Source organism: Acinetobacter sp. YH12135 (genome assembly GCF_013418565.1).
Lineage (GTDB): Bacteria > Pseudomonadota > Gammaproteobacteria > Pseudomonadales > Moraxellaceae > Acinetobacter > Acinetobacter towneri.
Genome location: NZ_VPBU01000012.1, coordinates 57,672 through 100,071, shown reverse-complemented (window position 1 = coordinate 100,071; position 42,400 = coordinate 57,672). Strand labels below are relative to the sequence as shown.

The 42,400-nt window shown below is 39.5% G+C and carries 44 protein-coding genes, 1 tRNA gene and 1 pseudogene (1 of these 46 running past the window's edge); 31 read left to right on the top strand and 15 right to left on the bottom strand.

The features are described from left to right. Window positions 1-128 precede the first annotated feature (128 nt). A pseudogene (locus FTU70_RS08715) lies at window positions 129-317 on the top strand (hypothetical protein); the annotation flags it as partial. A gap of 251 nt (window positions 318-568) precedes the next feature. Here FTU70_RS08715 and FTU70_RS08710 read toward each other — a convergent pair. The 6 genes from FTU70_RS08710 to FTU70_RS08685 all read right to left on the bottom strand — a co-directional run bounded on the left by FTU70_RS08710 (window position 569) and on the right by FTU70_RS08685 (window position 3,589). After that, window positions 569-1,000, bottom strand: a complete 432-nt coding sequence (locus FTU70_RS08710) for a hypothetical protein (RefSeq protein ID WP_180060464.1) — start codon at window positions 998-1,000, stop codon at window positions 569-571. A 29-nt stretch (window positions 1,001-1,029) separates the two neighbouring features. Continuing rightward, entirely contained in the window at window positions 1,030-1,605 is a 576-nt protein-coding gene (locus FTU70_RS08705; RefSeq protein ID WP_180060463.1) for a hypothetical protein, read from the bottom strand. A gap of 94 nt (window positions 1,606-1,699) precedes the next feature. Further along, complete coding sequence (locus FTU70_RS08700) at window positions 1,700-2,167, bottom strand: hypothetical protein (RefSeq protein ID WP_180060462.1); 468 nt, start codon at window positions 2,165-2,167, stop codon at window positions 1,700-1,702. 3 nt (window positions 2,168-2,170) lie between these two features. Continuing rightward, window positions 2,171-2,473, bottom strand: a complete 303-nt coding sequence (locus FTU70_RS08695; RefSeq protein WP_180060461.1) for a hypothetical protein — start codon at window positions 2,471-2,473, stop codon at window positions 2,171-2,173. Window positions 2,474-2,588: 115 nt separating this feature from the next. Beyond that, window positions 2,589-3,089 (bottom strand): hypothetical protein, encoded by a 501-nt coding sequence (locus FTU70_RS08690; protein ID WP_180060460.1) that lies wholly within the window; start codon window positions 3,087-3,089, stop codon window positions 2,589-2,591. After that, window positions 3,086-3,589 carry a hypothetical protein gene (locus FTU70_RS08685; RefSeq protein ID WP_180060459.1) on the bottom strand — a complete coding sequence of 168 codons (504 nt, stop codon included), beginning with the start codon at window positions 3,587-3,589 and terminating at the stop codon, window positions 3,086-3,088. Before FTU70_RS08685 ends, FTU70_RS08690 begins: the two co-directional genes overlap by 4 nt. A gap of 1,585 nt (window positions 3,590-5,174) precedes the next feature. On the opposite strand from FTU70_RS08685, the gene FTU70_RS08680 reads away from it, so the two are divergent. The 9 genes from FTU70_RS08680 (at window position 5,175) to FTU70_RS08640 (ending at window position 11,342) form a co-directional block, all read left to right on the top strand. Next, window positions 5,175-5,612 carry a hypothetical protein gene (locus FTU70_RS08680; protein ID WP_179990930.1) on the top strand — a complete coding sequence of 146 codons (438 nt, stop codon included), beginning with the start codon at window positions 5,175-5,177 and terminating at the stop codon, window positions 5,610-5,612. Window positions 5,613-6,650: 1,038 nt separating this feature from the next. After that, entirely contained in the window at window positions 6,651-6,980 is a 330-nt protein-coding gene (locus tag FTU70_RS08675) for a hypothetical protein (RefSeq protein ID WP_180060458.1), read from the top strand. A gap of 2 nt (window positions 6,981-6,982) precedes the next feature. Continuing rightward, window positions 6,983-7,291 carry a hypothetical protein gene (locus tag FTU70_RS08670; RefSeq protein ID WP_180060457.1) on the top strand — a complete coding sequence of 103 codons (309 nt, stop codon included), beginning with the start codon at window positions 6,983-6,985 and terminating at the stop codon, window positions 7,289-7,291. Further along, entirely contained in the window at window positions 7,288-7,476 is a 189-nt protein-coding gene (locus FTU70_RS08665) for a hypothetical protein (protein ID WP_180060025.1), read from the top strand. The genes FTU70_RS08670 and FTU70_RS08665 overlap by 4 nt, the downstream gene beginning before the upstream one ends. A 299-nt stretch (window positions 7,477-7,775) precedes the next feature. Further along, window positions 7,776-8,069 (top strand): hypothetical protein, encoded by a 294-nt coding sequence (locus FTU70_RS08660; protein ID WP_180060456.1) that lies wholly within the window; start codon window positions 7,776-7,778, stop codon window positions 8,067-8,069. Window positions 8,070-8,072: 3 nt separating this feature from the next. Further along, window positions 8,073-8,351, top strand: a complete 279-nt coding sequence (locus FTU70_RS08655; protein ID WP_180060455.1) for a pyocin activator PrtN family protein — start codon at window positions 8,073-8,075, stop codon at window positions 8,349-8,351. Between the two features lie 108 nt (window positions 8,352-8,459). Then, complete coding sequence (locus FTU70_RS08650) at window positions 8,460-8,945, top strand: hypothetical protein (protein WP_180060454.1); 486 nt, start codon at window positions 8,460-8,462, stop codon at window positions 8,943-8,945. Between the two features lie 59 nt (window positions 8,946-9,004). Continuing rightward, a complete protein-coding gene (locus FTU70_RS08645) occupies window positions 9,005-10,192 on the top strand; it encodes a nucleoid-associated protein (protein ID WP_218946852.1) in 1,188 nt (395 codons plus the stop codon). After that, window positions 10,173-11,342 carry a hypothetical protein gene (locus tag FTU70_RS08640; protein ID WP_180060453.1) on the top strand — a complete coding sequence of 390 codons (1,170 nt, stop codon included), beginning with the start codon at window positions 10,173-10,175 and terminating at the stop codon, window positions 11,340-11,342. Before FTU70_RS08645 ends, FTU70_RS08640 begins: the two co-directional genes overlap by 20 nt. A 208-nt stretch (window positions 11,343-11,550) precedes the next feature. Here the strand turns inward: FTU70_RS08640 and FTU70_RS08635 are convergent, their stop codons facing one another. After that, the gene (locus FTU70_RS08635) at window positions 11,551-11,841 is read right to left on the bottom strand and encodes a hypothetical protein (protein ID WP_180060452.1); all 291 of its coding nucleotides are present in this window, start codon (window positions 11,839-11,841) and stop codon (window positions 11,551-11,553) included. Window positions 11,842-12,051: 210 nt separating this feature from the next. After that, a tRNA-Arg gene (locus tag FTU70_RS08630) sits at window positions 12,052-12,127 on the bottom strand. A 179-nt stretch (window positions 12,128-12,306) separates the two neighbouring features. On the opposite strand from FTU70_RS08630, the gene FTU70_RS08625 reads away from it, so the two are divergent. The 7 genes from FTU70_RS08625 (at window position 12,307) to FTU70_RS08595 (ending at window position 18,457) form a co-directional block, all read left to right on the top strand. Beyond that, a complete protein-coding gene (locus FTU70_RS08625; protein WP_180060451.1) occupies window positions 12,307-13,242 on the top strand; it encodes an ABC transporter ATP-binding protein in 936 nt (311 codons plus the stop codon). After that, window positions 13,239-14,012, top strand: a complete 774-nt coding sequence (locus FTU70_RS08620; RefSeq protein WP_096902393.1) for an ABC transporter permease — start codon at window positions 13,239-13,241, stop codon at window positions 14,010-14,012. Before FTU70_RS08625 ends, FTU70_RS08620 begins: the two co-directional genes overlap by 4 nt. Then, entirely contained in the window at window positions 14,012-14,827 is an 816-nt protein-coding gene (queF, locus tag FTU70_RS08615; protein ID WP_180060450.1) for an NADPH-dependent 7-cyano-7-deazaguanine reductase QueF, read from the top strand. The genes FTU70_RS08620 and queF overlap by 1 nt, the downstream gene beginning before the upstream one ends. An 18-nt stretch (window positions 14,828-14,845) precedes the next feature. Then, window positions 14,846-15,496: a hypothetical protein gene (locus tag FTU70_RS08610; RefSeq protein WP_070152374.1), complete on the top strand. Its 651-nt coding sequence runs from the start codon at window positions 14,846-14,848 to the stop codon at window positions 15,494-15,496. Window positions 15,497-15,865: 369 nt separating this feature from the next. Beyond that, window positions 15,866-16,867, top strand: a complete 1,002-nt coding sequence (gene mltB, locus FTU70_RS08605) for a lytic murein transglycosylase B (RefSeq protein ID WP_096902392.1) — start codon at window positions 15,866-15,868, stop codon at window positions 16,865-16,867. A 294-nt stretch (window positions 16,868-17,161) separates the two neighbouring features. Then, the gene (locus tag FTU70_RS08600) at window positions 17,162-17,770 is read left to right on the top strand and encodes a septal ring lytic transglycosylase RlpA family protein (RefSeq protein ID WP_179996093.1); all 609 of its coding nucleotides are present in this window, start codon (window positions 17,162-17,164) and stop codon (window positions 17,768-17,770) included. 231 nt (window positions 17,771-18,001) lie between these two features. Continuing rightward, complete coding sequence (locus tag FTU70_RS08595) at window positions 18,002-18,457, top strand: DUF962 domain-containing protein (protein WP_004972797.1); 456 nt, start codon at window positions 18,002-18,004, stop codon at window positions 18,455-18,457. A gap of 34 nt (window positions 18,458-18,491) precedes the next feature. Here the strand turns inward: FTU70_RS08595 and FTU70_RS08590 are convergent, their stop codons facing one another. The 3 genes from FTU70_RS08590 to rpsB all read right to left on the bottom strand — a co-directional run bounded on the left by FTU70_RS08590 (window position 18,492) and on the right by rpsB (window position 20,971). Beyond that, window positions 18,492-19,013, bottom strand: coding sequence for a DUF3465 domain-containing protein (locus tag FTU70_RS08590; RefSeq protein ID WP_004972795.1), 522 nt, complete (start codon window positions 19,011-19,013; stop codon window positions 18,492-18,494). Between the two features lie 192 nt (window positions 19,014-19,205). Then, window positions 19,206-20,081, bottom strand: coding sequence for a translation elongation factor Ts (tsf, locus tag FTU70_RS08585; protein ID WP_004972793.1), 876 nt, complete (start codon window positions 20,079-20,081; stop codon window positions 19,206-19,208). A gap of 143 nt (window positions 20,082-20,224) precedes the next feature. Beyond that, entirely contained in the window at window positions 20,225-20,971 is a 747-nt protein-coding gene (rpsB, locus tag FTU70_RS08580; RefSeq protein ID WP_004972791.1) for a 30S ribosomal protein S2, read from the bottom strand. Between the two features lie 208 nt (window positions 20,972-21,179). Here rpsB and map point away from each other — a divergent pair, with 208 nt between their 5' ends. The 5 genes from map to FTU70_RS08560 all read left to right on the top strand — a co-directional run bounded on the left by map (window position 21,180) and on the right by FTU70_RS08560 (window position 26,136). Further along, window positions 21,180-22,007 (top strand): type I methionyl aminopeptidase, encoded by an 828-nt coding sequence (gene map / locus FTU70_RS08575; protein WP_004972787.1) that lies wholly within the window; start codon window positions 21,180-21,182, stop codon window positions 22,005-22,007. A 341-nt stretch (window positions 22,008-22,348) separates the two neighbouring features. Beyond that, window positions 22,349-23,401, top strand: coding sequence for an OmpW family protein (locus FTU70_RS08570; protein WP_004972784.1), 1,053 nt, complete (start codon window positions 22,349-22,351; stop codon window positions 23,399-23,401). Window positions 23,402-23,595: 194 nt separating this feature from the next. Next, on the top strand, window positions 23,596-24,807 hold the full coding sequence (locus FTU70_RS08565; RefSeq protein WP_179997279.1) for an MFS transporter: 1,212 nt from the start codon (window positions 23,596-23,598) through the stop codon (window positions 24,805-24,807). Further along, window positions 24,800-24,934 (top strand): hypothetical protein, encoded by a 135-nt coding sequence (locus FTU70_RS14360; RefSeq protein ID WP_004972778.1) that lies wholly within the window; start codon window positions 24,800-24,802, stop codon window positions 24,932-24,934. Before FTU70_RS08565 ends, FTU70_RS14360 begins: the two co-directional genes overlap by 8 nt. A gap of 245 nt (window positions 24,935-25,179) precedes the next feature. Then, complete coding sequence (locus tag FTU70_RS08560; RefSeq protein WP_131261572.1) at window positions 25,180-26,136, top strand: TauD/TfdA family dioxygenase; 957 nt, start codon at window positions 25,180-25,182, stop codon at window positions 26,134-26,136. Window positions 26,137-26,296: 160 nt separating this feature from the next. On the opposite strand, the gene sthA is transcribed toward FTU70_RS08560, so the two are convergent. Continuing rightward, window positions 26,297-27,712, bottom strand: a complete 1,416-nt coding sequence (gene sthA / locus FTU70_RS08555; protein WP_042068765.1) for a Si-specific NAD(P)(+) transhydrogenase — start codon at window positions 27,710-27,712, stop codon at window positions 26,297-26,299. Window positions 27,713-27,999: 287 nt separating this feature from the next. Between sthA and lipA the strand changes: the two genes are divergently transcribed. After that, window positions 28,000-29,013: a lipoyl synthase gene (gene lipA, locus FTU70_RS08550; protein WP_179990319.1), complete on the top strand. Its 1,014-nt coding sequence runs from the start codon at window positions 28,000-28,002 to the stop codon at window positions 29,011-29,013. Between the two features lie 211 nt (window positions 29,014-29,224). Further along, window positions 29,225-29,611, top strand: a complete 387-nt coding sequence (locus tag FTU70_RS08545) for a carboxymuconolactone decarboxylase family protein (protein WP_004972770.1) — start codon at window positions 29,225-29,227, stop codon at window positions 29,609-29,611. A gap of 77 nt (window positions 29,612-29,688) precedes the next feature. Here FTU70_RS08545 and FTU70_RS08540 read toward each other — a convergent pair whose 3' ends face one another. After that, window positions 29,689-29,949 carry a hypothetical protein gene (locus FTU70_RS08540; protein WP_004972768.1) on the bottom strand — a complete coding sequence of 87 codons (261 nt, stop codon included), beginning with the start codon at window positions 29,947-29,949 and terminating at the stop codon, window positions 29,689-29,691. A gap of 206 nt (window positions 29,950-30,155) precedes the next feature. On the opposite strand from FTU70_RS08540, the gene FTU70_RS08535 reads away from it, so the two are divergent. After that, window positions 30,156-30,668 carry a tetratricopeptide repeat protein gene (locus FTU70_RS08535; RefSeq protein WP_131261573.1) on the top strand — a complete coding sequence of 171 codons (513 nt, stop codon included), beginning with the start codon at window positions 30,156-30,158 and terminating at the stop codon, window positions 30,666-30,668. 90 nt (window positions 30,669-30,758) lie between these two features. Here the strand turns inward: FTU70_RS08535 and FTU70_RS08530 are convergent, their stop codons facing one another. Then, entirely contained in the window at window positions 30,759-31,265 is a 507-nt protein-coding gene (locus FTU70_RS08530; RefSeq protein WP_180060449.1) for a cysteine peptidase family C39 domain-containing protein, read from the bottom strand. 220 nt (window positions 31,266-31,485) lie between these two features. Here FTU70_RS08530 and ahcY point away from each other — a divergent pair, with 220 nt between their 5' ends. The 6 genes from ahcY (at window position 31,486) to FTU70_RS08500 (ending at window position 41,452) form a co-directional block, all read left to right on the top strand. Next, window positions 31,486-32,868 carry an adenosylhomocysteinase gene (gene ahcY, locus FTU70_RS08525; RefSeq protein WP_004972762.1) on the top strand — a complete coding sequence of 461 codons (1,383 nt, stop codon included), beginning with the start codon at window positions 31,486-31,488 and terminating at the stop codon, window positions 32,866-32,868. A gap of 182 nt (window positions 32,869-33,050) precedes the next feature. Beyond that, window positions 33,051-33,887, top strand: a complete 837-nt coding sequence (gene metF, locus FTU70_RS08520) for a methylenetetrahydrofolate reductase [NAD(P)H] (RefSeq protein WP_004972760.1) — start codon at window positions 33,051-33,053, stop codon at window positions 33,885-33,887. Between the two features lie 41 nt (window positions 33,888-33,928). Further along, entirely contained in the window at window positions 33,929-34,645 is a 717-nt protein-coding gene (locus FTU70_RS08515; protein ID WP_004972758.1) for a 16S rRNA (uracil(1498)-N(3))-methyltransferase, read from the top strand. 186 nt (window positions 34,646-34,831) lie between these two features. Then, window positions 34,832-37,708: an EAL domain-containing protein gene (locus tag FTU70_RS08510; protein ID WP_180060448.1), complete on the top strand. Its 2,877-nt coding sequence runs from the start codon at window positions 34,832-34,834 to the stop codon at window positions 37,706-37,708. Window positions 37,709-37,846: 138 nt separating this feature from the next. Then, window positions 37,847-40,126 carry an NADP-dependent malic enzyme gene (locus tag FTU70_RS08505; RefSeq protein ID WP_004972754.1) on the top strand — a complete coding sequence of 760 codons (2,280 nt, stop codon included), beginning with the start codon at window positions 37,847-37,849 and terminating at the stop codon, window positions 40,124-40,126. 90 nt (window positions 40,127-40,216) lie between these two features. After that, window positions 40,217-41,452 (top strand): multifunctional CCA addition/repair protein, encoded by a 1,236-nt coding sequence (locus FTU70_RS08500; protein ID WP_004972751.1) that lies wholly within the window; start codon window positions 40,217-40,219, stop codon window positions 41,450-41,452. A 170-nt stretch (window positions 41,453-41,622) separates the two neighbouring features. On the opposite strand, the gene epmA is transcribed toward FTU70_RS08500, so the two are convergent. Beyond that, window positions 41,623-42,400, bottom strand: partial view of an EF-P lysine aminoacylase EpmA gene (gene epmA / locus FTU70_RS08495; RefSeq protein WP_096902381.1) — the 3' portion only. It continues 203 nt past the right edge of the window; only the last 778 of its 981 coding nucleotides appear in the window; its start codon lies beyond the right edge, outside the window — the gene reads right to left on this strand; the stop codon is at window positions 41,623-41,625.

The window sequence follows — 42,400 nt, the reverse complement described above, 5'->3', positions numbered from 1 at the left end:
AAAATCATTTGAATGATTTCTTCTTGGTCTACGTGCCATAAAATACTCCATATATTGATGTTTATAACATCATTTGAGGAGCAGAATATCACTTATAGGAGTTGTTCAAATTTACGGATCCATCTCTGATTGCATTTGTCCTGCCAGTGTCTGGTGCTTCGACAGTAAGTGAATGGGCGCGTGGTGGCGTTCCAAATTATGAAAATGGCGAGGCATTAATTCAACTATGGCAATCTGAAACTGGCCTTGAGCGCGTTCCTCGTGAAGGTGAATGGGGAACTTATCAATATAAAATTGGACAGTTAGATCTTCTCTGATACCACTTTAATTAAAACATTTCTTCAAATTTAATAATGACTTTTCGTATGTAACGAGTCATTAAATTATACGAACCGCCCAGTTCTCATACATGAAAACACACTGTTTTCATGTATGTAACGCATGGTTTTTTGCTCTGTAACAGAGGTGAATTTCATCAATTTTTGTTTGAAACGCACATTTTGGCGCTGTGTAACGGTAGACATGAGTGAAATTTAATCTATGTATTCAAGAACTATTAATCAGTCTGTTATTTAGCTACTATTCTCATAGGCTGAAAATCATCAATATGAACTTTTTTAGCCTTCAGTAAGTCTTCTCTTTTACCATCTACGACCAGGACGGCGCGCTTAACCTGAACTGTCCAAGTGCGACCCGCTCCGCACATAGTCTCTGATTCGATAAAGACATTCCCAAATGCTTTACCTTGAAGGTTTTGTATATCGCCGTAGGTTATTACATTCTCAGAAGTCCCCTGTACTCTACCGGATTTATCTTTTGCCACCAGATCTAAATACAACTTGTCATTGGTTCCAAGAAAATCATGGATTGTCACATCCACCACGGCGGAACAGATCCCGGAGTTCACATAGCTGGTTTTCGAGTGTTGCAAAGTGATGGGGGTTGCATGAACACTTAAACTGAATAACTGGGTAGCTAAAATCAAAAGTATTTTTTTCAATTTTTAATTCCTATATCGTTATTAAATAATCATCTATTCGCTGTTTTTAAGGCATCTATGAATTCTAAAGACTCCTTAAGGCCATAGAGATCGATCTTAACTCTTTCAAATTGTCCGTTAGCTTTCTGCCAAGTGTAAATTAATTCTTTACCACCTTTAAGTTTTCTTAAAATTATATCGGTTTGATTATCACCTAGAAGATTAGCAGGTATCCCTGCCATAACATTGCCGCCGTCTAGTTTAAGGTTCACTTTGGTTTTAAATTTATCAGCACCTTGGAACGCATCCATAAATACAACTGACTTTGTAAAATCTCCATGCGTCACAATCATCAGATTGCTCTGTCTGCTATCACAGATAATTTCATCAAAGCCAGTAGTGCGATTAGTTTCATAGCCGCATTTTGTATGCCAACTTTCACTCTGTACCTTACCACCTGGCTGGTATGTCATTTCCACAACAAAGGGATTTTCTTGTGATAAGTGTTGAGCTGTCTGATTGATATTAAATCCACTAGCAGGATCCAAGTATTTTGCTGGAATAACCATTTCAGCATGAATACCGGCGGTAAAAAGAACTAAGGATAGGGCTGCTATTCTTTTCATGAGGAGTGCTTCAACTTATTTTTATAATGTTTTATCATATATTTAAAATAATAAAAGGAGGACATCAAAGCCCCTCTTTTGTACTAGAATACTTTTAAAAAGAGTGTGAGATACTTCTAATACCTGATTTCCGACCCGCAGCAAGTGATAGCAATACTGGCTTTATAAACTGAATTTTTTTAACAATTTGTTTTACTTCAAATTCAAAAGCATTTCGATTAATGAACCGCTTAAACTCATGCTTAGGATCCAGATAGTACGCCGTAATGATTAATGGATTTGGTGCGTAGCTTAAACTTTTAAGAATCGCGTACAAATGCCTAAAGTAAAATGCCTTATTATTTTTATTCGCCAAATATGTTAGCCGATAAATCAACTCCTCCAAATTATCAGCAATCTTCAGCAATTGCATTTGATAGCTAGATTCATATAACTGGTTGGGCTCTTTACCATTAATTGCTCTTTGGAATTCGTCAATTAAATATTCAATTCCATTGCAGAGCTGAATCGATCGCTCCATATCATCACAATCTAAAGGTCTATACGCTGGCTGCTTAGTCATCAATCATATTCTCCAGTGATTAATTCGAGGGATGTCCTGATCTGTTTTTTCAGTAAAAGCTTTCCACAAATCAATAAATGCTTCGCCTGCTTCATAATTTGGCGTGCTGCCAAACTCCCAATCATTTACCGTTGATGGACCTGAAACTGGAAGCAAAAAAGCAATTTTTTCATTCGTCATTTCATGATGCTCCTTCAACTCCCTAATCATCTCCAAGTAATTTGGTGCGCCGTACCAGATTTCTGTTTTTAAAAAAATTAATCTTTTAGATACTTCGAAATTATTAAGCTCAATATGAATCCCCATACTTCCGCCTATTACGTTTAATACATTTAGATAAATAAGATCACTTAGTGGTCTGGTATAAATGGACTTATTCAGGCCACTGAATTGGATTCCTACGTCTTAACTTTTAGCTTAATCACTTCCAGCCACCAGTAGTGTTTGACGATGCTGCACTAGTAATTGCAGCTTGCTGTTGTGCAGTAGCTTTTGCTTTTTTAATATCGGCAACCCCATTCGCACCTGCAGCAACCATGTTAATTGGTGTCGTAATTCCTGCCATCATCGCGTTACGCCCATATACACTGGCTTCCGCCTGTAACCGCTGAGAACTGTTATAACCAGTGATCTCGGCCATATTTGCATCATAGTTAGCATCAAGTTCAATCTGATCATTGATTACAACGGCGGTACCCTCATTCACATCCAAGCCATTTTCTGCAGCTGCTGCACGTGCACGGCTCTGTGCCTTATCCTTTTCCTTGCGGATTCGCTCAGCTTCTAAACGACCACGTGCAAGCTGTGCTTTAGAGTCAGCTTCTGCCTGATCTTCGGCATGTTTATTTGATATATAAGATGAATATCCTGTTATTGCAGTACCTACTACTGCCGCTGCTGCCGCTACTGCTGCCCAACTCATGAAGTAAACTCCTCAATGCTGCGACCTATAGAAATTAAGAACTTTTCTTCCTCACCATGTGGGACGATCACTTCTTTTTCGATTTCTTCTAAATCTGTGCTTTCAGTCGGGTGGATCGTCATGCAGGTGGAATCTTCATGGAAGTAAGCTACTCGCTTTGTTCCTGGCATGGTTCGCTGAATACATGGTGCTTGAATGTGCTCTACGCCGTTTTCAGTTAGTACACTTAAGCTACCAGTTAAAAATAGAATGAAGTGTTCAGTACGATGCATTTTGCTTACAACTAGAGTCCCTGCTTTGGCGCTAAATTCCCTTACATAAACCTTGTTGCCAAAGTGATGAACTAGCCCAGTGTCTGCCTTCTCAAGGTCTCCAGATTCAATCTTTTGCTCTAGTTCATTCTGCAAGCTAATTGCAGCACCTACATAAGATTGCTTGTAAGCACCACCCATTACGTAAGCTAAAAAATCTGTATCCCCTGGTGAGATAATTTCACTCATATCTATTCATCCAATTTCTAATCATTAATGGCAATTTAGAACGCTTAAAGTCCTTAAAAAATGGGTGAATTTGGATTTAAATTTCTGCGTAGTGAGATTTCGTAAAAGTACCAAGATCGACAAAACGCGCGCGCGCGCGAGGCAAGGAGCAAAACACTATATTTCTAGTTTTAAATTCCACCTGGTTATCAGCGCCACCCGTCAATCATCTTTACCAGTACGGCGTATCCAAACAGGTCAAATGATACTTTTTAACAGCACCACTAAAACGCTCTTATTCGCCGTATTAGCGCTTTTATATTTCTCATGTACCTTTAGTCATTTTTCTTATTAGAATTGCTCAGTGAGGAACTGGCTGCAAAATTGGTCTATGGATTTGGTCATTTTTAGGAATTCTTTAAAAAACTATAAATCCATATCAAAATCCCAACCTCATAACACTCTAATGAGCACTTGAAAAGTTGAGCTTTTCTTCTCAGAGAAACTGACAGATTCTTTGGTAGATTCATTGATAGGTTCTGCATCCCAAAAACGGGTACATTCAAAATCCCAAAAACGGGTACATTCAAAATCCCAAAATTGGGAATATTACCGTTCTCGGAATGATACCAATATTGGGTACATTACAATTCCACATCTATTTTGGAAATGTTGAGGACTAGGAAACTTTCGTAGTAGGCCAGCGCAAAATTGCGTTGGCTAAACTCAGTAGCAATGAATTACGAAACATTCGTGGTAGACCAACGGAATTTTCCGCTCGTTAATCCAAGCGATGCTTAAAAGTGAGCAACGGTATGTACCATCAACTTTAACCGATAGCGGAATTCCGCTATCGCCTATCTAAATATCAGTTCCCAAAAAAATGGGAGCTGCTTTCTACCTAATAAAAAGACCATGCTCAAACGTGAGTTTTTATGAGTAGCTTAAGGATACGTTCAAGCCTGAGTACATACCTTAACTGCACTTTTTGTGTAGTAAGCACACCAGATCCAAACACCAATGGCGCACTGAGTTACTTGAAGTAACCATGTTGAATTGGGCCTGTCGACTGAGTATCTTAAAGATACTCACTGGCTATTTTTGAGCTAGTCACTTGCATGGGTTTTGGTGATTGCCGAAAGGCACTTGGTCGCGTTTTAGACGCGCTCAAATTTGAGCATATCCCCCATTGCGGTGAATGTTCCTGATCCGCTACTACACTTTAAAGGTAGTCAAAAGATGCACTCAGATTTGAGCGTATCTTTGCAAAACTCACTATTGAGGCCTGCCCAGATTTGGGCATACCCCCCCAATAGGGTGCATCCAATTTTAGATATACCCCACTCAGCGAAATTTTGCGCTAAGTACCCTTGCTCACTTTTGAGCATGGTGACAACTACGAAAGTTTCGTAGTTCATCATCACCAAGGGAAGCCACAGTTTAACGAGCGCAATTCTGCGCCGTCATGATGCGGAACCTAATTAAACCTAATATTCAAAGATGCTCAAGTGCGAATGCCCAAACGCTTTAAACCTGTCAAAACCCGAAGTCTAGGCGGCATATTAATATATGTGCTATAAAATTCTCGTTTCGATGGGGGATTTTTATGAAAAAATTAATATTAATTATGCTCTTTGTTGGGAGTAGTGTTTTTGCTTCAACCAATGATGCCGAAGCTATCAATAAAGCAAAACTGAGCATAGCATCATACAATTGTTATGCATTCTATAATTACCTAAACAAAGAAAAAGAAGCTCAAGAAATGTTTGGGCTTGGCTATAAATCTAGTATTGATTTTATCTCATACTTGAGAACAAATCGTATTAATGAAAAGTTAGCATATGAGCATGTTCCATCAATCTACCTCATGACTAGCGGGCCAAATGCTGATTTTATTGCAGGTCAGGTTTTTGCCACTGTAGCCCAAGCAGCATTTGATAAAATTTTCAAAGATTCAAAACTTGATTTTATATATGACGAAGAATTGAGAAAGATAAAAGCCCAGTCGTTAATACGCGAAAGTAACTGTGAGTTATTAAAGTGAAATGCTCTGGGTGCTCTTTTATTTCTAATAGTTCAAACCTGATCTAGTGCAATTTGTCTAATTAGACTATGCCGATCTAAAGCAATTTATTCAACTGTCACTATTCCCATGATAGCTAGTGACTCCAGTTATCAAGTAATACTTGAATACTGAATTACAGCCAAAAAAATACCCATACTGGGGAGTATGGGCAAAACTAAAAACTACAGCGATTTTTCTACATCAATTATAAAACAGTTTACTGCTCACTTGCTTTGCAGTTGGTCGGAAAGTGAAGTGCATCATAGCAATTGCAGAACATCAGCCTTTATCTCTGTGACTTCCCGATCTGCACCATCAGGGTGTTGAACCTAATATTCAAAAGATGCCCAGGTGTAGACATTTGTTGACACTCAAACGCTTTGAGCCTGTTATTCAGGATATGCACAGAACAGCCCTAATTACTCGATATAGCGAAGTTGTAGCAATGATGTACCTTTTCAAGTCAGAGCCTAAACCCACCAAAACACCGCATTTATAGCGCCGTACCTGTTATCAATTGTTATGGTTTGAACTTAATAAAACTTAATATTCAAAACTGTGAACTTGTTAAGGTCTGGACCTATCAAAACCTATGGTTACGGACGGCGTAACTGTTAAGAAATATTAAGGTCTGAACTTAGTAAATCTTAAGTAATCCTAAGGTTAAATCACGGCATGATTACGGCATGGTGCCAGCACGATCATAAGCGCTAATGTTGACATTAAAAACTGAAAACAGAACGGTCCGATTACGGCCCCTTTACGGCACCCATCACTACAAAATACTACTTTTTTATTTACTGCTCGGACTTAGCAAAACCCAACCTTGAAGCAGCGTAATCCTGTCTACAGAAAACAGATTAAGTGTTGAGATGCCCTTATTTGTATATATAAGAATAGGGTTATCTGAACAGATAATTGATCCATTGACCTGTTTTTAACAAAGTAGTAAATACCCTCTTGTTATAATGTCGTATATACGACATAATGAACAAATAATCTACTAGGGGGTACACCATGACAAATCAAATCCAATTAAATGAGCAATCTAAAGCCTGGCTTAATGCAGTGCTTAAAGAAACTAGATATTGCCACTACTTCGCTGTCTGTGTAGATGGTGGTGAGGTGTATCCAGTTGGGAATTGGAATGCGCCGTTCTACTCAATTGAAGAAGCTAAAGAGTTCAAAGATATGATGCAGGCTAAACATCCTGACCGTGAGTTTTCACGTATTGAAGGGATGCTGTGTGTTGATGGTGCAATGAAAGAAACCCCTAACAAGTTTTGGGCCATCTGGCAGAAAAAACATAAACAGCGTATCGCATCATTAAAAGCTATGGAGGCTTAATCATGTCTAATCAAATCAATAACGCACTACCGAAAATTTATGATGTTTCAGAGATGCATGACGCCGTTTCACTTGCTGCTCACGATATGAACTGGATGAATACGGCCATCTCTCATATTCGCGCTGAAGTTAGAAAGTTGAATAAACTTGCTGAAGAAGGGAAGAACATTAGCCAGTACCATTTCACTGAGCTAATTCATCACATTGATATGTATGAGTACCTTGCTGAGTTGCGTCATGAGTATCATGCCAATGATGCGGAAAGACTGGAAAAGGAATGGAAATCCAGTATCCAAAAGGCTGGTGTATGAATAACCCTAACGATAAGCGCAGAGAACGCTATGAGAAAAAGCGGAAACAAAAGCTGGTCAGCTTCAATATCGCTAATCCACACGAAGCCGATCTACTGGACCACGCCAATGAAATGGAAGATTTTAGTGGATGGGTCAAAGGTCAGTTAGATGAAGATATGAAGAAAAATGAAAGCTCACAATAGTGGGCTTTTTTAATGCCTTAAATTTACATGGTCTTATGCCACGATTTACGCTCTCAATAATTATTTATATCTGATCAATCCGACTGAGATAACTCGCTAAGAATATCGACATAAAGTTATATTTTTTATTTGGACGAAACATCGCATAAGGCATATCGTTTTGATGTGGTAACAGCATTTTTTTGATTTAGTAACATAGTCAATGTATATAAAACAACCAAAAGTACGGACAATCCCCACCCACTCTTATTTCAGGAATAAATCTATTAAATATATAAATAAAGGAAGACGAGACTCTTATGTTTAAACACAAATATATCATCACGGTGGAGAGTGAAACGCCACCTCGAATCTGCTTAGGAGATAAAATATACGGCGCTACAGTTGTTGCATTAGAGACAGAACAATATCCTGATCTTGTAGACTTAGCCTGGCTCACTAAACGCTTTCCAATGTCCAGAGAAGCACTCTCTCAAAAACTCGAATTATTTAATGTAGGCAGTACCGGGAAGAAACTTTATGATCCAAATATTGTAATTCCCTTTCTTAAAATGAACATAAAAAATAGAAGAGGAAGACCAAGGAAAAATTAACAAATGAAAATGCGAGATCCCAAACTTAATACTTTCACCATGCTATGCATGCGTTACGTATCGCCAGTTGTTCATTTGGACACCATTATCCAAGATTATTTCACGCATATGGATGTCAAAACAGCGCGTAAGAAAGCTAACTTCCATGACCTGCCATTTCCAGCATTTAAAATCGAGCAATCAGCTAAAGCGCCGTGGATGGTCAGGCTTGAAGATTTTGCTATCTATTTAGATCAACAATACGCCCTGCATCGCCATGATTATGATGCAATGAACTCTTAGACAAAATATACATTGATATGCCAATATATAGTTGTTGGAAAAGTATCCAATAAAAGTTATAACTCTCATGATTTATATATTTTTTCTTTTTATTTTTTTGGGATTCTTATGTCATACATCATCAAATTGATTTCAGAAAATTGCTACATCATTCCTGATGATGAAGGCTGGTTGACCACTACAGAATCGCAGCAAGAAGCTATAGAGATAGGCTTATTCGATGATATGGAATCTGCAGATGAAACAGCACAAAGTTTCAGCGGTGGTATGACCAGAGGCGTTGATTACCTAATCCAGCCAGTTTCTAAAGACCCCTACCATGTTGTGGAAATTATCATTCCTGAAAAAATTGCCCCTAGATTAAAAGATATCAATAGTTTCATTAAGAGTGGTAAGGCACATATATTCCTTACTAATGTAACGACTGCAAATGATGCTATGGATGGCTTTACCCGCTATGGCGTTTCTACTGGAACCAATGCCGTTCTTTATAAAACTGCTCAATATGAAGCTCGTAAAGAGGATATTTCTCAATACCTGAATGAGCGATTTGGAAACCAGTGGGCAATTAAACTAGTTCCTGTTCAGATTTAGATTAAGTACAAAATTAACTAATTAAAGATAACTCAATTTTTTAAAGTATCGGGGATAAAATGAGTTCAAATATTGAAGTTCAAGCCTTAATAATTCATCGGATTATCAAGCTGCAAGATCAAAAAAATGAGACTCCGCCTATCATTAGACCAAATTTACATCCAAATGATATTAAAGCCGTTAAACTAGTAGAATTCTTAGATGATTTACTTGCAAAAAATGGACTAGCTTATTCATTAGCTTCAAGCTTTGAGCAGCCTACTACAGTGAGCAAAATATTAAACACATATCTTTTTAATAAGGATGATATCCTGCCAGAGGATGATGAATCAGAAACTGTTCCTGAAACTGAGGAGTTAACAAGATATAGAAGAATTAGCAATAAGCTAACCCATGCTTTACAGTATCATATTTACCAAACACAAAAAACGACTGGCGACCACTTACCGATAATATTTTACAGAAGAAATAATACTAATTTTTTATATATCGCACTTCTAAGCCTTAAAGAATCGATAACTATTGATGAGAAAACTGGTGCTATTATTGATACCAGTTCAATTGATACACAAGCATTAAAAGTAGCATTTAGGATTAACCTAGATAATATGCAAATGCATGCTCAAGATCCACAAAAAGGTGCCGAATCCAAAAATTATGTGTCATGGATACAAAAAGGTAACGACGAAATCCCTAATTACATCCAGAACTATATTCCAGTTATGTATCGGATTGATGATACGAAATCTACTAATAAATTAATGACAGTATTAGGTAAATATTTAGCACAAAGTGAATTTGACAATATTGCCTCTGAGGAAATTTATAATGAAGTAATTAAATTATTACAAACAAAGGCTGAGAAAAAAGAACCTTTAAATATTTTTGATGATATTGATCCAATAATAGAACAAAAAGCTAAGACACATAATATTAATATACCAAATAATAAAAGTTTCCGGACTCATAGGGAAACCAATGGCTATAGTGATAAAGATACAGATGCGAGTAATATTTTTACTCCTGCAAAAAAAGCTTTAACAAAATTTGAAAACTTCACCCTATCTATAGGTAAGTTTAATCCGATAAAAATTACTGGTAGACAGGGTGAAATTGGACATACAATTGATCTAATTGATAACGATCCATCAGCTCCCTTTGTTAAAATTGCGATTAATCCGGATGAATTACAAAAAGCTCGCTCAATATTGAAGAAAAAAAGACCTTATGAATCAGACTCAGAGTAAGCTAGAGCAATTACTTAAGCTTAGTCATAGACTTTCATTTAATGCTCAGTACATTTGTGGATCGGTGTGTCTGAAAAAAGCTGAAGATTGCGCGTTGATAACAGAGTTTTATGAGTCTAAGATCCCGGATATCGATTTTGATACTGATTCATATAGCTTTGAAGTGAATGACGATATTGAGTATCGAGTTACTCTTCACCATACAGGTCAACAATTCGCTTCATATGAAAACTTTATTCTTCATCATTACGATCTTTCGAAAGAAAGTGTCTTGGATGAAAATTTTGTTATCTTTGAAGAAATACATATGATTAGTATGGGAAACAAACCCATATCACAAAATCTAAAGCTTTTTTATAAATTTATTAAGTGCTTAGCTAGTAAATATTATCATCGTGATAATCAAATTATCTTTTTTTCTCAAACACACTGCGAAATTACAATCCAACCTAGAAGACATGAAGAATATGTACAGCTAGCAAAACTTTATAATGAGCTTGGGCTAGCAGATATTTTAAATAATTTTATTGATTGGCTTAGCACAGAAAAAACATCAAAAGAAAATTCTGCTATAGAAGTACACCAGAGTGAACGGTATGCAATAGCTGCAACCGAGTTTATTGATCACTTATCTACTTTTAATAAAAATGAAAAATTATATATGCTGTTGAAAAATGTAGATGACATATATAAATCTACTTTATCAAAATATTCTCTTTATTTAGATGACTTTAAATATTCAAAGTTTATAGAAAAAATAACCAAGCATTCAGAAGATTTTTTAGTAAAGATTAATAAGGTTATTTCTGATTTACAAAACCAAATTCTTGCCATACCACTTGCTTTATCTGTTATTACAGTATTTAAGGAAAGTGATAAAGTTAATGTATATATATACATAGCTTTTCTTTTCTATTTATTAATGGTTTTTTACTCTTGCTGCCAACAAGCATACAATATAGATCATATAAAAATACAAATTAATCAATTTAATGAGATTGCAAAGCTTCCAAAAGAGCTAGCTCCAGAATGGAAAAAAGAGATTAAGCCAATCAATAAAAAAATTTTATGGCATCAGATTTTTTTAATTACTATTTCACTATGTATTGGCTTGTTAATCGGAGTCTGCATAATTAATATAGAGCTTTGACTTAGCTTAGTTTTAAAAAAAATTACCTGTATTTTTTATAATTATACTTTTTTATTGCTTAATTCATACGACAATTAAAATTATATACAACAAGCACAACTAAAATATAATCAGGAAAAGTTAGAATTCGATCTTAAGAAGGTATTAGACTTTTGTAAAGTGAGGGACGACATAAAATGTTAGCAGGCTTACATCTGCCAATATCAGTTCAATTTCCCTTTGACAGAGTAGTCAGTTCTTCCAGGGTTACCAACTTATAACCGCCTTCAAAATCATCTTGTGCTGGCAATGGATCATCTTTAAATCCCATCCAAGATTCAAGTGTATGGTCATCAGGATGAGTGTAGATCGCCGTAGCACCACTACGTTCTATTAATTCCTGGCTGCCTTCAATTTCCATTTCAAAGCCATTCCACTCATAACCCATTTTAAATAACAAATCTTGAGCTTTATCAAATTCTTCATTTGTAGGAGTGGCTATACATAATCTTTGCATCATTCTTACTTCAACTCTTATTAAAGGCTTAAACCAATTTTTATATAAAATCAGCACAACTGTAGATATATCAACATAATAGAAGATTTCTTTGAAAACTATGAAATATTAGCTTACAAAGTGGTGTAATTAATTATGAGTACACAAATGAGTACATAGGATATGGTTTTTATTTATATTATTGTTTAAAATCAAATACTTAATATGATTATGTGGTGCGCTCAGCGGGACTCGAACCCACGCCACAGGCTTCGGAGACCTGTACTCTATCCAGTTGAGCTATGAGCGCGCGCTGCACATCATAACAAAAAATTGCTGAAGGTAAAGCAACTATATATAAGTTACGTATTTTTATGCTTATGCTTTAAACAATGTTCCAAACTTGCAACATAGAATTCCATGTAACTTACTTGGTTTATTGACGCGGATCGCTCACAATAGTAGCTCTATTCCTCAAGTGAGAATTTCATGACTGATGCATTGACGTTAAGGGACGTGTCAAAGACCTATCGAAATGGTTTCCAAGCACTGAAAGGAATTAATTTGACCGTTCCTGAAGGCGAGTTTTATGCCCTACTTGGACCTAATGGTGCAGGTAAATCTACAACCATTAGCATCATCAGTTCTCTTACCAAAAAAACGGCAGGTACTGTCGAAATTTTTGGGCATAATCTAGATACCCAACCATCCCAAGCCAAGCAATGTTTAGGGGTAGTACCGCAAGAATTTAACTTTGGTCAGTTTGAAAAGACCTTTGATATTTTGGTCACACAAGCAGGCTATTACGGCATCCCTAACAAAGTTGCCGAACAACGTGCCGAAGAATATTTAGAAAAACTGGGTTTATGGGATAAACGTACCACTCAAGCGCGAATGCTGTCTGGCGGTATGAAACGTCGTTTAATGATTGCACGTGCCATGATGCACGAGCCGAAACTGCTTATTTTGGATGAACCCACTGCAGGTGTAGATATTGAGCTGCGTCGTTCAATGTGGGATTTTTTAACAGAGATGAATGATAAAGGCACCTCAATCATTCTCACTACCCACTATTTAGAAGAAGCGGAAATGTTGTGTCGTCGTATCGCGATTATTGATCGTGGTGTGATTAAAGAAGACACTTCAATGAAAAACTTCTTAAACCAGTTAAGTGAAGAATCTTTTATTTTCGATTTGGCTGAACCTATTCAACCCATTCATCTAGATATTATTGGTGTACGTTTCAACTTAATTGATGCAGTGACCCTAGAAGTCACTATGGATAAAGCTCACACCTTAAATGATTTATTCCAACTTTTAGAAGCACAAGGCATTCGCGTGCGCAGTATGCGTAATAAGTCCAACCGTCTAGAAGAGTTATTTGTCAAAATGGTCGAAAAGAATTTAGATGGAGCTGCGCAATGAATTTTACCCAATTACGAATTGCACTCTATACCTTAGTGCATAAAGAAGTTCGTCGTTTTATGCGCATATGGCCCCAAACCTTGCTTCCGCCAGCCATCACCATGAGTTTGTACTTTGTGATTTTTGGTAATTTGGTCGGTTCGCGTATTGGTGAAATGGGCGGCTTTAGCTATATGCAATTTATTGTGCCCGGCTTAATTATGATGGCAGTCATTACCAACAGCTATGCCAACGTATCTTCAAGTTTTTTTAGTGCAAAATTCCAGAAAAGCATTGAAGAACTAATCATGAGCCCTGTACCTTTGCATGCCATTTTATGGGGCTATGTTTTGGGTGGTGTTAGTCGTGGCGTATTGGTCGGTATTATTGTCACCACCATGAGTCTATTCTTTACCGACCTTTATATTACCAATTGGTTTGTTACCATTTATACCGTATTAATTACGTCATTTTTATTTTCATTAGGCGGTTTTATTAATGCTGTTTATGCCAAATCATTTGATGATATTTCTATTATTCCAACTTTTGTACTGACTCCACTGACTTATTTAGGTGGTGTATTCTATGCCATTAGTGCCTTAAGCCCTTTTTGGCAAAATCTCTCTTTAATTAACCCTGTGGTGTATATGGTTAATGCTTTCCGTTACGGCATTTTAGGACATAGTGATGTCAACGTGACGATTTCATTATCTGTGATTACACTATGCTGTGCAGTGCTTTATGGTATTGCCTATCATTTACTTTCTCGTGGTTCAGGAATGCGTGAATAATGAGTGTTGAACAATCTCTTCTTGGTAAAGACACCAATTATCCTACAGAATATCAACCCGATATTTTGTTCCCTATTTCACGTGCTGCTGCACGTGAAAAATATGCAGATATTGAGGGAATTCAACTCGGGCAAGACTGGTGGCACGTTTTTGAAATTTCGTGGTTGAATGCCGCAGGTGTTCCACAGGTTGCGATTGGTCGGATTACGCTACTTGCTTCATCACCTAACCTGATCGAATCAAAATCATTAAAGCTCTACTTTAATAGTATGAACTTTACTCGCTTTCAGTCTGAAGCCAATTTCATTGAAACTGTTGAGCATGATTTAACGGCTGCAGCACAAGCACCTGTTACGCTAACTTTATTTAAGGTTGATGATTTGGCAATTAGCCAACCTGAAGGTATTTGTATTGATCAGCTCACGCCTGAGCGTTTAGAGCAGCATCCTGACCCAAGTTTATTGCAATTCGATTTAGAACAAGCGGAAGATATAGAGGTACAACTTTTCTCACATTTATTACGCAGCAATTGTCCTGTCACAGGACAACCTGACTGGGGCACGGTTTTTATCCGTTATCAAGGCAAAAAACCTTGTTATCGCAGTATTTTGGCTTATATTATTTCTTATCGTCAGCATAATGGTTTCCATGAACAATGTGTGGAACAGATGTTTGCAGACATCTGGCAAAAATTCGCACCAGAAAAACTGATGGTATATGCAACCTATACACGTCGTGGTGGTTTAGACATTAACCCTTGCCGTGTATCGGACTTAACATGGATGCCTCGCCCTATTCGTTTAGCGCGACAATAACAACATTGAGGTTGAACAATGCCATTTTTTGGATTCATTCCATCTGCAGAATTATTAAATACGATTGAAACTGCACAACAGAAAAAAAATTCAAGTGAGCCGCTGTACCCACTGCGCGACAAAACCGCATTAATGATTAATGAAGAAATCATTGATGCCATTTTAACCGAGTTGGTACGTCGTTTTCCTGCCAGCGATAAACGCGACACTGCCGAAAAACTTGCGGGCTATGTCAAATCTACCGTTGCAGTACTCCTAAAACAATTATTAAGCAAAGCGCCAAATGATGTCGTGAAACAATCGATTGAATTTTCTGAGCGCAGTAGCTTTAAAGATGCAGCAGGCAATGCACGTGTAGGTGAAACGCTCGATGCAAGTTTAGTGACCAACCTGAAACACAACTATGCCGAAATTCAAGCAGGCAATGAAGTGAACAAAGCTGCTTTAACCGAACTATATAAACAGTTTGCAGAAGCGACGGTACGCCACTTTATGAGCGACTTTAACAAAACCCTCGATTTGGGCATGATTAAGCGTAAAGCAGCAGATATTGGCGCAGCAGCGGTAATTAAAGCTGTCCATATTGCGGTGGATAAAATCATCCCAAATTTAACCAAAGAGGAACTCTTGGTTTTAGCGGAATATCACGACACCTTATTCCATCATTAATATCAGTGGGTTTAACTCATAATGCGTTTTAAGCCCTTTTGTTGCATGTTAAGTGCAAAATGCCTGATTTTGATCAGGCATTTTTATATGCAATGCAATATCAGGATATGTCTGCAACTTTTGCACAATCAAGAATAACTTTTTGCACCTAGATTGAATTTTGTTACAAATCCTGCGCGCTTTTTACACATTCTTTGTCTATTTTTGTATAAGTTTTTGCAAACCAGTCACGCATGAATGCTATCTTAGCCGCTTACTTCGCTTTCGCAGTTTGGCCCCAATAGCGGCTTATTCTTCATATATAAGTAGCAACTTATTTACTGCATATAAATAAGTTGTGTAAATCATCAATTTGGAATTTTCCTCAATATGTTCAAACTTGATTTTTATAACAAACTAAAACGTCTTTCTTTACTCATTGGTGCATTTTCTATCACCAGTTTTTGTCAGGCCAATGATTTCCAAAATCATCCGTCTTATGCCAGTTTTAAACAAAAAACCATGCAGACCTATGGCTTGAGTGCAGCACAAGTCGATTGGGCGATGGAAGGCTCTAAAAACTTACCCAATATCATCAACATCATGAACCGCCCAGGCGAAAGTAAGCCTTGGTACGACTATAAAACCAATTTCCTTGCAGAAAGCACTATTCAGCGCGGTGTGCGCTTTAAACAACAATATGCGGACACGCTCAATCGTGCTGAACAGCAATTTGGTGTACCGCAATCCATTATTTTAGGGATTCTGGGTGTAGAAACAGGTTTTGGAAGCAATAAGGGCTCTTTTGTAACCCGTGATGCCCTTGCCACCTTAGGCTTTGGTTATGAACGTCGCGCGGAATACTTTAAAGATGAACTCGCGGCACTGATCGCATGGTCATATAAAGATGGTGTGCCAACTTCTTCAATTGTTGGTTCTTATGCAGGTGCTGTTGGTTATCCGCAGTTTATGCCTAGCAATATTCCAAAATTTGGGGTCGATTATGACGGCAACGGACATATTGATCTACGCAACTCGGCAGTCGATGCCATTGGCTCCATTGCAAACTACTTGGCACAACATGGCTGGCAGCGCAATCAACCCATTGCATTTGCTGCACGATATACAGGCAACAATCCTGACAGTGTCATTGCCAAAGATTTGACCCTGCCAACACCTTATGGGGTTTTAAAATCGCAAGGCGTGATGCCAATGAATCCAATTGTGCAAATAGATGACCTCGACTTGGTCAATGTCATTCAATTACAAGAAAATTATGGTCATATCTACTATATAACCTATCCAAATTTTCAGGTGATTACGACTTATAACCGTAGCCGTATGTATGCGACTGCATTGTGGTTATTGGGCACTGAAATTGCGAGTCGCTAAACAAAAATTTAAATATAAAACAAAAAAGTCAAGAAATATTTTTGACAATTTGATCACAGAACAAACTTTTTACACATTGTGTTACAATATTGGTTATTTTTTAATCAAATAGAGTTAGTTTTTGGTACTTTTTGTCATTATTTTCGTATAAAGACTAGACACCTTTAGTAAGGGATGAATATTATCCACTTCGTCAAATGTAGTCGAAAAAGTGAAATTACAGACAGGATTACCGCTATTTCAATCAGTTAAGAGCGAAATAAGTTAAAAATTCTGTCTTCAGGAGTTCAAACCATGCATAGTTCACTTAAATACTTACTTGCACTTTCTGCAGCTATTGCCCTAAGTCAGTCGCAAGCTGAAATGGTGCAATCATCATTCAACAACGATAATGAGTCATCTAGCCTAGCTGCGCGTGTACTCAACAAAGAAGCACAAAGTTTTAATTCACATTTCTCAAATTTGAATAGCCTTTCAATCACCGAACGTTCAGGCGACCAAATCCGTCGTCAAACGATTGCAGCGAAAATTGAAATTCCTGCTGAAGAGCCTTCAGTGATTGAAAAGTTAAATACAGTGGCATCAAACACTGTACGTAAATTTAGCCAAACAGGTATGGCATCTTGGTACGGTCGTCAATTCCACGGTCGTAAAACTGCAAGCGGTGAAACGTTCGACATGAACGCAATGACTGCTGCACACCGTAGCCTGCCGCTAAACTGCTATATTCGCGTAACCAATAAAAACAATGGTAAGAGCGTTGTAGTTAAAGTAAATGACCGTGGTCCATTCCATGGCAACCGTGTACTCGATCTTTCTTATGGCGCTGCAAAACAATTGGGCATCACCAATGCAGGTACTGCCAAAGTAAGCATTGAGCGTATTGACGGTCCAAACTCTTAAGATTCGCTTACACGACTTCACATTTGACTTGAAAGCCACAGCAATGTGGCTTTTTTAATGCCTGTAAGATTTACAGTCATCCCATGCATGTCTGCACAAAGATGATCCACACAAATTTTGTTGCCACTTCATTTTGAAAATATGAATACTGTTTTGACCGCCTCACTGTTCTCAGTTATATTTTAGACAGTCAAACAATAACAACGGATGATCGGTCTACAGGAGTAGCACATGAAGACAGTAAGCGAGTGGCTAGATGAATACAGCGAGAGCCATCAAAATAAAACCAATAAATTAATTCACTGGGTGTGCGTACCTACGATCTTTTTTTCGATTGTCGGCATCTTGGCGCATTTCAGCGCTTTACTAACAACATTACTTCTGGTGCTCAGTTTTATTTTTTATGCACGTTTAGACTTGGTTCTTGCAGTTGCAATGGCAGCATTAATGCTGGTAATGGCATGGCTGATTTATGTTTTGCCTGTTGGAATGGGTTTTTATATCGCAATTTTTGTTTTGGCGTGGATTGGGCAGTTTTATGGTCACAAAGTTGAAGGGAAAAAGCCTTCATTCTTCAAAGACCTCCAATTCCTTCTCATTGGCCCAATTTGGTGCATGGATGCCTATTTAGGTAAAATCCTACCCTCTTGGAAAACACGTCGTAAAAACAGCATTATGAGCATTTAAACGCTATATCCTATTTTCGTTATCGGAAGAACCGTTATTGATAGGTTCTTCCTTGATGTTTTAACCATCCGCCCACGTGTTTATTTGCTGGATCATGATGCGTCCAGTGAATCACCCCACCCTTATCTGAGTATTCATATTCACCAAAAAACTCAACAGTATCACCTTTTGCAATATTGGTAATTCGTGGTGCAAGATCAATATTATGTGCAACCAATACAGTTTGCCCATTATTCAGTTTTAAAATAAATTTTTGATGACGTGAGCCTTCGTTGTCATCCGCTAACACTGCAATGACCTGCCCACTCGCACGGACTTGTAAATCGCTCTGTTTGCGCTCAAACGCACGTTCAATCAGCTGAACACCCTGAGCATCATCTTGCAGCGCATCTCGCTGTACGTCTAACTGCTCTTTTTCAGTTTGCGATGTGCGAGCAGTACTTGTAGATGGTGCATTTGATGTTTCAGACTGAAACTGCTGTAAATCTATGCCAAAAAATGCAGCAATTAGCACTACAATAATTGCGCCGATGCTTAAATTCTTTTTATTTGCCATATAACCTTCTTGTTCTGATTCCACCCTATACGATTAAGTCAATTATTCGTAACATACTGATTTAAAATTAATATATTTAATCTTCATCTCAATATTTATGCCACGATTGCATATTGCCAAAATCTATATTCACAAAAAAGCCCCAAAATAAATTGGGGCTTTCCTTACAAAATATTTTACCTTAAGTAAAAATTATTTTGCAGCAGCTTGAGCAGCAGCAACTTCTTCAGCGAAGCTCATTTCTGCTTTTTTCTCAATACCTTCGCCTACTTCGAAACGAACGAATTGAGCAACAGTTGTACCAGTTGCTTTTAATACTTCAGCAACTTTCTTCTCGTTGTCAATTACGTACATTTGACGATCAAGCGCAACTTCGTTCAAGTATTTTTCAACTGAACCAGTTACCATCTTCTCTACGATGTTTGCAGGCTTACCAGATTCAACTGCTTTCGCTTCTGCAATTTCTTTCTCTTTAGCGATAAGATCAGCAGGAACTTGTTCAGCAGTAACAGCAACTGGGTTGAATGCAGCAACGTGCATTGCAATACCTTTACCAGTCGCAGCATCACCTGTGTAAGAAACAACAACACCGATTTTTAAACCGTGCTTGTACACAGCAAGGTTTTCACCTTCAACGATTTGTGCACGACGAACTTGGATGTTTTCACCAATTTTTTGAACAAGTGCAACACGTGTTTCTTCAACAGTTGCGCCATCTTCAAGTTTAAGTTCAGCAATTTTAGCAGCATCAGTTTCGTTTGCAGCAAGAGCAGCAGCAGCAACTTTCGCAGAGAAACCAGCAAAGTTTTCGTCTTTTGCAACGAAGTCAGTTTGACAGTTTACTTCTAAAAGAATCGCTTTGTTGCCTTCTTGAACGATTGTGATTGCACCGTCAGCAGCAATGTTACCTGCTTTTTTAGCAGCTTTTGCTTGACCAGATTTACGAAGGTTGTCAATCGCTAATTCGATGTCACCGCCCGCTTCTGTTAATGCTTTTTTACATTCCATCATTGCTAGACCAGTACGATCACGCAATTCTTTAACCATGCTTGCTGTAACTGCAGTCATGTTTATCTCCTAAAATCGGTAGAAAATGAATTCTTTTTTTAACAGAAACGGCCCAGAGGGTGTCTCTTGGGCCGTCTGCATACATGACGCTTACTTTGCCACCATCACATGTCGCAAAAATGACAAGCTTACGTCAAAACGCATTAAGCCTCAGAAGCAGGAGCTTCTTCGCCTTTTGCTTGAGCATTGGCTTGAGTTTGAGCGTATTCTTTACCAGCAATGATCGCATCAGCCATTGAAGAAGCGTAAAGTGTTACTGCACGGATCGCATCGTCGTTACCCGGAATAACGTAGTCTACGTTGTCTGGGTTAGAGTTTGTATCTACGATACCGATTACAGGAATACCTAAGTTTTTAGCTTCTTTAATTGCAATTGCTTCGTGATCAACGTCAATTACGAATAATGCGTCAGGTAAACCACCCATGTTTTTCACACCGCCTAAAGCGCGCTCAAGTTTTTCCATTTCACGGCTACGCTCTAAAGCTTCACGTTTAGTAAGCTTAGCAAAAGTACCGTCAGTAGACTGAACTTGAAGATCTTTTAAACGGCTGATAGATTGGCGAAGTGTTTTCCAGTTCGTCAACATACCACCTAACCAACGGTGATCTACATACGGTTGACCAGCGCGTTGAGCTTGTTCACGGATGATTGCAGAAGCAGCACGTTTTGTACCAACGAACAAAACTTTGTTCTTTTTGCTAGCCAATTGGTTTGCAAAGTTCAAAGCATCATTTAACGCAGGAACAGTGTGTTCAAGGTTAATGATGTGAATTTTGTTACGCGCACCAAAGATGTATTGACGCATCTTTGGGTTCCAGAAACGTGTTTGGTGACCAAAGTGTGCGCCAGCTTGAAGAAGGTCGCGCATGCTTACGTTGTAATCTGCCATTTTCTTTACCTTAAATGTTTGGGTTAGGCCTCCATATATCCGCATTCTCCACCCCAAAGGGCACCCAGAGTAATGTGACGATATATGTGCGGATTTTTAATTTCCCTTTTACCAAGCTCTTTGAAACATATTCATAAAAAGCATTTGATAAAATGGGCGGCTATTTATACCATAGTCACACACAAATTTCCAAAAGTTTTTAAAGATCATGAACACAACTTATCAAGCACCTCGTCGACTCATCAAAACCGCAGAAGATATTGAAAAAATGCGCGTGGCAGGACGACTGGCGGCAGAAGTTTTGGAGATGATCAAAGCACACGTTAAACCAGGCGTTACTACGCTCGAACTGGATACGATTTGCCATGACTATATTGTCAATCAACAACAAGCTATTCCTGCCTGCTTAGGTTATGGTGCTGCTCCGGGTCGTCCAGCATTCCAACACACCATTTGCACATCGGTTAACCATGTGGTTTGTCACGGTATTCCGTCAGAAAGTAAAGTGCTGAAGAAAGGCGATATTTTAAATATTGATGTCACAGTCATTAAAGATGGTTTCCACGGCGATACCAATATGATGTATATCGTGGGTGGTGAAACTTCCATTTTAGCCAATCGTTTATGCAAAGTTGCCCAAGAAGCGATGTATCGCGGTATGGCAACCGTTAAACCCGGTTCAACCATTGGTGATATTGGTCATGCGATTCAAAAATATGTTGAATCTGAACGCTTTAGTGTCGTGCGTGAATATTGCGGTCATGGTATTGGGACGACCTTCCACGATGAGCCACAAGTATTGCACTATGGTCAAGCCAACACAGGCATGATTTTAGAAGAAGGTATGACTTTTACCATTGAACCAATGGTCAATGCAGGCGTATGGCAAACCAAATTACTTGGCGATAAATGGACAGTGGTGACCAAAGACCACAAATTATCGGCACAGTTTGAACACACCATTTTGGTCACCAAAGATGGCTTGGAAGTGCTGACTGCCCGCCCTGATGAAGATTTATCACGCTTTACTGCATAACGTGTTTGCAGCCAAAATCTGTCATTGGCTAAAAATTTAACCCGTATGTCAAAAAGATCAGTTCCGACTGGTCTTTTTTATTAATTTCAACGCATACAATTTCTATAAAATCTTTTTATTTCAAACCAATAGAACTTTAAAGCCATCCAATAAAACAAGCATTTTCACGTATTCAACAGTTTTGGATTTAACAAAACACCTGCACACTTTTCCAGTTATTCACAAAAGTTTAAAAAAATATCTTGTAAAAACAACAGTTTTATTTTTCCAGTCCATTTCATAATGCCTTGCATAACAATGCCGTAAATAACAACAAGCAAAATTGGACATGGAGTTCCACAATGAAAAAAACACTATGCTGTTTGGCACTGAGTAGTTTGCCAGTCATTAGTTATGCCAACTCACCTTATTTTAGTTTAAAAGATGGTGATGGTTTTAAACGCTTTTCTGTTTCGGTAGGTGCGCTGCACGTTATGCCACAAGGTAAAGCACAACCTTTTCGGGTCAATACAGCCATCCACAATGGCTACACAGCGGATGTCGGTGAGGTTCAATCGCAAACTGTAAAAGATAATTTACGTGACGGTTTTGAGCCACCCATATTATTAAGCGGAGCATTAAATTTGCTGCCTACCGTGCCTGCCAACATGAGTGGACAAGCCACAATTTCAGGTTTGGAACAATGGGATAATCCCGGTACAGGTTTAGAAGCAGATGATGTCACTACACTGGGTATCATCAGTAACTATTTCTTTACTGATAATATTTCCTTTGAAGTCAAAGGCGGCATTCCACCTAAAGTTGATTTGCAAGGCAAAGGGAAAATTTATGCACCTTTCTCCGCAATTGCACGTCCATTAGGCGGTGCGTTGGGTGAGCTAGAATTACAAAACGATATTTTCATTACCGATTTAGCAGCACATGGCCCTGCTGCTTCTGCCCGAGCATGGACACCTGCATTTGAGTTTCAATATCACTTTGGCAAAACAGGCGTAAATAAGTTCCGCCCCTATGTTGGCGTCGGTTTGATGTATGCCTATTTCAATGAGTTAGAAATTAATCCACGTACTGAGCAGGACTTAATTGCTTCAGGTCACATGATTGCCAATATTAAAGAAGGAAAATCAGGCGCATCTTTAGAAGGCAAACCAAGTTCAGCCAACCCAAAAGTTGAGTTAGATGCCACCGATGCGTTTGCACCTGTTGCCACCGTAGGTTTTACCTATGACTTTAATGAAAAATGGTTTGCAGTTGGTTCACTATCTTATGCACACCTTAAAAATGAAACCACCATTACGGTGACCGATGCCAAACATGGTGAATTGATTCACTCTAAAGCAGATATTGAAGTGAATCCGATCATTGCATACGCTGGCTTTGGGATGCGCTTTTAATCTCTAATTTTACTTTTCCACTTTCAACTAAATTTAAGACGGCTACGGTCGTCTTATTTTTTCTTACACTATTTAATTAAAGCAATCGCTTCTATCTTGATAACTCAATTTTATCATTTGATGAATTTTATTTTATCGCGCTCTTGAGCTGAATCGATTACCATAACAAGCTGTTAGCCATACGTGGATGCCTTATGTCGAATGCTCAATTTTCCAAACCTCTAATTTATATGTTAATTGGAAGCGCCATTATTTTGGCATTATCGCTTGGGGTTCGGCATGCATTTGGTTTGTATTTGGTGCCTATGAGCCATGAATTTGGCTGGGGACATAATGTCTTTAGTTTAGCCATTGCCATGCAAAACCTAATTTGGGGTGCAGTCCAACCCATCACAGGTGCTTTTGCAGACAAATACGGTAGTAAAATTGTAGTTGCAGTTGGTGGCGCACTGTATGCACTCGGCTTATTGCTCATGGCCGTCAGCTCGACAGGCTTATTGCTAAATTTAAGTGTGGGTTTAATTTTAGGTTTGGCACTTTCTGCAACCTCTTTCCCTGTGCTACTTTCTGCAGTAGGCCGCGCTGCTCCTCCAGAAAAGCGTAGCCTTGCAATGGGTATTGCCAGTGCTGCAGGCTCGTTTGGGCAATTTATCATGTTGCCATCGACCTTATTGTTATTACAAAGTGTAGGTTGGTCGGGCGCATTAATTGTCAGTGCGATTTTAATTGTCTTGATTGTTCCTTTGGCATGGATGCTCAAAGCACCCATGTATCAAAACCCTAATGCAAGTTCAGTCAGCCAACCCGCTTTAGGCTTTAAACAAGTTTTGGTGATTGCCAAAAACCATAAACCCTTTTGGTTTTTAGCTTTGGGCTTTTTTGTCTGTGGTTTTCAAGTGGTGTTTATCGGGATTCACTTACCTAGCTACTTAATCGATCATGGCTTTAATGCAACCACAGGCACAGTTTTTCTAGCACTCGTGGGTTTATTTAATATTGTAGGCACTTATACGGCGGGTTGGTTAGGTGGTCGCTATTCCAAACCACACTTGCTGATGTGGCTTTACGGACTACGCGGTATTGCCATTATCGCCTTTTTAATCCTGCCTTTAAGCATCTGGACAATTTATGCATTCGGGATCATTATGGGTTTGTTGTGGTTATCTACAGTGCCTTTAACCAATGGTATTGTGGCAAATATGTTTGGGATTAAATACCTGACCATGCTCAGTGGCATTGTGTTTTTTACACACCAAGTCGGCTCATTTTTTGGTGGATGGCTTGGCGGTTTAAACCACGATCTGACAGGTAACTATAATGCTATCTGGATTGTTTCTATTGCTTTAAGTGCGTTTGCGGTCTTGGTGCATTTCTGGGTCAATGAGGAGCACGTCATTCATGACTAATTCTTTATTTAATTTTAAAGTGCTGCTCGCGCTGGCGGTTATTGCCCTGCTCGTCTTTTCAATTTTTTTATGGATGCAAACGCCTCAACTGTTTGAGTATTTTAATCAGGCATTCTGCGCACATTAATTGTCTGCGTCACTCGATCTCTTTATCAATGTATTCAATACTGAAGGAGTAACTTATATAACTTGCTCCATTGACTAGATTGCATTTAAACAACAAATCTATGCAAAATAAGTTAAATGGTTCAAGATCAAACATTTATTTAAAAAGATAATATTTTTCATAAGCTTAGCATTTCTTTTAATTTTATCTGATGGCTGTTTTTACTTAAATTTTCTTGACCATATACCAAGAAAGAGTAAAACCCAATGAGCAGTCTAAGCCCACTTTCTCAAGCGATTCATGATGCACCACGTTGGCATCAAGCCGATTCATTACAAAATCCTAATGATATTCAAATACAACCTTTAGCAGGTGCTGCCTTAGGTGCTGTCGTGACAGGACTAGATACGAAAAAATCCCAAACAGGGGCAACAATTTATCGTCTAAAACAAGCTTTGGCACAACATCTAGTTTTGATTTTTAAACAACAACAGCTAGATGATTTACAGTATTTAGCATTTGCCAGTTACTTTGGTTCTATTTTCCGTCCAAGTTCAGACAATCCTGTTTTAGGCAGTCAAGCCGACACAGGCACACCGCCCGATGTTGTACCGGTATCTAATGCTGTTGGACAAGGTGATTATACGGGACATGCAGAACTCAAACCGCATGCAGACCATCAATGGACACCTCTACCCTCTTTTGCCTCGCTGCTGTATGCCATAGAAATTCCAAAACAAGGCGGACAAACTACCTGGTACAACACCATTAAAGCCTACGATGCCTTAGATGAAACCACCAAAGCGGAAATTAATCACCTTCAACTCATTACATACAACCCTTTTGTTCGTGCACAAAATACGACTGCAACGGGTAGCTATGGTAATTCGCCGCTGTATCGTTTTCATGATCAACCTATTGTTGGTCATGGCTATCCACACCCTTTGGTGAGAGTCCATCCTGAAACTGGACGTAAAGCCCTTTGGCTGAACACCCATTCTGAAGTTGAGTTGCTCAATTATGACGATCAGGCAGGTAGTGAATTAATTGCTCGGCTCCGCGCACATATTTTAAAGCCAGCCTTCCGCTACACGCATCATTGGGAACAAAGGGATTTGGTATTTTGGGACAATCAAGTGACCTTACACTCTAGGGAGCCATTCCCTGCCGAGCAACGGCGCTTACTTAAAAGAATAAGTTTGGCGGGTAGCCGGCCATTTTAATCTTGCTACTCATGTTAAAAGGCAGCACGCCACTATTGGACTCAAATAAAAAGATGCGCCAAAACTAAAATAACAAACGAACAACTTAGAATAAGAAAACCCGTAAAGCCTAAACTTTACGGGTTCTTTTTTAATGAACTTTAAGCAATATTGCAGCAACTTAGAATAAACGATTCATACCATTTAAAGTTGCTACACGGTAAGCTTCAGCCATGGTTGGATAGTTGAATGTGGTTTCCACAAAATACTTAATGGTATTGTTCGGGCTGTTCATCACCGCCTGACCAATGTGGATAATCTCTGCCGCATTATTACCAAAGCAATGCACACCCAATACTTCTAAAGTGTCACGGTGGAATAAAATCTTCAATTCACCCACTGTATCACCCGTAATTTGCGCACGCGCTAAATGACGGAAAGATGCCTGACCAACTTCATAAGGAATTTTTTCTTCCGTCAATTCCTGCTCAGTTTTACCAATCGAAGAAATTTCTGGAATGGTGTAAATACCTGTTGGAATATCGGTCACAGGCGCAACATTTTCTTCGCCACTCATATTTGCACCCGCGCAACGACCTTGGTCATAGGCAGCTGATGCTAACGAAGGCCAACCAATTACATCGCCCGCAGCATAAATATTCTCTACTTCGGTTTGATATTGATCATTCACCGTTAATTGACCACGGCTGTTTGGTTTAAGTTCTACGTTTTCTAAACCTAAACCATCGGTATTACCTGAACGTCCGTTACACCACAAAATCGCATCAGCTTTGATTTTCTTGCCACTTTGCAAATATAAAACCACGTGATCATCAAAAGTTTCTAAATGATCAATTTGCTCATTGTGGCGAATCAGCACCCCTTGCGCACGCAAGTGATATGACAAGGCATCTGAAATTTCATCATCCAAATAGCTGAGCAATTTGTGCTGAGTATTAATCAAATCAACTTTATGATCTAAACCAATGAAGATGGATGCATATTCACAACCAATCACACCCGCGCCATAAATAATAATTTTTTGAATCGAGAAATCCAAATCCAAAATTTTGTCTGAATCAAATACACGTGGATGGTTGAAATCCAACATTTCTGGACGATATGGACGGCTACCTGTCGCAATCACAATTTGCTGACACATAATGGTTTCTTTAATGCCATCTGCACCAAATACCAAGACCGTATTTTTATCTTGGATATAAGCACGACCATGATAAATCGCAATTTCATTACGGTCATAAAAGCGAGAGTGCGTTTCAACTTGCTGCTGAATAACTTTATGCGCACTTTGCAACACTTGCTTCATGGTGAACTGACGCCAATCGCCCATTTTTTTAAACATTGGGTCACGGCGATAACGGATAATATTCGACACTGTCTGACGCAATGCTTTACTTGGAATGGTACCCACATGGGTACAGTTACCGCCAAGCTGCTCACGAACATCTACAATCGCAACACGCTTACCAGATTTGGCAAGTTTCATTGCCGCGCCTTCACCCGCAGGGCCTGAACCGAGAACAACCGCATCGTACTTCACGAAAGTTCCACTAACGACCTCTTTTTTACGTGGCATTCAACGCTCCTTTTCTTTAAATCTGTCTTTTCAATGGGCTATATTATGACGTAAATCTTTTGAATTTTCTGTATTTACTGTGCATATATTACGTGATAACCACATTTTTTATATGAATATCGTTTTTACCCAATTTAAGCACAATTTCGTTATAATAACCGTCTTATGATGAAGTTAAGGTGACATTTTACTTTTGCACTTAGATTCGGTTTAATCAGACTCTATTTCACGTAAAATCTAGCCTACACTAAATCTCTCCCCTTTCAAAAACAGTGGAAAAGTTGAATATGTCTGCAAACCGTAAACCAGAACAGGGTGTCAAACTTCGTGGTGCTGAAAAAGTCGCACGTATTCCTGTAAAAGTTGTTCCTACGGTTGAAACGCCTCGTAAACCTGACTGGATTCGGGTCAAAATGACGGCACCAGAAGAAGTTCAACGTATTAAAACCACTTTGCGTCAGCAAAAATTGCACACCGTTTGTGAAGAAGCCGCTTGTCCAAACCTTCCAGAATGCTTTGGTGGTGGTACAGCAACCTTTATGATCATGGGTGATATTTGTACCCGTCGCTGCCCGTTTTGTGATGTTGCGCATGGTCGTCCAAATGCACTAGATCCTGAAGAACCTCGTCACATGGCAGAAACCATTGCCAACTTAGGCTTAAAATATGCCGTGATCACCTCTGTAGACCGTGATGACTTGTTAGATGGTGGTGCACAACATTTTGTCGATTGTATTAAAGAAGCCCGCTCTTTAAGCCCAAATACGTTGTTAGAAATTTTGGTGCCAGACTTCCGTGGTCGTATGGATATTGCACTACGCATTATGACCGAATGTCCGCCAGATGTTTTTAACCACAACATTGAAACTGTGCCACGCTTATATAAAGCCATGCGTCCGGGTTCAGACTATCAGCACTCTTTGAACTTGCTGAAAATGTTTAAAGAATATTGCCCAGATATTCCAACCAAATGCGGTTTGATGGTAGGTATTGGAGAATCTGAAGAAGAAGTTATTGCACTGTTAGATGATCTTAAAGCGCACGATGTAGATTATGTGACCATTGGTCAATATTTACAGCCATCTAAAGAACATTCGCCAATTGACCGCTTTGTAACACCTGAAGAATTTGAGCGTTATACAGCGCATGGTCAAAAGTTAGGTTTTAAAAATATTTGGGCTGCGCCAATGGTACGTTCAAGTTATTTTGCAGACCGTCAATATTATGGTGAACCTGTACCAACAGTACGTCGTAAAGCCGACCCTGCTAAAAAAATTAGCGTGCAAACCATTGAAGCTTAACACTCGCTTATTTCAAAATTTGCGATAAAGCTAAAACAGCCCCGACTTTATGTTCGGGGTTTTTTATACCTTGTGGATATATTAAAAATAGATAGATGTGAATATTTTTTGATGGTCTACGACCAAGTGCGCATGGTATCATCGCCATAAATTGTTAATCTATGCACTTAATCTATACACCGAGCTCAAACAATAAAACAGGGATAGTAAAATGTCACAACAAGACTATGACAATGGCTTAAAAGTTCGCACTGAAGTCATGGGCGAAAGCTTTGTAAAACGCGCACAGGACAACACTGTACCATTTACCCAACCTTTGCAGGACTGGATTAATGAACATGCATGGGGTTCAACTTGGCAACGTGAAGGTGTGTTACCACGCAAATATCGTTCCTTAATTACTATCGCCTTTTTAACTGCTTTAAAAAGCCCGACAGAGCTTAAAGGACATATTCGTGGTGCGCTAAATAACGGGGCAAGTGTCGAAGAAATTCAGGAAGTCTTGTTACACAGCTTGCCTTATTGTGGCGCACCTGCAACTCAGGAAGCTTTTCGCGCAGCGTTGGAAGTTTTGGCAGAACATACTGCAAATACTTAAACGCAATCTAAATCAAAAAATATAAACGCTCGACATTTCACTAAAACTATTTGGTGAAATGTCGGTAGAGTTGAGTTTTAAATCCAATACACATTAAAGCTATAAAAGAACTCATTTAACTCAAAGCGCACCTGATAACCCAAATCAGTCAGCTGTGCCGATAAATTTCGAATATCTTCTAAAGGTAAATGTTTTGGCAGCACAGTAAAAACTGCGGTATTGCCCTGCTTGGCATTCTCTTCGATTAAAGACGCCAAACGCTGCTTATATAATTCAATATCTAGCTTGGCATGATCTGAATAAACTTTTGCTTGTTCAGCAGTTAAAAAATTTGCCATCTTATTGTTCTCATTATGACCATGTTTAACATTCAGCATATTGAAACTTGACGATATGGCTCAAGTGATTTTTTGTTATTGTCTGCATAAACGCATGATCAATTAACCCTAATTTTTTAAAAAAAATCACACCGAAGATGGCTTTTTCCCAGCGGACCTTTTAGGCTATCGCACAATCTTATGTTGTAATTTTGCTGGATGACATTATGTCAGAATCTGTTTCAATCTCCCCTGCGCTAATGAACCGCGCCATTGCAGGACAAGCCGATGCCCAATTTGAAGTGGCGGTGCTGTATATGCAAAGCGATTTTAATGAAGATATTGAACTTGCCGAACAATGGGCGCTCAAAGCTGCCGCAAACGGACATATCGAAGCCATGTATTGGCTTGGTGAAGGCTATACCGTATATGCCAAAGATGTTCTAGAAGATGACCCTGAAGATGCCAAACAACATTTTGAAGATGCTTTTGTCTGGCTCAAAAAAGCCAGTGATGCACAACACCCTGCCGCTATTTTAGAGTTGGCAGGCTACTACCGTCGTGGTGATGTGGTTGAACAAGATGTCGCTCGCTCTGTGGCATTGGTACAGCAAGCAGCAGAATTGGGCGAAGTACAAGCCATGCGAGACCTTGCTTTTATTTATGCAAATGCTTTGGGTGTAGATGCTGACGAAAATAAAGCTGAATATTGGACACAAAAAGCCGATGCAGCGGAGTAATCCCTTTGTCTAGCCAATCAATTGATGGGCTAGACAATTTTTTGCATGACTCGAATCGTCATTGAATAAAGCTTAGACTTTGAATAACACTTAGACTTCGACCACAATTACTTGTCTGCAAATGCCCTCTTGCTGACGCTGTTGTTCAAACACAGCCGCAGGCATCGGCTCAAAACTGTCAAAGAAACAAATTTCAGCATCATCAATTGAATATAGCAATGAGTGATTGCCCACGCCTTCTAAAGTGTCGTAATAGACAATTATAAATTTATTTTCATCAAATGCGTGCTGAATTTGCTGATAGCCGATTGCCGCCAATACAGGCAATTTAAGCTGTTTAGCTTCGGAATAACTTAACTTTTCTGCATCTTGTAAATCTGGGTCAGGGTCAGTATAAAACTGCACATTAAAGCCAAACTTTTTCAGTCCAACAGCCAAGCCAATTGTGGTTGTGCCCTGCTCTGGCGTATAACCACACACTTCAATCAATTGTTGAATATCGGCATCAATTCCTAAGTGTCGTAGCAACATCCACACTGCGTAAATCCCGCCGTTGGCTTCTAAATTTGCCAACTCTTGAGGAAGCTCTAAAGCCATCATTCAATCTCAAAAATATGTTTGTAGTGATAATAAACAAAACATGATTGGAACTGAATCAATTTCCAAGTACAATATCGCGCTAGTCGAGGGATGCTGCGACGTTTTACAGGCACGAAACGTAAAATCGCCAGGCTCGACCAGCATAGCAATGCGTTTGCTATGCAAGAAACGGCATCCGCGAACTGAATGATCAATTGTTTTTTATAAGGAGATCGTGATGAACGCGGTTAATGCTTCATTTACAGATTATAAAGTTGCCGATATCACACTAGCTGATTTTGGTCGTAAAGAAATCAAACTTGCAGAAGCAGAAATGCCAGCCCTTATGGGTTTGCGTAAGCGCTACTCAGCTGCAAAACCTCTTGCAGGCGCGAAAATTCTCGGCTGTATCCACATGACCATTCAAACTGCTGTTTTAATTGAAACGCTAGTTGAATTGGGCGCAGAAGTTCGTTGGACTTCTTGTAACATTTTCTCTACTCAAGACCACGCTGCTGCAGCAATTGCTGCTTCAGGTGTGCCTGTTTTTGCTTGGAAAGGCGAAACTGAAGAAGAATATGTATGGTGTCTTGAACAACAAATTAATGTAAATGGCACACCATGGGATGCCAACATGATTTTGGACGATGGCGGTGACTTAACTGCACTTGTTCACGAGAAATATCCTGCATTATTAGAGCGCATTCACGGCATTACTGAAGAAACCACTACGGGCGTACAACGTCTAATTGAAATGTGGAAAGATGGTTCTTTAAAAGTGCCTGCAATTAACGTCAACGACTCTGTGACTAAATCTAAAAACGACAATAAATACGGTTGCCGTCACTCACTCAACGATGCGATTAAACGTGGTACAGACATGTTATTGTCTGGTCGTCGTGCATTGGTTATTGGTTATGGTGATGTAGGTAAAGGTTCTGCACAATCTTTACGTCAAGAAGGCATGATTGTTCGTGTTTCTGAAATTGACCCAATTTGTGCAATGCAAGCATGTATGGATGGTTACGAAGTTGTATCTCCGTACAAGAATGGCGTACAAACAGGCAATAAAGCAGACGTCAACCTAGAGCTTTTAGAAAATACTGACTTGATTGTGACTACAACAGGTAACTATCACGTGTGCGACGCAGCAATGCTAGATACACTTAAAGCAGGCGCTGTTGTATGTAACATTGGTCACTTCGATACTGAAATCGACACCAACTACTTACGTGGTTATAAGTGGGTTGAAGTGAAGCCACAAGTACACCAAGTGTATCGTTCAGAAAACGAAAACGATTATTTAATCTTGCTTTCTGAAGGTCGTTTAGTGAACTTGGGTAACGCAACAGGTCACCCATCACGTATTATGGATGGTTCATTTGCTAACCAAGTATTGGCACAAATGCACTTATTTGCAGAGAAATTTGCCGATCTTCCTGCCGATCAAAAACAAGCGGCAATTCGTGTTGAAATCTTACCGAAAAAACTAGACGAAGAAGTTGCTGCTGCAATGGTTGCTGGTTTTGGTGGTGTATTAACACAATTGACTCAAGTACAAGCGGACTACTTAGGTGTAGCTGTTGAAGGTCCGTTTAAATCGGATGCTTATAAATACTAAGTTTTTAATCCTTCTCCCTAACCCTCTCTCATAGGGAGAGGGAATGATTCATTGTTTAATGAATGTATTCGAGGGTAAGTCCTCTCCTGAGCAAGTTTAAAGCACTGCTTTAAACCCAGCGCAAGAGAGGATTTAGGAGAGGTGAAAAAATATAAATAAGTATTTATAACAAGGATTGAATCATGACCAAACAAGTTCCTATTTCATTTGAATTTTTCCCATCTAAAACCGATGTAGGTGCAGAAAAACTCAAAGTTGTGCATCAAGAATTACAACTTTTAAATCCAGAGTTTTTTTCTATCACTTATGGTGCAGGTGGTTCTACTCGTGAACGTACTTTATCGACCATTAGCGACTTCAATGGCAAAGGCACACCTGTAGCGCCGCACCTGTCTTGTATTGGTGATGACAAAGCGCGTATTGCTGAATTGCTTGATATTTATAAAGCACAAGGCATTGACCGCATTGTGGCTTTGCGTGGTGATTTACCTTCAGGTCAAGTTGGTTTAGGCGAATTGCCGTATGCGTCTGACTTGGTGCGTTTTATTCGTGAACATTCAGGTGATCATTTTCACATTGAAGTTGCGGCTTATCCTGAAATGCATCCACAAGCAGACCACTTTGATCAAGACATTAAAAACTTTGTCACCAAAGTAAATGCTGGTGCCAATGCTGCCATCACCCAGTTCTTTTTTAATCCAGATGCGTACTTTTACTTTGTAGAACGTATTCAAAAGCAAGGTGTGAATATTCCTGTTGCGCCTGGCATTATGCCGATTACCAATGCCAGCAATTTAATTCGCTTTGCAGATGGTACAGGTGCAGAAATTCCACGCTGGATTCGTAAGCAATTAGCAACCTATGGTGATGACACAGCTTCAATCAAAGCCTTTGGTCATGAAGTGATTATTAAACTGTGCGAACGCCTGATTGCAGGTGGTGCACCAAGTTTGCATTTTTACACCATGAACAACACCGAACCGACTCGTCAATTAGTGACAGATCTTGGTTTGGCTTAAGCTGTATTTTTCATATTTATTGACTTGAACGAGTAATCCCTATGCCCCGTTTTTATATTGAGGCTGAATTAGCAGTAGATACACAAGTTGAACTGACTGAAACAGTATTTCATCACTGGGTGAAAGTACTACGCGCACAAGTCGGTGAAACCGCCACCTTGTTCAATGGGCAAGGTGGTGAATATGAAGTGGAACTGGTTGAAGTTACCAAAAAAACAGCGCAAGTGCAGATTAAAAGTTTTAATCCAGACAATCGCATCCCAAGCTTTAGCGCCTTATTAGGACAAGTAATGAGCAAAGGCGATCGTATGGATTATGCGATTCAAAAAGCGGTAGAGCTTGGCGTGACTAACATTCAGTTGCTCACCTCTGAACGCTGTGAAATGCGCTTAAAATATGACCGCGATCAAAAAAAATTAGATCATTGGCAAGGCATTGCCATTGCAGCCTGTGAACAATGTGGCATGAATATCGTACCGAAAATTTTAGCCCCACTACGTTTAGAGGACTGGCTGAATAGTGACCTTCCTACCACCAAATTAGTGTTAGCACCGAATAAAGATCAAGTAGATGTGCTAAACAATGTCAGTAAAGATTTGGCTTTATTAATTGGGCCTGAAGGTGGTTTAAGCGAAACAGAAATTAGCGCTGCCAATGCGGTTGGCTTTCAAAACTGGTGTATTGGTACTCGGGTATTACGCACTGAAACCGCACCTGTGGTTGCTTTAGCTCTCTTAAATTATCGCTTGGCCGAGTAATTTATCCGTTTTTACAGAAATCGATTGCCAATAACATTGCAATTTATAAAGTACAGGATTAATCTCGAACAATATATTAAAAAATTTGCATAAAATTTAAACACAAAACAGTAATATTTTATGCATGAAAGTGATGTTATTTAAAAATATAAATGATGGAATCATTTAACTAGATTTTGGGGAAGTATGTCAGACGCTCAAGATGAATTGTTGCAGCAATACTTAGATGCTGCGCAAATCACCAATACCATTCGGCTTATTCGATTCTTTTTGGTCGGCATCCTGATTGTTTGCCTGTATGTGTTTTTTATTTATCAAATTTCTTTCTCACATTCATCACCCTACCTCAATATCTGGTTTATTCTCACTGAACTGACCATTGGTTCGTGTTTACTGCTCACAGCAGTTCACTTTAAAGCGGGACAATATCAACTCCAACAAGCACATCGTTGGTTAAAATTGGTGTGTTTCTTGATCGGAACAGCAATCGCGGTTGGGGTAAGTTTACTGTATTACTTTTTACCTCAGCAAAACCCTGAACTGAGCAACTATGAAGCGATTATTTTAGCGACCTTATTAATTATTGTGAGTCAAACCTTTGCCCTCACCTTTTTAACGCAGCGCTTGAGTTATTTTTGCTGGGTATTCATTCCAGTGATCACACCCTATATTGCCGCACAGTTTTTAGTTCACTCCGAAACTTCCGCTTTCTTTTTTCTCGCGACAAATTTTGCCTTAATTACCTTACTGATTTGTGCCAATACTTCAATGCACATGCATCGTCGTTTATCGAGCGTCTATTTTAAGAACGACCAACTCAAAAAAGCCGCAGAGCAACAAGTTGACTGGACAGATCAACTCCGCCAACAATTGCAAGTGGAAATGAACAAATCTAAAGATATTGAATTGCAACTGCAATTTAATAATCAAATGCTGGAACAAAAAATTAGAGAACGTACCTTTGACTTAGAACAAACCCATCTAGACTTAATTAAACAACAACATAGTTTAATTTTGGCACATGAAGCCGCAGGTCTAAAAGCATGGGACTGGAATATACGGCAACGCAGTATTGTCTTTGGTAGTGGCGGACAGCAAACCCGTTTAGAAAATACCAAACAGCATCGAAATAAATTACAGCAACTGATTCACCCCGATGATGTTCCACACTTTCACCAAACCATGAAACAGCATTTACGTGGTCAGACAGAACGTTATCAAGCCACTTATCGCGTACAACATAGTTCAGGTCAATGGTATTGGGTACATGATATTGGGCGGGTGATTGAGCGTGATCCTGTCACTCATAAACCTTTGCGTATGGTAGGGATTCGCCGTGATATTCAGCAAGAACGAATTGGACAAGAGCGCTTAAAACTCACTGCCAGCGTACTTGAACAGGCAGCCGAAGGTATTTTTATTTTAGATGAAAACTTACGTTATATTGAAGCCAACCCATTCTATGCTCAAATGAGCGGATTTCAACGTGACCATATTATAGGTAAATATCTGTTTGATTTAGTCAAATCCAACAAAGCAAATCCACGCATGACACAAGAGGAAATTGTTCAACAATTACTCAACAAGGGTGAATATCATACTGAAAAGAGTATAAAATTCCGCTCAGGAAAAGAATTAGAAGTTCGTTTGCATATCAATGCAGTCAAAGATGAGCAAAACCGTATTATTAATTATATAGGAATTGTGTCTGATTTAACCGAACATAAACTACAAGAACAGCGTCTATCCTATTTAGAAAATTACGATCCACTGACCGACTTGCCTAATCGCTTTTACTATAATTATCAACTACATCAATATCTTATTTCGCAGCAAGATTCATTACAGCAATTGGCGGTCATTCGACTCAATATTGACCGTTTCAGACCTTTAAATGAATATTTAAGCAATAATGGTGGCGATGAATTACTCCACCAAGTGGCGCAGCGTTTACGCATCACCAATGCCGAAGCGCTGTTTGTCGCGCACTTAAATGGCGATGATTTTGCAATTGTGTATGAAATTTCTCATATTCGCCCTTCTATACAGCAGCACTGTGAACGCATCACCAAAGCCTTTAATTTGCCGTTTAATGTGCAGGGACAAGAACATATTATTACCCTGTCGATGGGGGTTTCCCTCTATCCTGAACATGGACGCCAGCTGGATTATCTGACTAATTGTGCAGAACAAGCCTTGTCTGAAGCCAAGCGTTTGGGTGGTAATACCGTTAAATATTACGCTTTAGACAACACCAAACTGCTAGAACAAAATGTGCATTTAGAGCGTGACTTACGCCAAGCCATTAAAAATGATGAGTTAATTGTATATTATCAACCTAAAATTGATTTCCATAATTATCAGGTAGTTGGGTTTGAAGCATTGGTGCGCTGGAAACATCCAACCAAAGGCATTATTCCACCGAACCTATTTATTCCTATTGCAGAACAAACCAGTTTAATTTCCGATATTGGTCGGGTTGTGATTCAACAAACAGCCAAGCAAATTCGTGAATGGAACCTATTAGGTTTTGATCATGTCCAAGTATCGGTTAATGTAGTTGCACAACAACTGCAACGTGGTCAATTGCTGCAAGATTTAGATGATGCGATTAATACCTATCAAATTTCAGGTGCAAGCTTAGAATTAGAAATTACCGAATCCTCTTTAGTGGAAAACTCCACAACCGTTAAGTCTTTATTAGATGAAATTAAACAACGTGATATTCATATCGCCTTAGATGATTTTGGTACAGGCTATTCTTCACTTTCTTACTTAACAGACTTCCCAATTGACAGTTTAAAAATAGACCGTAGCTTTGTTTCTAAAATTGGGAATACCAAACAAGAAGCCATTGTTAGTGCCATGATTGCTATGGGCAAAGCCATGGGCATGAGCGTGGTAGCTGAAGGGATTGAAACTGAGCAGCAACTGCAATATTTGCAGAATTTAAATTGTGATATTGCTCAGGGATATTTATTCTCTAAGCCTTTGCCTGAAAGTGAAGCGACCCAATTTCTAAAAGCCAATTTAGTATCGCGCGCTTATCGCTCCTTAATCTGAAACTAGACCCAAAAGCTCTAAGTTTGTTCTAAAAATAAACAGTGACGTCTGTGCTAAGGGGGCAAGTAATGGTATATTCGATAAGATTCATAAAAATCCACCAGCATCGCTGGCCAACTTGTCACACACGAGATTCAGATGGACGATCAATCATTAAAACAGCAGGCACTTTACTATCACGAATTTCCAACACCAGGAAAAATCAGCGTTACTCCAAGTAAGCAGCTGGTCAACCAACGTGACTTAGCGCTCGCTTACTCACCAGGTGTCGCAGCACCATGTTTAGAGATTGAACGTGATCCTTCAACAGCTGCACTTTATACCGCTCGCGGTAACTTGGTTGCTGTCGTTAGTAACGGTACAGCAGTATTAGGTTTAGGTAATATCGGTCCTTTGGCGTCTAAACCTGTGATGGAAGGTAAAGGCGTACTCTTTAAAAAGTTTGCTGGTGTCGATGTATTTGACATCGAAATTGCTGAAAATGATCCAGACAAAATTGTAGATATTGTTGCAGCACTAGAACCAACTTTTGGTGGTATTAACCTTGAAGACATCAAGGCACCAGAATGTTTCTACATTGAGCAAAAACTTCGTGAACGCATGAATATTCCTGTGTTCCACGATGACCAACACGGTACGTCAATCATTGTAGGTTCTGCCCTACTCAATGCCTTGTTACTTAACGGCAAGAAGATTGAAGAAATCAAAATCGTTGCTTCAGGTGCAGGTGCAGCCGCACTGTCTTGTTTAGACCTGTTGTGTGCATTGGGCGCGAAAAAAGAAAATATCATTGTTGCAGATTCGCGCGGTCTAATCACCACCAAACGTGAAGGTTTGGATGACTCGAAAAAACGCTATATGCAAGACATTGAAGGAACGCAACTTGCTGATGTAATTAGCGGTGCGGATATGTTCCTTGGTCTTTCTGCAGCGGGTATCTTGACCAAAGCTATGGTCAAAGAAATGGCTGAAAATCCAATTATCTTTGCTTTGGCTAACCCAGATCCAGAAATCTTACCTGAACATGCGCATGAAGTACGTCCAGATGTGATTATGGCGACTGGTCGTTCGGACTACCCGAACCAAGTTAACAACGCACTTTGCTTCCCGTATATTTTCCGTGGTGCATTAGACGTTGGCGCAACTACCATCAACGAAGAAATGAAAATTGCTTGTGTACACGCAATTGCACGCATGGCACACATTGAAGCAGATGCTGCGACTTATGGTGAAAAATCTGCATCATTCGGTCGTGACTATTTAATTCCACGTCCACTTGATCAGCGTTTAATTCTTGAAATTGCACCTGCAGTTGCTCAAGCGGCAATGGATTCAGGTGTAGCAAGTCGTCCAATTCAAGACTTCTCTGCATACCGTCAGCGTTTGTCTGAGTTTGTATATAACTCGGCATTTATGATGAAGCCTATTTTTGCTCAAGCAAAAACTGATCCTAAACGTATTGCTTATGCAGAAGGTGAAGACTTACGCGTCCTTCGCGCAGTACAAATTGCAGTGGATGAAGGCTTGGCTAAACCAATCCTTGTAGGTCGTACCTCAGTAATTGAAGCGAACATCAAAAAGTTAGGTTTACGTCTTGAACATGGCGTGAATATGGAAATAGTAGACCAGGAAAACAACCCTAACTACGAAAAATTTGCAGATGATTACTACACCATCATGCAGCGTAAAGGCGTTACACCTGAATACGCGCAGCGTGAAGCACGTCGTCGCTCTACCCTCATTGCAGCAATGTTAGTGAAGCATGGTTTAGCCGATGGTATGTTATGTGGTACTTATTCAAGCTACGACATTCACCTTGATTTCGTAAAAAATGTGATTGGTCTAAAAGAAGGTCGTACTAACTTCTTTACCCTTAACGCATTGATGCTTGAAGATCGCAACTTGTTCATTGCCGACACTTATGTCAACACAAACCCAACTGCTGAACAGTTGGCTGAAATGACACTTTTAGCGGCTGAAGAAGTACGCCGTTTTGGTATGACACCACGCGTTGCTCTACTTTCTCACTCAAGTTTTGGTTCTGACCAACAAGACTCTAGCGCACAAAAAATGCGTAAAGTCTTTGAAATCTTGAGTGAGATTGCACCTGAGCTTGAAGTTGAAGGTGAAATGCACGGTGATGCAGCATTAGACGAAAATATCCGTCATTTTGCTTTCCCGAACTCACGCTTCAAAGGTTCTGCAAACTTGTTGATTATGCCGAACTTAGATGCTGCCAATATTTCATTTAACTTGTTGAAATCGACTTCAGGTAACAATGTTACGATTGGCCCTATCTTGTTAGGTGCAGCAAAACCTGTACATATTTTGACTCCGACTGCAACGACACGTCGTGTTGTGAATATGACTGCCCTCACTGTTGCTGAAATTCAACAAACAGCACAAGTTAAAGCATAAACCTATATTTCTGAGTGACTGACTCAGAATTATAGACTTGAGAAAACCTCTATTCTGTAGCATGATTGCTTGAAGAATAGAGGTTTTTTCATGCAAGTTTATTTAGTAGGCGGTGCAGTTCGAGATCACTTACTCGGGCATCCCTATCACGAAAAAGATTATGTTGTCGTTGGCGCAACGCCCGAACAACTTTTGGCTCAAGGCTTTCAACCTGTGGGCAAAGACTTCCCTGTTTTTCTTCATCCTGAAACCAAAGATGAATATGCACTTGCTCGCACTGAGCGCAAATCTGGACACGGTTATCACGGTTTTGAATTTCATACCGACCCAAGCGTGACCTTAGAAGAAGATTTAATCCGTCGTGATTTAACCATTAACGCCATGGCAATGGATAGTGATGGCAATGTCTACGACCCTTACGGTGGACAGCAAGATCTGTGCAATAAAGTGCTGCGCCATGTTTCCAATGCTTTTGTAGAAGACCCGTTACGGGTGCTGCGTATTGCTCGTTTTGCAGCACGTTATCATGCTTTAGGCTTTGTGGTTGCACCTGAAACCTTGTTATTAATGCAAGAGTTGGCAGAATCTGGTGAGTTACATGCGCTGACACCTGAACGCGTATGGAAAGAAACTTCACGTGCCTTAATGGAAGCACGTGCCGATGTTTATTTTGAAACATTGCGTGCCTGTGGTGCTTTAAAAGTTTTATTTCCTGAATTAGATGCTTTATTCGGTATTCCACAGCGTCCTGAATATCACCCTGAAATTGACAGTGGTGTGCACACCATGATGTCACTACAACAAGCCTGTCGTGCCAATTACTCACTCGATGTACGCTTTGCAGTGTTATTGCATGATTTAGGCAAGGCCTTGACCCCTGCCGATGAATTACCACGGCACATTATGCATGAAGAACGTGGGATTCGACCTGTAACGGAAGTGTGTGAACGCCTGCGCGTACCGACCAATACCAAACAACTTGCACTTGCTGTATGTAAAGAGCATTTAAAATGCCACCAAGCATTGAGCTTAAAGCCTGGCACGTTATGGCGCTTATTACAGCGTTTGGATGTCTTGCGTCGTCCTGAGCGTGTAGAAGCCTTTGTACAAGCCTGTGAATGTGACTCTCGTGGGCGTTTAGGTTTGGAAGATCGTGACTATCCGCAAGCGAGCTATATTTTGGAAGCGATTCAAGTGGTACGCAGCATTAAGGCGCAAGACTTACCTGCCGATGTCCAAGGCCCCGATATTGGTGAAATGCTGATTGAACGACGCATTAAAGCGATTGAGCAATTAAAGGCACGTCACTTGGCTGCTACTGCTTAGGCTATTTAAGTCTATAGAACGTCATTACATGCGTTCTTTGATCTATCATTCTTAACCTATTTAAGTCAGCCTAAATTTCTGATCGAAAAGCCGTAATCTTCTAAAATATAGAAGCTACGGCTTTTTAGCTCAAATAAATCCTTCTTGAAATAAGAAACTGTCTTTTGCTTTTAGGCAAGCTGCGCAGGAAAGCTAATCACTTGCTCTAAACGCATCTGCTCAGTTGCAATCATCAATAAGCGATCTATGCCCAAGGCGATACCTGAACATTCAGGCATGTTCGGCAACGCAGCCAATAAATATTCATCAATTGGCATCACATGTAAACCAAGTTGTGCGCGTTCTGCATTATCGGCTTCAAAACGAGAACGCAGCACAGTAGCATCAATCAATTCATCATAGGCATTGGCAAGCTCTAAACCTTCGATATATAGCTCAAAACGGGCTGCGACCAATTCCCCATCATCATCTGTTCTGGTTTTAGCCAAAGATGCTAATTCAGGTGGAAAATCGGTTAAAAATACAGGAGCATCAAAGCCCAAACTTGGTTCTACAAAATGTGAAAACAATAGGTCGATGTAGCCTAGACGGTCATCACCCAAATCCAGATGCAAACCCACACGATGACAGCAGTCTTTCAATTGTTGCAGACTTGCCTGTAAAGGATTTAAATCCAAACGATCCATAAATGCGTGTTTATAACTCAACACTGTTGGACGTACTTCGCCAAAGCGTTGTTTTAACGTCAGATTAAGTAAATCTGTCACCTCAAACATAAGCTCTTTCAGGCTAAATTCGGGACGATACCATTCCAACATGGTAAATTCGCTGTTGTGTTTACGTCCATGCTCATCATCACGAAAGACTTTGCAAATTTGATAAATAGCACCACTACCACTGGCCAATAAACGCTTCATGGCAAATTCAGGTGAGGTCTGTAAATAGTGC

Excerpts from the sequence above, each read along its gene's own strand:
- FTU70_RS08565 (WP_179997279.1), top strand. The coding sequence starts at position 23,596 with ATGTCGAATGCTCAATTTTCCAAACCTCTAATTTATATGTTAATTGGA.
- FTU70_RS08665 (WP_180060025.1), top strand. The coding sequence starts at position 7,288 with ATGAATAACCCTAACGATAAGCGCAGAGAACGCTATGAGAAAAAGCGG.
- FTU70_RS08640 (WP_180060453.1), top strand. The coding sequence starts at position 10,173 with ATGAATCAGACTCAGAGTAAGCTAGAGCAATTACTTAAGCTTAGTCAT.
- FTU70_RS08515 (WP_004972758.1), top strand. The coding sequence starts at position 33,929 with ATGCCCCGTTTTTATATTGAGGCTGAATTAGCAGTAGATACACAAGTT.
- FTU70_RS08535 (WP_131261573.1), top strand. The coding sequence starts at position 30,156 with ATGTCAGAATCTGTTTCAATCTCCCCTGCGCTAATGAACCGCGCCATT.
- FTU70_RS08625 (WP_180060451.1), top strand. The coding sequence starts at position 12,307 with ATGACTGATGCATTGACGTTAAGGGACGTGTCAAAGACCTATCGAAAT.
- queF (WP_180060450.1), top strand. The coding sequence starts at position 14,012 with ATGAGTGTTGAACAATCTCTTCTTGGTAAAGACACCAATTATCCTACA.
- FTU70_RS08595 (WP_004972797.1), top strand. The coding sequence starts at position 18,002 with ATGAAGACAGTAAGCGAGTGGCTAGATGAATACAGCGAGAGCCATCAA.
- FTU70_RS08685 (WP_180060459.1), bottom strand. The coding sequence starts at position 3,589 with ATGAGTGAAATTATCTCACCAGGGGATACAGATTTTTTAGCTTACGTA.
- FTU70_RS08505 (WP_004972754.1), top strand. The coding sequence starts at position 37,847 with ATGGACGATCAATCATTAAAACAGCAGGCACTTTACTATCACGAATTT.
- FTU70_RS08530 (WP_180060449.1), bottom strand. The coding sequence starts at position 31,265 with ATGGCTTTAGAGCTTCCTCAAGAGTTGGCAAATTTAGAAGCCAACGGC.
- FTU70_RS08700 (WP_180060462.1), bottom strand. The coding sequence starts at position 2,167 with ATGACTAAGCAGCCAGCGTATAGACCTTTAGATTGTGATGATATGGAG.
- FTU70_RS08680 (WP_179990930.1), top strand. The coding sequence starts at position 5,175 with ATGAAAAAATTAATATTAATTATGCTCTTTGTTGGGAGTAGTGTTTTT.
- lipA (WP_179990319.1), top strand. The coding sequence starts at position 28,000 with ATGTCTGCAAACCGTAAACCAGAACAGGGTGTCAAACTTCGTGGTGCT.
- sthA (WP_042068765.1), bottom strand. The coding sequence starts at position 27,712 with ATGCCACGTAAAAAAGAGGTCGTTAGTGGAACTTTCGTGAAGTACGAT.
- rpsB (WP_004972791.1), bottom strand. The coding sequence starts at position 20,971 with ATGGCAGATTACAACGTAAGCATGCGCGACCTTCTTCAAGCTGGCGCA.
- FTU70_RS08590 (WP_004972795.1), bottom strand. The coding sequence starts at position 19,013 with ATGGCAAATAAAAAGAATTTAAGCATCGGCGCAATTATTGTAGTGCTA.
- FTU70_RS08570 (WP_004972784.1), top strand. The coding sequence starts at position 22,349 with ATGAAAAAAACACTATGCTGTTTGGCACTGAGTAGTTTGCCAGTCATT.
- ahcY (WP_004972762.1), top strand. The coding sequence starts at position 31,486 with ATGAACGCGGTTAATGCTTCATTTACAGATTATAAAGTTGCCGATATC.
- FTU70_RS08620 (WP_096902393.1), top strand. The coding sequence starts at position 13,239 with ATGAATTTTACCCAATTACGAATTGCACTCTATACCTTAGTGCATAAA.
- FTU70_RS08635 (WP_180060452.1), bottom strand. The coding sequence starts at position 11,841 with ATGATGCAAAGATTATGTATAGCCACTCCTACAAATGAAGAATTTGAT.
- metF (WP_004972760.1), top strand. The coding sequence starts at position 33,051 with ATGACCAAACAAGTTCCTATTTCATTTGAATTTTTCCCATCTAAAACC.
- map (WP_004972787.1), top strand. The coding sequence starts at position 21,180 with ATGAACACAACTTATCAAGCACCTCGTCGACTCATCAAAACCGCAGAA.
- FTU70_RS08660 (WP_180060456.1), top strand. The coding sequence starts at position 7,776 with ATGTTTAAACACAAATATATCATCACGGTGGAGAGTGAAACGCCACCT.
- FTU70_RS08655 (WP_180060455.1), top strand. The coding sequence starts at position 8,073 with ATGAAAATGCGAGATCCCAAACTTAATACTTTCACCATGCTATGCATG.
- FTU70_RS08670 (WP_180060457.1), top strand. The coding sequence starts at position 6,983 with ATGTCTAATCAAATCAATAACGCACTACCGAAAATTTATGATGTTTCA.
- FTU70_RS08560 (WP_131261572.1), top strand. The coding sequence starts at position 25,180 with ATGAGCAGTCTAAGCCCACTTTCTCAAGCGATTCATGATGCACCACGT.
- FTU70_RS08500 (WP_004972751.1), top strand. The coding sequence starts at position 40,217 with ATGCAAGTTTATTTAGTAGGCGGTGCAGTTCGAGATCACTTACTCGGG.
- FTU70_RS08510 (WP_180060448.1), top strand. The coding sequence starts at position 34,832 with ATGTCAGACGCTCAAGATGAATTGTTGCAGCAATACTTAGATGCTGCG.
- FTU70_RS08545 (WP_004972770.1), top strand. The coding sequence starts at position 29,225 with ATGTCACAACAAGACTATGACAATGGCTTAAAAGTTCGCACTGAAGTC.
- FTU70_RS08695 (WP_180060461.1), bottom strand. The coding sequence starts at position 2,473 with ATGGGGATTCATATTGAGCTTAATAATTTCGAAGTATCTAAAAGATTA.
- FTU70_RS08645 (WP_218946852.1), top strand. The coding sequence starts at position 9,005 with ATGAGTTCAAATATTGAAGTTCAAGCCTTAATAATTCATCGGATTATC.
- FTU70_RS08675 (WP_180060458.1), top strand. The coding sequence starts at position 6,651 with ATGACAAATCAAATCCAATTAAATGAGCAATCTAAAGCCTGGCTTAAT.
- tsf (WP_004972793.1), bottom strand. The coding sequence starts at position 20,081 with ATGACTGCAGTTACAGCAAGCATGGTTAAAGAATTGCGTGATCGTACT.
- FTU70_RS08610 (WP_070152374.1), top strand. The coding sequence starts at position 14,846 with ATGCCATTTTTTGGATTCATTCCATCTGCAGAATTATTAAATACGATT.
- FTU70_RS08600 (WP_179996093.1), top strand. The coding sequence starts at position 17,162 with ATGCATAGTTCACTTAAATACTTACTTGCACTTTCTGCAGCTATTGCC.
- mltB (WP_096902392.1), top strand. The coding sequence starts at position 15,866 with ATGTTCAAACTTGATTTTTATAACAAACTAAAACGTCTTTCTTTACTC.
- FTU70_RS08540 (WP_004972768.1), bottom strand. The coding sequence starts at position 29,949 with ATGGCAAATTTTTTAACTGCTGAACAAGCAAAAGTTTATTCAGATCAT.
- FTU70_RS14360 (WP_004972778.1), top strand. The coding sequence starts at position 24,800 with ATGACTAATTCTTTATTTAATTTTAAAGTGCTGCTCGCGCTGGCGGTT.
- FTU70_RS08650 (WP_180060454.1), top strand. The coding sequence starts at position 8,460 with ATGTCATACATCATCAAATTGATTTCAGAAAATTGCTACATCATTCCT.
- FTU70_RS08705 (WP_180060463.1), bottom strand. The coding sequence starts at position 1,605 with ATGAAAAGAATAGCAGCCCTATCCTTAGTTCTTTTTACCGCCGGTATT.
- FTU70_RS08690 (WP_180060460.1), bottom strand. The coding sequence starts at position 3,089 with ATGAGTTGGGCAGCAGTAGCGGCAGCAGCGGCAGTAGTAGGTACTGCA.